General features: G+C 40.1%; 59 protein-coding genes and 1 riboswitch (3 of these 60 running past the window's edge). Of the genes, 50 read left to right on the top strand and 9 right to left on the bottom strand.

Features of this window, described 5'->3' with window-relative positions; all coding sequences use genetic code 11:
• The 11 genes from hydE to hypF all read left to right on the top strand — a co-directional run.
• Nucleotides 1–103 carry the 3' portion of a [FeFe] hydrogenase H-cluster radical SAM maturase HydE gene (gene hydE, locus BMZ41_RS11000; RefSeq protein ID WP_090168592.1) on the top strand. It extends 962 nt beyond the left edge of the window, so only the last 103 of its 1,065 coding nucleotides appear in the window; the start codon falls outside the window, past its left edge; it ends in the stop codon at nt 101–103.
• A 4-nt stretch (nt 104–107) separates the two neighbouring features.
• Nucleotides 108–1,550, top strand: coding sequence for a [FeFe] hydrogenase H-cluster radical SAM maturase HydG (hydG, locus tag BMZ41_RS10995; protein ID WP_090529626.1), 1,443 nt, complete (start codon nt 108–110; stop codon nt 1,548–1,550).
• Nucleotides 1,551–1,607: 57 nt separating this feature from the next.
• Nucleotides 1,608–2,792, top strand: a complete 1,185-nt coding sequence (gene hydF, locus BMZ41_RS10990) for a [FeFe] hydrogenase H-cluster maturation GTPase HydF (protein WP_090529623.1) — start codon at nt 1,608–1,610, stop codon at nt 2,790–2,792.
• A 38-nt stretch (nt 2,793–2,830) separates the two neighbouring features.
• A complete protein-coding gene (locus tag BMZ41_RS10985; protein ID WP_090168599.1) occupies nt 2,831–4,309 on the top strand; it encodes a 4Fe-4S dicluster domain-containing protein in 1,479 nt (492 codons plus the stop codon).
• Between the two features lie 181 nt (nt 4,310–4,490).
• Complete coding sequence (locus tag BMZ41_RS10980; RefSeq protein WP_090529619.1) at nt 4,491–6,434, top strand: NADH-quinone oxidoreductase subunit 5 family protein; 1,944 nt, start codon at nt 4,491–4,493, stop codon at nt 6,432–6,434.
• Nucleotides 6,431–7,309: an NADH-quinone oxidoreductase subunit H gene (locus BMZ41_RS10975; protein WP_090168607.1), complete on the top strand. Its 879-nt coding sequence runs from the start codon at nt 6,431–6,433 to the stop codon at nt 7,307–7,309. Before BMZ41_RS10980 ends, BMZ41_RS10975 begins: the two co-directional genes overlap by 4 nt.
• A gap of 3 nt (nt 7,310–7,312) precedes the next feature.
• Nucleotides 7,313–7,753 (top strand): NADH-quinone oxidoreductase subunit B family protein, encoded by a 441-nt coding sequence (locus BMZ41_RS10970; RefSeq protein ID WP_090168608.1) that lies wholly within the window; start codon nt 7,313–7,315, stop codon nt 7,751–7,753.
• Nucleotides 7,754–7,763: 10 nt separating this feature from the next.
• Nucleotides 7,764–8,126: an NADH-quinone oxidoreductase subunit C gene (locus BMZ41_RS10965; protein WP_072915721.1), complete on the top strand. Its 363-nt coding sequence runs from the start codon at nt 7,764–7,766 to the stop codon at nt 8,124–8,126.
• 1 nt (nt 8,127) lies between these two features.
• Nucleotides 8,128–9,207 (top strand): hydrogenase large subunit, encoded by a 1,080-nt coding sequence (locus tag BMZ41_RS10960; RefSeq protein WP_090168613.1) that lies wholly within the window; start codon nt 8,128–8,130, stop codon nt 9,205–9,207.
• Between the two features lie 10 nt (nt 9,208–9,217).
• Complete coding sequence (locus tag BMZ41_RS10955) at nt 9,218–9,616, top strand: 4Fe-4S binding protein (protein ID WP_090168615.1); 399 nt, start codon at nt 9,218–9,220, stop codon at nt 9,614–9,616.
• 9 nt (nt 9,617–9,625) lie between these two features.
• Nucleotides 9,626–11,977 carry a carbamoyltransferase HypF gene (gene hypF / locus BMZ41_RS10950; protein WP_090529616.1) on the top strand — a complete coding sequence of 784 codons (2,352 nt, stop codon included), beginning with the start codon at nt 9,626–9,628 and terminating at the stop codon, nt 11,975–11,977.
• A 14-nt stretch (nt 11,978–11,991) separates the two neighbouring features.
• On the opposite strand, the gene BMZ41_RS10945 is transcribed toward hypF, so the two are convergent.
• The gene (locus tag BMZ41_RS10945; RefSeq protein ID WP_090168620.1) at nt 11,992–12,333 is read right to left on the bottom strand and encodes a hydrogenase maturation nickel metallochaperone HypA/HybF; all 342 of its coding nucleotides are present in this window, start codon (nt 12,331–12,333) and stop codon (nt 11,992–11,994) included.
• 70 nt (nt 12,334–12,403) lie between these two features.
• Here BMZ41_RS10945 and BMZ41_RS10940 point away from each other — a divergent pair, with 70 nt between their 5' ends.
• The 25 genes from BMZ41_RS10940 to BMZ41_RS10820 all read left to right on the top strand — a co-directional run bounded on the left by BMZ41_RS10940 (nt 12,404) and on the right by BMZ41_RS10820 (nt 36,399).
• Nucleotides 12,404–12,613, top strand: a complete 210-nt coding sequence (locus BMZ41_RS10940) for a HypC/HybG/HupF family hydrogenase formation chaperone (RefSeq protein ID WP_090529613.1) — start codon at nt 12,404–12,406, stop codon at nt 12,611–12,613.
• On the top strand, nt 12,613–13,650 hold the full coding sequence (hypD, locus tag BMZ41_RS10935) for a hydrogenase formation protein HypD (RefSeq protein WP_090529610.1): 1,038 nt from the start codon (nt 12,613–12,615) through the stop codon (nt 13,648–13,650). The genes BMZ41_RS10940 and hypD overlap by 1 nt, the downstream gene beginning before the upstream one ends.
• A complete protein-coding gene (gene hypE / locus BMZ41_RS10930) occupies nt 13,638–14,639 on the top strand; it encodes a hydrogenase expression/formation protein HypE (protein ID WP_090529607.1) in 1,002 nt (333 codons plus the stop codon). The genes hypD and hypE overlap by 13 nt, the downstream gene beginning before the upstream one ends.
• A gap of 148 nt (nt 14,640–14,787) precedes the next feature.
• Nucleotides 14,788–15,171, top strand: coding sequence for a response regulator (locus tag BMZ41_RS10925; protein ID WP_090168747.1), 384 nt, complete (start codon nt 14,788–14,790; stop codon nt 15,169–15,171).
• Between the two features lie 300 nt (nt 15,172–15,471).
• Complete coding sequence (locus BMZ41_RS10920; RefSeq protein WP_090529604.1) at nt 15,472–16,620, top strand: THUMP domain-containing class I SAM-dependent RNA methyltransferase; 1,149 nt, start codon at nt 15,472–15,474, stop codon at nt 16,618–16,620.
• Nucleotides 16,621–16,623: 3 nt separating this feature from the next.
• A complete protein-coding gene (locus BMZ41_RS10915; RefSeq protein WP_090529601.1) occupies nt 16,624–18,360 on the top strand; it encodes a lectin like domain-containing protein in 1,737 nt (578 codons plus the stop codon).
• Between the two features lie 26 nt (nt 18,361–18,386).
• A complete protein-coding gene (locus BMZ41_RS10910; RefSeq protein ID WP_090168636.1) occupies nt 18,387–19,451 on the top strand; it encodes an N-acetylmuramoyl-L-alanine amidase family protein in 1,065 nt (354 codons plus the stop codon).
• A gap of 7 nt (nt 19,452–19,458) precedes the next feature.
• Nucleotides 19,459–20,070 carry an XTP/dITP diphosphatase gene (locus tag BMZ41_RS10905; RefSeq protein ID WP_090168639.1) on the top strand — a complete coding sequence of 204 codons (612 nt, stop codon included), beginning with the start codon at nt 19,459–19,461 and terminating at the stop codon, nt 20,068–20,070.
• Complete coding sequence (locus tag BMZ41_RS10900) at nt 20,051–20,554, top strand: metallophosphoesterase family protein (protein ID WP_090168641.1); 504 nt, start codon at nt 20,051–20,053, stop codon at nt 20,552–20,554. Before BMZ41_RS10905 ends, BMZ41_RS10900 begins: the two co-directional genes overlap by 20 nt.
• Nucleotides 20,544–22,067 carry an ASKHA domain-containing protein gene (locus BMZ41_RS10895; RefSeq protein WP_090529598.1) on the top strand — a complete coding sequence of 508 codons (1,524 nt, stop codon included), beginning with the start codon at nt 20,544–20,546 and terminating at the stop codon, nt 22,065–22,067. Before BMZ41_RS10900 ends, BMZ41_RS10895 begins: the two co-directional genes overlap by 11 nt.
• 109 nt (nt 22,068–22,176) lie before the next feature.
• Nucleotides 22,177–22,764 carry an NADH peroxidase gene (locus tag BMZ41_RS10890; RefSeq protein WP_090168645.1) on the top strand — a complete coding sequence of 196 codons (588 nt, stop codon included), beginning with the start codon at nt 22,177–22,179 and terminating at the stop codon, nt 22,762–22,764.
• Nucleotides 22,765–22,912: 148 nt separating this feature from the next.
• The gene (locus BMZ41_RS10885) at nt 22,913–24,793 is read left to right on the top strand and encodes an OPT family oligopeptide transporter (RefSeq protein WP_090529644.1); all 1,881 of its coding nucleotides are present in this window, start codon (nt 22,913–22,915) and stop codon (nt 24,791–24,793) included.
• Nucleotides 24,794–24,875: 82 nt separating this feature from the next.
• Nucleotides 24,876–25,118, top strand: coding sequence for a PqqD family protein (locus BMZ41_RS10880; RefSeq protein WP_177184212.1), 243 nt, complete (start codon nt 24,876–24,878; stop codon nt 25,116–25,118).
• Nucleotides 25,119–25,247: 129 nt separating this feature from the next.
• Nucleotides 25,248–25,811 (top strand): RNA polymerase sigma factor, encoded by a 564-nt coding sequence (locus tag BMZ41_RS10875; RefSeq protein WP_090529595.1) that lies wholly within the window; start codon nt 25,248–25,250, stop codon nt 25,809–25,811.
• Nucleotides 25,808–26,719 (top strand): hypothetical protein, encoded by a 912-nt coding sequence (locus tag BMZ41_RS10870; protein ID WP_090529592.1) that lies wholly within the window; start codon nt 25,808–25,810, stop codon nt 26,717–26,719. Before BMZ41_RS10875 ends, BMZ41_RS10870 begins: the two co-directional genes overlap by 4 nt.
• Nucleotides 26,720–26,739: 20 nt before the next feature.
• Nucleotides 26,740–28,035 (top strand): serpin family protein, encoded by a 1,296-nt coding sequence (locus tag BMZ41_RS10865; RefSeq protein ID WP_090529589.1) that lies wholly within the window; start codon nt 26,740–26,742, stop codon nt 28,033–28,035.
• A 39-nt stretch (nt 28,036–28,074) separates the two neighbouring features.
• On the top strand, nt 28,075–28,647 hold the full coding sequence (locus tag BMZ41_RS10860; RefSeq protein ID WP_015550163.1) for a helix-turn-helix domain-containing protein: 573 nt from the start codon (nt 28,075–28,077) through the stop codon (nt 28,645–28,647).
• Entirely contained in the window at nt 28,637–29,395 is a 759-nt protein-coding gene (locus BMZ41_RS10855; protein WP_090168659.1) for a HipA domain-containing protein, read from the top strand. Before BMZ41_RS10860 ends, BMZ41_RS10855 begins: the two co-directional genes overlap by 11 nt.
• Nucleotides 29,392–29,640, top strand: a complete 249-nt coding sequence (locus BMZ41_RS10850; protein ID WP_090168662.1) for a hypothetical protein — start codon at nt 29,392–29,394, stop codon at nt 29,638–29,640. The genes BMZ41_RS10855 and BMZ41_RS10850 overlap by 4 nt, the downstream gene beginning before the upstream one ends.
• Before the next feature lie 52 nt (nt 29,641–29,692).
• Nucleotides 29,693–31,213: a MutS-related protein gene (locus BMZ41_RS10845; protein WP_090529586.1), complete on the top strand. Its 1,521-nt coding sequence runs from the start codon at nt 29,693–29,695 to the stop codon at nt 31,211–31,213.
• The gene (locus BMZ41_RS10840; protein WP_090168669.1) at nt 31,191–31,883 is read left to right on the top strand and encodes a MerR family transcriptional regulator; all 693 of its coding nucleotides are present in this window, start codon (nt 31,191–31,193) and stop codon (nt 31,881–31,883) included. Before BMZ41_RS10845 ends, BMZ41_RS10840 begins: the two co-directional genes overlap by 23 nt.
• An 18-nt stretch (nt 31,884–31,901) precedes the next feature.
• Complete coding sequence (locus BMZ41_RS10835; RefSeq protein WP_090168673.1) at nt 31,902–32,576, top strand: response regulator transcription factor; 675 nt, start codon at nt 31,902–31,904, stop codon at nt 32,574–32,576.
• Nucleotides 32,563–33,474: a sensor histidine kinase gene (locus BMZ41_RS10830; protein WP_242942056.1), complete on the top strand. Its 912-nt coding sequence runs from the start codon at nt 32,563–32,565 to the stop codon at nt 33,472–33,474. Before BMZ41_RS10835 ends, BMZ41_RS10830 begins: the two co-directional genes overlap by 14 nt.
• 113 nt (nt 33,475–33,587) lie before the next feature.
• Entirely contained in the window at nt 33,588–34,355 is a 768-nt protein-coding gene (locus tag BMZ41_RS10825) for an ABC transporter ATP-binding protein (protein WP_090168674.1), read from the top strand.
• On the top strand, nt 34,348–36,399 hold the full coding sequence (locus tag BMZ41_RS10820) for an FtsX-like permease family protein (RefSeq protein ID WP_242942055.1): 2,052 nt from the start codon (nt 34,348–34,350) through the stop codon (nt 36,397–36,399). Before BMZ41_RS10825 ends, BMZ41_RS10820 begins: the two co-directional genes overlap by 8 nt.
• A gap of 75 nt (nt 36,400–36,474) precedes the next feature.
• Here BMZ41_RS10820 and BMZ41_RS10815 read toward each other — a convergent pair whose 3' ends face one another.
• Entirely contained in the window at nt 36,475–37,119 is a 645-nt protein-coding gene (locus BMZ41_RS10815; RefSeq protein ID WP_090529583.1) for a DUF4867 family protein, read from the bottom strand.
• A 236-nt stretch (nt 37,120–37,355) separates the two neighbouring features.
• Here BMZ41_RS10815 and BMZ41_RS10810 point away from each other — a divergent pair, with 236 nt between their 5' ends.
• On the top strand, nt 37,356–37,868 hold the full coding sequence (locus BMZ41_RS10810; protein ID WP_090168683.1) for a hypothetical protein: 513 nt from the start codon (nt 37,356–37,358) through the stop codon (nt 37,866–37,868).
• A 54-nt stretch (nt 37,869–37,922) separates the two neighbouring features.
• On the opposite strand, the gene BMZ41_RS10805 is transcribed toward BMZ41_RS10810, so the two are convergent.
• Together BMZ41_RS10805 and BMZ41_RS10800 are read right to left on the bottom strand one after the other, a co-directional pair.
• Entirely contained in the window at nt 37,923–39,167 is a 1,245-nt protein-coding gene (locus tag BMZ41_RS10805; protein ID WP_090529579.1) for an ATP-binding protein, read from the bottom strand.
• Nucleotides 39,164–39,871: a LytR/AlgR family response regulator transcription factor gene (locus tag BMZ41_RS10800; protein WP_177184211.1), complete on the bottom strand. Its 708-nt coding sequence runs from the start codon at nt 39,869–39,871 to the stop codon at nt 39,164–39,166. Before BMZ41_RS10800 ends, BMZ41_RS10805 begins: the two co-directional genes overlap by 4 nt.
• 183 nt (nt 39,872–40,054) lie before the next feature.
• On the opposite strand from BMZ41_RS10800, the gene BMZ41_RS10795 reads away from it, so the two are divergent.
• Nucleotides 40,055–42,913 (top strand): glycoside hydrolase family 3 protein, encoded by a 2,859-nt coding sequence (locus BMZ41_RS10795; RefSeq protein WP_090529573.1) that lies wholly within the window; start codon nt 40,055–40,057, stop codon nt 42,911–42,913.
• A 21-nt stretch (nt 42,914–42,934) separates the two neighbouring features.
• Entirely contained in the window at nt 42,935–44,332 is a 1,398-nt protein-coding gene (locus BMZ41_RS10790) for a prolyl oligopeptidase family serine peptidase (RefSeq protein ID WP_090529570.1), read from the top strand.
• A 4-nt stretch (nt 44,333–44,336) separates the two neighbouring features.
• Here BMZ41_RS10790 and BMZ41_RS10785 read toward each other — a convergent pair whose 3' ends face one another.
• Nucleotides 44,337–45,218 (bottom strand): helix-turn-helix domain-containing protein, encoded by an 882-nt coding sequence (locus BMZ41_RS10785; RefSeq protein ID WP_090168697.1) that lies wholly within the window; start codon nt 45,216–45,218, stop codon nt 44,337–44,339.
• A 147-nt stretch (nt 45,219–45,365) separates the two neighbouring features.
• Here BMZ41_RS10785 and BMZ41_RS10780 point away from each other — a divergent pair, with 147 nt between their 5' ends.
• The 8 genes from BMZ41_RS10780 (at nt 45,366) to BMZ41_RS10750 (ending at nt 53,769) form a co-directional block, all read left to right on the top strand.
• Complete coding sequence (locus BMZ41_RS10780) at nt 45,366–46,007, top strand: bifunctional 4-hydroxy-2-oxoglutarate aldolase/2-dehydro-3-deoxy-phosphogluconate aldolase (protein ID WP_090168700.1); 642 nt, start codon at nt 45,366–45,368, stop codon at nt 46,005–46,007.
• Nucleotides 46,007–47,080: a mannonate dehydratase gene (uxuA, locus tag BMZ41_RS10775; protein ID WP_090529567.1), complete on the top strand. Its 1,074-nt coding sequence runs from the start codon at nt 46,007–46,009 to the stop codon at nt 47,078–47,080. The genes BMZ41_RS10780 and uxuA overlap by 1 nt, the downstream gene beginning before the upstream one ends.
• A 4-nt stretch (nt 47,081–47,084) precedes the next feature.
• On the top strand, nt 47,085–48,581 hold the full coding sequence (locus BMZ41_RS10770) for a mannitol dehydrogenase family protein (protein WP_090529563.1): 1,497 nt from the start codon (nt 47,085–47,087) through the stop codon (nt 48,579–48,581).
• Nucleotides 48,578–49,978 (top strand): glucuronate isomerase, encoded by a 1,401-nt coding sequence (uxaC, locus tag BMZ41_RS10765; RefSeq protein ID WP_090529560.1) that lies wholly within the window; start codon nt 48,578–48,580, stop codon nt 49,976–49,978. The genes BMZ41_RS10770 and uxaC overlap by 4 nt, the downstream gene beginning before the upstream one ends.
• A 14-nt stretch (nt 49,979–49,992) precedes the next feature.
• Nucleotides 49,993–51,090, top strand: coding sequence for a sugar kinase (locus tag BMZ41_RS10760; RefSeq protein ID WP_090529558.1), 1,098 nt, complete (start codon nt 49,993–49,995; stop codon nt 51,088–51,090).
• A gap of 306 nt (nt 51,091–51,396) precedes the next feature.
• The gene (locus tag BMZ41_RS15670) at nt 51,397–51,537 is read left to right on the top strand and encodes a hypothetical protein (RefSeq protein WP_176754513.1); all 141 of its coding nucleotides are present in this window, start codon (nt 51,397–51,399) and stop codon (nt 51,535–51,537) included.
• 164 nt (nt 51,538–51,701) lie between these two features.
• Entirely contained in the window at nt 51,702–52,589 is an 888-nt protein-coding gene (locus BMZ41_RS10755) for a DUF3737 family protein (RefSeq protein WP_028246151.1), read from the top strand.
• A gap of 13 nt (nt 52,590–52,602) precedes the next feature.
• A complete protein-coding gene (locus BMZ41_RS10750; RefSeq protein WP_090529555.1) occupies nt 52,603–53,769 on the top strand; it encodes a MalY/PatB family protein in 1,167 nt (388 codons plus the stop codon).
• Here the strand turns inward: BMZ41_RS10750 and BMZ41_RS10745 are convergent.
• From BMZ41_RS10745 to BMZ41_RS10730, 4 genes are all read right to left on the bottom strand, one after another.
• Nucleotides 53,766–54,842, bottom strand: coding sequence for an NAD(P)H-dependent flavin oxidoreductase (locus BMZ41_RS10745; RefSeq protein WP_090529552.1), 1,077 nt, complete (start codon nt 54,840–54,842; stop codon nt 53,766–53,768). The genes BMZ41_RS10750 and BMZ41_RS10745 overlap by 4 nt on opposite strands.
• A gap of 133 nt (nt 54,843–54,975) precedes the next feature.
• Complete coding sequence (locus BMZ41_RS10740) at nt 54,976–55,230, bottom strand: hypothetical protein (protein ID WP_015550141.1); 255 nt, start codon at nt 55,228–55,230, stop codon at nt 54,976–54,978.
• A 15-nt stretch (nt 55,231–55,245) separates the two neighbouring features.
• Nucleotides 55,246–55,605 (bottom strand): type II toxin-antitoxin system HicB family antitoxin, encoded by a 360-nt coding sequence (locus tag BMZ41_RS10735; protein WP_015550140.1) that lies wholly within the window; start codon nt 55,603–55,605, stop codon nt 55,246–55,248.
• Nucleotides 55,592–55,846 carry a type II toxin-antitoxin system HicA family toxin gene (locus tag BMZ41_RS10730; protein WP_015550139.1) on the bottom strand — a complete coding sequence of 85 codons (255 nt, stop codon included), beginning with the start codon at nt 55,844–55,846 and terminating at the stop codon, nt 55,592–55,594. The genes BMZ41_RS10735 and BMZ41_RS10730 overlap by 14 nt, the downstream gene beginning before the upstream one ends.
• A 183-nt stretch (nt 55,847–56,029) precedes the next feature.
• Nucleotides 56,030–56,131: riboswitch (TPP riboswitch) on the top strand.
• A gap of 73 nt (nt 56,132–56,204) precedes the next feature.
• On the opposite strand from BMZ41_RS10730, the gene thiE reads away from it, so the two are divergent.
• Complete coding sequence (thiE, locus tag BMZ41_RS10725) at nt 56,205–56,834, top strand: thiamine phosphate synthase (protein WP_090529549.1); 630 nt, start codon at nt 56,205–56,207, stop codon at nt 56,832–56,834.
• Between the two features lie 11 nt (nt 56,835–56,845).
• Nucleotides 56,846–57,671: the 5' portion of a bifunctional hydroxymethylpyrimidine kinase/phosphomethylpyrimidine kinase gene (gene thiD, locus BMZ41_RS10720; protein ID WP_242870667.1), read on the top strand. Its footprint extends 50 nt past the window's final position; the window shows 826 of its 876 coding nt (coding positions 1–826); it begins with the start codon at nt 56,846–56,848; the stop codon falls past the right edge of the window.
• Nucleotides 57,645–57,671, top strand: partial view of a sulfur carrier protein ThiS gene (gene thiS / locus BMZ41_RS10715; RefSeq protein ID WP_028246147.1) — the 5' portion only. It continues 168 nt past the right edge of the window; the window shows 27 of its 195 coding nt (coding positions 1–27); it begins with the start codon at nt 57,645–57,647; its stop codon lies beyond the right edge, outside the window. The genes thiD and thiS overlap by 77 nt, the downstream gene beginning before the upstream one ends.

Raw genomic sequence — 57,671 nt, 5'->3', positions numbered from 1 at the left:
AGCCGCTGAGTGCATCGCATGCCTTAAGGGGCGTGTCTCGTCCGTTGGTTACGAGGTCGTTACAGACGCTGGTAACAGGGCGGGTTTTATAGAAAAGAGGTAAAGAAATGTACAATGTAAAATCAATGAAAGCTGATGAGTTTATCGACCATCAGGAAATCCTCGACACAATAGAATATGCCGAAGCAAACAAAAATAATTATGAGTTGATTGATCAGCTCCTTGAGAAAGCAAGACCAGTAAAGACAGCAGAAGGCTGTGTATGCTCAGGTCTTTCACATCGTGAGGCAGCAGTTCTTCTTGCCTGCGATGATCCAACATATATTGAGAAAATGTATAAGGTAGCACAGGAGATTAAGGATGCTTTCTATGGCAACCGTATCGTTCTTTTTGCTCCACTTTATCTTTCAAATTATTGTGTAAATGGATGTGTTTACTGTCCATATCATCTTAAGAATAAGCACATTGCTCGTAAAAAGCTTACACAGGAAGAAGTAAAGGCTGAGGTTATCGCACTTCAGGATATGGGTCACAAGAGACTTGCCATCGAAGCTGGTGAGGATCCAGTTAACAATCCAATCGAGTACATCTTAGAGTGTATCGATACAATTTACAGCATTCACCACAAGAATGGCGATATCAGACGTGTAAATGTTAATATCGCTGCTACAACAGTTGAGAATTATCGCAAGCTCAAGGAAGCAGGAATCGGTACATACATCCTCTTCCAGGAGACCTACAACAAAAAGAGCTATGAGGAGCTTCATCCAACAGGTCCAAAGCATGATTATGCTTACCATACAGAGGCTATGGATCGTGCTATGGAAGGTGGAATCGACGATGTAGGACTTGGTGTTCTCTTCGGACTTGAGAGCTATAAGTACGAGTTCACTGGACTCCTCATGCATGCTGAGCATCTTGAGGCAGTTCACGGCGTTGGTCCACACACAATTTCAGTTCCACGTGTTAAGCATGCTGATGATATTGATCCAGATGTATTTGACAACTCTATTCCAGATGAGATGTTTACAAAGATTGCAGCCTGCATCAGAATTGCAGTCCCATACACAGGTATGATTATTTCTACTCGTGAGTCTGAGGAAGTTAGACGTAAGATGCTTCAGGTTGGTATTTCACAGGTATCTGGTGCCAGCCGTACATCAGTAGGTGGTTACACAGAGAAAGAGCGTCCACACGATACAGAGCAGTTTGATGTTTCTGATCAGCGTACTCTCGATGAGGTAGTTAAGTGGCTCATGGAGACAGGTCACATCCCATCATTCTGTACAGCTTGCTACCGTGCAGGACGTACAGGCGACAGATTTATGTCGCTTTGTAAGACAGGCCAGATTATTAACTGCTGTCATCCAAACGCACTCATGACTCTTACAGAATACCTTGTAGATTACGCTTCTGAGGAGACAAAGAAGGTTGGCTACAAGATGATTGAGGAAGAGCTTAAGAAGATTCCAAAGGAAAATGTTAGAAAGACAGCTGAGGAAAATATCGAGGCTATCAAGAACTCTAATCGTAGAGATTTCAGATTTTAGTTCTTAGTTTTTTAATAAAATAAACAAAATTATATTGTATTCTTATAGGAGGCGAGTATGTCCCTTAATAGTACAGCCAGTGGGCAGCGTGTCCACATTGGTTTTTTTGGAATCAGAAATGCTGGTAAATCCAGTATTGTAAATAAACTTACAAATCAGGAAATTTCGCTGGTTTCTGCTCACAAGGGTACCACCACTGATCCTGTAAAAAAGGCCATGGAGATTCTTCCAATTGGTCCAGTGGTTATTATCGATACTGCAGGTTTTGATGATGAAGGCGAGCTTGGTGAGCTTAGAAAGCATCGTACATATCGTATCTTAGACGAGATTGATATTGTGGTTATGGTGCTCGATGCCAGAGAAAAAGAGCTTTCAGAAGAGGAAGCAGATTTCCTTAAAAATGTGAAGGAACGAAATGTTCCTTACATAATTATAGAGAATCACACAGACGAGGCTGAGGCTCATGGCTACGCTGGTTTGGAGGAAGAAAACCTTATTTTTGTGGATGCCACATCAGATGACATGTCACAGGTTAAGGAAGCGCTCATAAAGCTTCTTCCTAATGTAAAGGAGCCTGCACTTGTTGCCGATTTGGTAGAGCCAAGAAGCACTGTTGTTTTGGTTATCCCAATTGATGAGTCGGCACCAAAAGGAAGAGTCATTCTTCCACAGCAGATGGTTCTAAGAGACCTTCTTGATAACAATTGCAAGATTCTTTGCTGCCAGCCAGAGGAATTGGCCGAGGCACTTGAAGAAGATAAAAATATTTCGCTAGTAATTACTGATTCTCAGGCCTTTGAAGAGGTTTCAAAGATTGTTCCTGAGGATACGGCACTTACTTCATTTAGTATTCTTATGGCTCGCTACAAGGGTAGTCTGAATACTCAGCTTGAGGGTGTAGCAGCTCTCAAGAAATTAGTGGATGGTGACAAGGTTCTCATTTCAGAGGCCTGCACTCATCACAGACAGTGTAACGACATCGGCACCGTAAAGATGCCAGGATGGGTTAGAAAATACACTGGCAAAGAAATTGATTTTGAATTTTCTTCTGGAAATGATTTTCCGGAGGATTTATCAAAATATAAATTAGTGATTCATTGCGGTGGTTGCATGATAAATGGGGCTGAAATGCAGAATCGCGTTAAACATTGCAAATCCCAGGGGGTTCCGGTTGTTAATTACGGAATGGCCATAGCGGAGTTCAATGGTATTTTAGACAGAAGTCTACGAGTAATTAATTAACAATTCACTGGCAAATAAAAAGGTAAAAGGAGAAAAATATGGTAACTTCAGATCAGAGTATTGTACGTTTGAAGCACAACATTATGGAAGAGGTTTGTAAGCTTGCTTGGAATGGTGAGCTTGATGCAGAGCACAAAGAGGCTGTTTGCTACGAAATCATCCCTGGTCCAAGACCAACATATCGTTGTTGTGTTTACAAGGAGAGAGAAATCGTAAGACAGAGAGTTATTCTTTCTTGCGCAGAGAATCTTCCTACTAATCCAGATTCAAAGAACGTTGTTCAGGTTATCCAGCCAGCTTGTGATGACTGTTCAATCGCTTCTTATTCAGTAACAGACAACTGCCGTTTCTGTCTTGGAAAGGCATGTCTTAACTCTTGTAAGTTCGGTGCTATCACTCCAGGTGAGAGAAGAATGCACATCGATCCTACAAAGTGTAAGGAGTGCGGTATGTGTGCTAAGGAGTGTCCTTACCAGGCTATTGTTCACCTTGAGAGACCATGTAAGAAGGCTTGCCCAGTTGGTGCTATTTCTTACGACGAGTATGGTCACTGCGTAATCGACGATGAGAAGTGTATCTCATGTGGTCACTGTATCCACAGCTGCCCATTCGGTGCTATCGGTTCTAAGACATATCTTGTACATATCATCAAGGCTATCCTTGAGGGCAAGAAGGTTATCGCTATGTGCGCACCTGCTACAGAGGGACAGTTCGGTGAGGATATCTCTATGGCTGCAGTTAAAGCTGCTTGCAAGAAGGTTGGTTTCACAGACATGATCGAGGTAGGTCTCGGTGGAGATATGACAGCTGCTTACGAGTCAGCTGAGTGGTATGAGGCTAAGGAAGAAGGCCGTAAGATGACAACATCTTGCTGTCCAGCTTTCATCAACATGCTCAGAAAGCACTTCCCAGATCAGTTTAGAGATAACATGTCTTCTACAGTATCTCCAATGTGCGCTATCTCACGTTTCGTTAAGGCTACAATGGGTGAGGATACTGTTACAGTATTCGTTGGACCATGTATCGCTAAGAAGTCTGAGGCACAGGATGAGACAGTACCAGGAAATGCAGATTACGTTATCACATTTGGTGAGCTTCGTGCGTTAATGCGTTCTAAGGGCGTTGAGTTCGAGCCAGTAGAGGAAGATTACCAGGAGTCATCTACATTTGGTAAGCACTTCGCTTCTTCAGGCGGTGTTGCTAAGGCTGTTATCGAGTGCATGCAGGAGCGTGGACAGAATACAGATGATATTAAGCTTATGCAGTGTGCAGGTGGTGCTGAGTGTAAGAAGGCACTTATGCTTCTCAAGAGCGGTAAGCTTGATGTTGATTTCATCGAGGGTATGATTTGTGAAGGTGGTTGCGTTGGTGGCCCATCTAAGCACAGAGCTGAGAGAGAAATCGTTAAGGCAAGAACAACTCTTATCGGAAAGGCTGATGGACGTAAGATTCTTGCAAACCTTGAGAATTACCCAATGGATAAGTTTAGTATGTACCGTGATGGTCATATGGAATAAAAATTGATAAAAATCGGGTGCGAAAGCACCTGATTTTTTTTGCCAATTTTTATTCCATATGACGAAAAAACAGCAATAATTAGCAAACATTTTGTGGAATATATGCTATACTAGAATAGCTGAATGCAATTGGGGAATAGATTCAGCATATATAATGTAATTTAATAAGGAGGGGGAAATAATGGAAACATTAGTGACAGCATTGATTTGCTTTCCATTTCTCTGGGCGATTTTGCCTGCGGTGATTCACAATTCAAAACGCAGAGCATTTACCGTCTATCTAGGCTGTGCCATCGTAATGGTGTTATCAGTCTTCACTGCGGTTCAGTGGTTTTTGGCAGGAGGCCAAACACTGGATTTTCGTCTTCCATTTCAGAGGATTTTTGGTGAAGTCTTCATGTGGGGCGATATTTTCTTAATGTGTTTTATCACATATCTTTCTTACAAACATAATAGATTAATAATCGCAATTCTAACGATTATATCTACTGTGGTACCAACTGTTTTAGAAAAGTTTGGACCTAAGCTGGGTTACACATCCACAATGCGATTTGACTGGCTTACCTTCATTATGGTTTTAATCATTGGTGTTGTAGGTTCACTCATTGGAATATATGCAGTTGGTTACATGCATGGCTTTCACATTCATCATCACAAGGAAGTGCAGGATAGAAGAAGCTTCTTTCTTTCAATGATTTTTGTATTCTTTGGAGCAATGTTTGGTCTGGTTACATCTGCAAATCTTCTAGGATTATATTTCTTCTGGGAAATTACATCTGTTACATCTTTCCTTTTAATAGGATATACCCGCACAGATGAAGCAATTAATAATTCTTTCAAGGCTTTATGGATGAACTTACTTGGTGGCTGCGGCCTTGCAGTGGCTATTTCTGTAGGAATTGTATATTTCCACACAGCAAATCTATATGATTTGATTGCTGCCGCAGAGAAGAGCGGAGCATCAGATATTATTTGTCTGCTTCCAATAGCAATGCTTGCTTTTGCAGCGCTTACAAAGTCAGCTCAGTTCCCATTTTCAGGATGGTTACTTGGAGCCATGGTAGCACCAACACCTTCATCAGCACTTCTTCATAGTGCGACAATGGTTAAGGCTGGTGTGTACATGCTTATCAGACTTTCACCAGCAATGGCAGATAATTATGTTGGTAACATGGTAGCCCTTATTGGTGGCTTCACTTTTGTTGCTGCATCATGCTTCGCAATTACGGTATCAGATGGCAAAAAGGTTTTGGCATATTCTACTATTTCAAACCTTGGACTTATCGTTGCATGTACAGGTTGTGGCTACGAGGAAACAATTTGGGCAGCAGTATTCCTTGTAATCTTCCATGCTGTTTCAAAATCTATGCTTTTCCAGTGCGTAGGTGCAATTGAAACTACAATTGGAAGCCGTGATGTTGAGCAGATGCAGGGCTTGATGAGTATCTTCCCTAAGCTGGCTTTCATCCTTATGGTAGGTATTGCAGGAATGTTCCTTGCACCATTTGGAATGCTTATTTCAAAGTGGGCAGCGCTTAAGGCTTTCATTGATACAAGCTCAGTATATGTATCAACACTTATGGTACTTTTCATCTGCTTCGGTTCAGCTACAACAATGTTCTATTGGACAAAGTGGATGTCAAAGATTCTTGGCGCAGCAAAGCGTGAGAAATCAAGAGATTTAACAAAGAAGAATGAGTACATCTCAATGTTCTTCCATGCCTTTATGATGATTGCTCTCATACTTGGATTCCCATGGCTATCAGAGCATGTGCTCAAGCCACTTTCTAATGATATGTTTGGCACCGTAAAGCAGGTAATCTCTTACGAGAACATGGTAATCATGATTGTGCTTCTTTGCGGCGTATTTGTTATTCCTTTTGTCAACTATCTCATGACTAAAGGACAGAAGGGCAAGCAGGTCATTACATACATGGGTGGAGCAAACGCTGGAGATAATTTTAATTTTGTTTCATCAACAGGTGATCCTAAGGAAATGGAAATCTCAAACTTCTATATGGAAGAAGCATTTGGTGAGAAGAAGCTGTTTACACCAGCGATTATGATTTCTTCATTCATTTTGATTGTTTACCTGATTATCGTAGTGGGAGGTGCTTTACAATGATGGTTCAGACTAGAATTCTTTTGGCAATCCTCTACGTAGTGGTTGCACCATTTGTTATCGGATTATTGGATGGTTTTGATAGAAAAATCTCTGCAAGAATGCAGGGCAGAAGAGGTCCATCAGTTTTTCAGCCATTTTATGATTTGAAGAAGCTTTTTGAAAAAGAGTTTTTAACAGCAAACAAGATGCAGTTATTTTTAATACGCTCTTACCTTTGCTTCATTATACTTTCAGGAATTTTATTCTTTGCAGGCTTTGATTTGTTGCTTGTAGTATTTGCACTTTCAACATCAGCAATGTTTTTGATTCTTGCATCTACAGCTACACATTCGCCATTCTCATCTCAGGGAACATCCCGTGAGCTTGTGCAGATTATGGCATGTGAGCCAATGGAGCTTCTTGTGGCAGTAGGCTTTTACCTTGCAACCAGCACCTTCACAGTATCAGATATTGTGGCAGGTAGCTCAGTTGCAAACATAAGATTTTTACCAGGATTTTTTGTAGGCTTCGTATTTATTCTTACAATCAAATTCAGAAAGTCACCATTTGATATTTCTACAAGCCATCATGCACATCAGGAAGTAATCAAGGGTGTTACTTCTGAAATGGTTGGTAAGGAATATGCAATGGTAACGATTGCAGAGTGGTATGAGAATGCTATCCTTTTAGGAATTGTGGGATTGTTCTTCATCAGCAGCAACCCTCTTACATTTATTGGAGCTGTGATTGCAATACTTGCAGTTTGGTTCCTTGAGATTCTCATCGATAATACATCAGCAAGAGTAAAGTGGCAGCTAATGTTAAAGCTTGCATGGGGTGTGACAATTGTTGCAGCAGGCATGAATCTTTTCTTGCTGGAGATAATTAGGGGGTAAATCATGGCTAAGATACATAAATCACCATGGCTGCTTCACTATGATGGAAGTAGCTGTAATGGATGTGATATAGAGGTTTTGGCGTGCACAACACCTGTTTATGATGTAGAACGTTTTGGTGTTATCAATACAGGTAATCCAATGCATGCAGATATTTTCCTTATTACTGGAGGTATCAATTCTCAGAACGAATCTGTAGTAAAACAGATTTATGAGCAGATGCCTCAGCCAAAGGTAGTTATAGCAGTTGGTACCTGCGCCTGCACAGGTGGTATTTTTAAGGAATGCTACAATATTAAAGGTGGTGCGGACACAGTTATTCCAGTAGATATTTATGTGCCAGGCTGCGCGGCTCGACCAGAGTCAATTATAGATGGTGTAGTAAAGGGTGTTGCTCTTTTCAAAGAGAAAGCTGAAGCTCTTGCAGCATCAGGTAGGGCATAAGGAGGCAGACATGCAAGAGTTAAAGAAGGATTTATATTTAATAGATAAGGCAGAGCTTCTGACAGTCATCATGGAGAAGAAAAATGCTCTTTGGAGACTTTGCCAGATTTGCTGCTCATATCCAAAGGCAGAGAATCATTTTGAGGTTACATATTCCTTTGCCAATGGACAGGATATTTCAAATTACAGATTAATAGCTGAGCGTGAGGAAGAGGTTCCATCTATTTCACGTGTATACAAATCAGCAATTTTCTACGAGAACGAAATGCACGAGCTTTGGGGGCTTCACGTTGAAAATATCAAACAGGACTTCCATGACAAGTTATATCGTATAGACGTAGAGACACCATTTTTAGAGAAGGAGGGTGAGTAAGATGGGAAATAGAAGTGTAGTACCTTACGGCCCTCAGCATCCAGTTTTGCCAGAGCCAATTCACCTTGATTTGGTACTTGAGGATGAAAAAGTTTTAGCAGCAATACCATCTATTGGATTTATTCACAGGGGACTTGAGAGCCTCACATCAAAGAAGGATTTCAATGAGATGGTTTACGTTGCAGAGCGTATCTGCGGTATCTGCTCCTTCATGCATGGCATGGGCTATTGCATGGCAGTAGAGGATATTATGAACGTTGAGGTCCCTCGTCGTGCTGATTATCTTCGTACAATTTGGGCAGAGATGAGCCGTCTTCACAGCCATTTGTTATGGCTTGGATTACTTGCTGATGGTTTTGGATTCGAATCACTTTTCATGCATTCATGGAGACTTCGCGAGAAGATTCTTGATATGTTTGAGGCATCAACAGGTGGACGAGTGATTTTCTCTGTAAATACAATCGGTGGTGTATTAAAGGATATGCCAGCGGATATGCTTCAGGATTTTGTACGACAGCTTAATGACATGGAAAAAGAAATTCGCGAGATGACAGATATCTTCCTTACAGACTACACCGTAAAAAGTCGTCTTGTAGATATAGGAATCATTACTGGAGAGGATGCTATTCGTCGAGGCGCAGTTGGACCAATGATGAGAGCTTCTGGCATCAACGTCGATATGAGAAAGAACGGCTACGCTGCCTACAATGATTTGGATTTTGAGGTAATCACCAGCAACAAGTGCGATTCTTATGCTCGTTGTGAAGTTCGTATCGGAGAAATTTTCCAGTCAATCGATATCATCAGACAGTGTGTAGAAAAGATTCCAGATACAGAAATCAATACAAAGGTTACAGGCATGCCAAACGGAGAGTCATTCATCCGTGTTGAGCAGCCTAGAGGAGAGGCCTTCTATCATGTTCGTGCCAATGGAACAAAGTTCCTTGACCGCTTCAGAGTCCGCACACCTACCTTCGCAAACATCCCAGCTCTCACACAGACTCTTCAGGGATGCCAGTATGGTGACGTGCCACTCCTCGTGTTAACCATTGATCCATGTATTAGTTGTACAGAACGTTAGGAGGAAGATTATGGGACAGTTTTTACCATTTTACAAGCAGGTCTTGAAGAATCTTTTCTCTGAGCCTGCCACAACTCAATACCCTTTTGTACCAAAGGAATATCCAGAGCGCACAAGAGGACATGTAGATATTAATAAGGACGGTTGCATCCTTTGTGGAATGTGCATGCGTAGCTGCCCTCCAGGAGCCATCACTGTTGATCGTGCTGGTAAAACCTGGAGCATCAATCGCTTCGACTGTGTTCAGTGTGGTTACTGCGTAGAGAAGTGCCCTAAGAAGTGCTTGAGTATTACACCAGGCTATCAGGAGCCAGGTCCAGAGAAATTCTCATACACTGTAGAGGTTCCTTATGAACCACCAAAACCTGCAGCAAAGCCTGCAGCTCCAGCTGAGGCTAAGGCAGAATAAGGATAAAATATGATAAAGAAATACATTATTAAAGGGCTGGTGCAGGGTATAGGGTACCGGCCCTTTGTTGCAAAGCTTGCAGAGGAATTAAATATAGATGGCTATGTGAGAAATACAGGGGGCATAGTTACGGTAGTAGCTTGTGGCGAGACAGAGAAATTAGATCAGTTTCGCCAGAAGCTTTCTTCTGATGTTCCAACAGGAGGCTTCATCACATCAATAGAAGAAGAGGAGATAGAGAGCCATAAGATAGAGAGGCAGGAGATAGAGAGCCAGAAAATAGAGCTGGGATTTAGAATTATAGAGTCAGATAAAGATGCCGAAAAGAATCTTCCGCTGATTCCTGCTGATATTGCCACCTGCGATAAGTGCAAAGCGGAACTTTTTGATAAGAAGAATCGCAGATATGGACATCCTTTTATCAGCTGCACGGTCTGTGGACCAAGATATTCTATTATAGAAAAGCTTCCATATGACAGGGACACAATTACCATGAAAGATTTTGAGATGTGTCCTGAGTGTCAGACTGAATACATAGCCAAAAATGACAGGAGAAGACATGCCCAGACTATTGCCTGTAAGGAGTGTGGACCTCGTCTGAAATTTGCTAGTTTAAAGTGTAAAAATGCTGACAATATTACGTCGAAAAACATTGTTGATAAGTATGTGGAAAACTATAACGAAAACGATATAGATGGCGCAATTACAGCATCTATATCGTTGATAAGTCGTGGTGGAATTCTGGCAATAAAGGATATTGGTGGGTATCATTTAGCCTGCAGTCCATTCGATGAAAAGGCAGTGGCAGCTCTCAGAACTTTAAAGCATCGAGAGGCAAAAGCCTTTGCTGTAATGTTTGAAGATATTAAGCAGATAAAAGAGTATTGCAAGGTGAATCAGCAAGAGGCAAGATTGCTGGAATCTCCTGCGAGACCAATAGTATTAGTAAGAAGAAAAAAGCATATTAATTCAGGAAGCAAGCACATTGCAGGAAATGTGTATCTGACCAGTCCTGATATAGGTGCAATGCTTCCATGCAACCCGGTACAGATGATGCTGGTGAAGGAATGTGGTCCGTTGATTATGACCAGTGGAAATGCTAGCGGAGATGTGCTGGAAATCGATAATAAGAGAATGCAACAGTGGCTGAAGGAAAGAGTGGAGTCGGGTGATTTGGAGGACACACCTATTGCCCTATTGAGCCATGATAGAAAAATTCTTCGACCAATGGATGATTCTGTTATGAAGGTAATAAAAGGTAGACAGCAGTTTGTCCGACGTGGACGGGGGCATGTGCCAAATCCAATTCCTGTGGATATTGATGGTGAAATCTTTGCAGCAGGTGGAGATCTTAAATCCAGCTTCTGTTATGTAAAAAATGGTATGGCATATGTGAGCCAGTATCTGGGAGATTTGGAATCCGTAAGCTGCCAGAAGTTTTATAGAAATGAAATGGCGGCAATGGAAAAAATCTTTGGATTCAAGCCTAAGACAGTGGTGACTGATTTGCACCCAGGATATTTCAGTGGGCAGGTTGGACATGAATATGCTCAGAAAAAGAATCTTCCAATTCACAAGGTTCAACATCACAAGGCTCACGTTTTATCAGTAATAGTAGAGCACAATTTAAAAGGTCCAGTGCTGGGGTTTGCCTTTGATGGAACGGGATACGGTGAGGATGGAACAGTCTGGGGTAGCGAAGTTTTCCTTTGGGATGGAAAGAATGCCCTTGATAGAGTTGCGGATTTGCGCCCAGCAAGATTAATCGGAGGAGACGAGGGAGCAAAGAACTGCGACACCATTTTGGTGGGAATACTTCATGAGAATGGATTGGATGAGTTGATAGAAAATGAAAATGCGAAGCTCATCAGAGCGGCTATCGACAGTGACATTAATGTGGTTACATCTACATCTATGGGACGCCTTTTTGATGCGGTATCAGCTATGCTGGACATTTGTCACTACAATACTTACGAGGGACAGGCGCCTATAGAATTAGAAAATATGGCTGCCAGAACTGACCAGGTGTATCCACTTTGCTTTGGAGAAAATGGTTCTACAGAGGAAATATTTATTGAGATTGCAAATGCAATTTTTCATGATGTGTCTAAGGAATCGATTGCCCGAGGCTTTATTTACGCTGTAGCAGACTATATTCTTGAGATAGCGAAAATATATTCAGAAAGACTTGGGAAAGAAAAGCAGATAGTTCTGTCGGGAGGAACTTTCCTCAACAGAATTCTTTTGGAACGATCAATAGATTTGCTGGAATCAGAAGGCTTTAAGGTATATATCTCAGAGCAACTACCACCAGGAGATGGTGGAATCTGTCTGGGCCAGGCAGCCTTCCACTTGAAATAATGAGGTGCTGGCGTTTAGCTTACCTCAATGTTTTTTACAATGAAATCAGTGCAGCGATTAAGCTTGAGGTTATCACTGCCGCATTTAGGACAGTTATCCTTGAATTCGTGGCGGGTGATTTGATTGCCACAATCCTTGCATAGAATCATAGATTCTTTTACTGTGGCATCCACTTTAACACCTTCCAAAGAGGTGCCTTCGCTCATAACCTGAAGATATTCTTCAATGATTTCAGGTACATAATCGCATTGATCTCCCATTAATAAATGGATTTTATCTACATGGCTGGCGCCCGCCGCGTCAGCCTGTTTTTTTACAAGATTAAATACATATTCTGTCACTGCTAATTCGTGCATTTTATCCTCCCAAATACTTCAAAAAGTAGTACAATTATAACATATGTTTTAGGGTTAGGAGAATAATGTAATGTGTGTTGCAATACCAGGTTTAGTAAAGAAATTAAAGGATGGGAAGGTCACTGTTGATTTCAATGGAAATGAAGTGGAGGCCTACGCTGGACTTGTAAATGTAAAAGAGGGGGATTACGCTTTGGTTCATGCGGGGTGCGTGATTCAGACCTTGAAGAAGAACGAAGCAGAAGAAATAATTGAGCTGATGGGAGGCTTGGAAGCCTAATGGAATTACCACAGCTTATAGATTTTTTGAGAGACTACGATGGCAAAAAAATCCGACTCATGGAAGTCTGCGGCAGTCACACTCACGCCATCGCCACTCATGGAATAAGAGATATATTATCACCACAAATTGAATTGCTGTCAGGACCAGGCTGCCCCGTGTGCGTCACGCCTACAGCATACATTGATAAATTAATTGAGCTTAGCCTTCAGCCAGATACTACTGTGGTCACCTTCGGAGACCTGCTAAGAGTACCAGGCTCAAAGGAAAGCTTGAACGAAGCTAAGGGCCGAGGTGGCAGCGTTGAAATGGTGTATTCACCAATGGATGTTTTGGCTCTTGCAAAAGATAATCCATATCGTAAATACGTATTTGCAGCAGTTGGCTTTGAAACCACTGCCCCTGTTTATACTTTGCTTTTAGACAATGCTATAGCTCAGGGACGGGATAATATCCAGCTACTTACTGCACTGAAAACTATGCCGGGAGCCATCTCATATCTTTGTGATAATGGAGCAGAGATTGATGGATTTATTGCTCCAGGACATGTGTGCGCAGTGACAGGAGCAGATTATTTTAATGAGCTTGCAGAAAAATATCAGATACCCTTTGCGGTGTCAGGCTTCGCAGCAAAAGAGCTTGTAATTGCCATTTATGGTCTGACGCAGATGGTGTTAAATAAAGAAAACACAGTAAAGAATTTCTACACCTCAGTTGTGGCGCAGGATAAAAATCCTATTATTGAAAATCAGTTAGATAAATATTTTGAGCCAGCGGATGTTGCATGGCGCGGGATGGGTATCATTCCGAAATCAGGCTTACTGCTCAAGGAAGAATATAAACAGTTTGATGCGGGAAGTAAGGGGCTTGATGTGGATAACAAAAAGAATAAAGCCTGCAAGTGTGGAGAAATTCTTATGGGCAAGGCAAAGCCTACCGACTGCCCACTATTTGGAAAAGTCTGCACACCAATGTCGCCACAGGGGGCATGCATGGTGTCAGAGGAAGGAAGTTGTTTTAACGCATGGAGAAGATAATTATGGAGCATGGCTCAGGTGGCCGTGCTACAGGGGAATTAATAAGAGAAATATTTGAAGCACAGTTTAACAGTGATGTACTTTCAGAGATGGAGGATGCAGCAGTTGTTCCAGGAGATGGCACCATTGCCATGACTACAGATAGCTTTGTGGTCACACCATTGGAATTTCCAGGAGGAGATATTGGACGTCTGTGTATTTGTGGTACAGTGAATGACCTTTGCATGAGAGGAGCTGTTCCTAAATATATTACTTGCGGTTTCATTCTTGAAGAGGGGGCAGATGTGGAGCTCCTTCGTCGAATTGTAAAATCAATGGCTGAGACTGGAAATGAAGCAGGTGTAAAAATTGTAGCCGGTGATACAAAGGTTATTGAGGGAAATGGTGGGATCTACATTAACACTGCCGGAGTAGGTTTTGTTCCAAAGGACGTAGACATAAAAGCTAAGAATGCAAGCCCAGATGACGTAATCATCGTTTCTGGAAACGTAGGCGACCATCATGCCACAGTTCTAAGCCAGCGTATGGGTATCAAAAATACTATCCAAAGCGATAATGCGCCTCTTCAGGAGATGGTTGGAAAATTAATAGAAAACCAAATTCCAGTTCATGTCTTAAGAGATGTGACAAGAGGCGGGCTTGCCACAGTTTTAAAGGAATTAGCATTAGCCAGTGGATTAAGATTTGATATTTTGCAGGAAAAGCTTCCAGTGAACCCTCAGGTTAAATCCTTCTGCGGCCTTCTTGGCCTTGATCCATTATATATGGGAAATGAAGGAAAGCTTGTGGCTATTGTCCCAAAGGAGTACGGTCCACAGGCAGTGCAGCTTATTAAAAGTAGTAAATATGGAGAAAATGCTTGTATGATAGGCTCTGTCAATGCGCCTGATGACGAATCAGAAGCGGGGGCTCTTATAATGAAAACAGAGATAGGTGGAAGACGTTTCCTTGATATACTTCAGGGAGAGGGATTGCCACGTATCTGCTAAAAATCGAAGCTAAAACTTGTTGCAAAGGGCGTAATAATCCCCATGTACACCAATAGTTAACATAAAGTTCATAACTAGTTATGCAGTTATTATGCTATAATATAACCACACATCCTAATTAACAATCAAAATAAGGAGGATGCTTGCTTTGGGCAAAACAGTTTTGATAGTTGATGACTCCCGATTTATGCGAGCGGTGGTCAGAAACGAATGCGAAAGAAATGGCTGTACTGTTGTAGCTGAAGCTGACTGTAGCGATGGTGCAGTAGAAAAATATAAAGAGTTCAAGCCTGACATCGTAACAATGGACATCACAATGACTGTTGATGGACATACAGTAGGTCGTAGCTCCAATGGTATTGATGCTATTAAGCAGATTAAGGAATATGACCCTGAGGCTAAGATCCTTGTGGTAAGCGCCATGGGACAGAAATGTTACGTTATAGAGGCTATTGAAGCTGGTGCTAAGGATTTTGTTATCAAGCCTTTTGACGAGGCCAGATTTGCAGAAGCTTTATCACACTTTATGTAATTGATAATATGTATTTAAAGGGTTACGGTGCTGTAGCCCTTTTTAATTGCATACAACGGAAACTAGGGAAATGTGTTGTGTAAAAGACACTTGAGTAATAACAGGTGTGCCCAAAGAAAAAGACCGAGTTTTTCGGTCTTTTTGAGGGGAGTATAAATAATTAATAAGGGTATGATAAGGAAACTCCTTATCATGGTTGTGATTATAATATAGTTAATCGACTAATGCAAGGAAAAGTTGAAAAAAGATATCATCTAGTCTAAGATATTTTTAGTTAGTTAAGTAATAGGAGATTTAGAATTGCCAAAAACATTTACCATTAGCTGCCCATGTCATTTTGGACTTGAGGCACCATTGAAAAGAGAAATTTATGATTTAGGCTACGACATTACTGAGGTTACAGATGGAAGGGTAACTTTTACAGGTGATGCCGAGGCTGTTTGTCGCGCAAATATCCAGCTGCGCACAGCGGAAAGAGTCCTTGTAGAAGTGGGCCGTTTTCACGCTACCACCTTTGAGGAACTTTTCCAGGGAATCAAAGCTCTCCCATGGGAAGAGTATATTCCTGAGAATGGTAAATTCTGGGTTACAAAGGCTACATCTGTAAAGAGTAAGCTTTTTTCCCTTACAGATATTCAGTCTATAGCTAAAAAAGCTATGGTTGAGCGCATGAAGACATATTATGACGTTCAGTGGTTTAAGGAAGATGGAGCAGATTATCCTGTTCGTATTTTCCTATTAAAGGATGATGTAGTAGTTACACTTGATTCCACAGGTACACCTCTTCATAAGAGAGGCTACCGTACATATACAAGTAAGGCACCTCTTTCAGAGACTATGGCGGCAGCACTTATTCAGCTGACACCATGGCGTGCCGACAGAATTTTAGTAGATCCATTCTGTGGTTCAGGTACCTTTTTGATTGAAGCAGCCATGATTGCTGCAAATATTGCGCCAGGTCTTAACAGAGATTTCACCTCTATGGACTGGACAAATCTCATTTCTCCAAAGCTTTGGAATGAGCTTTTGGATGAGGCAAGAGAAGAAGTGGATACATCGGTAGAATGTGACCTTCAGGGATTTGATATTGACCCTGATATGGTTAAAATTGCCCGTCTCAATGCAAAGCAGGCAGGTGTTGACCACATGATTCACTTCCAGGTGCGAGATGTTGGGGCACTTAGCCACCCAAAGAAATATGGATTTATTTTGACAAACCCTCCTTATGGAGAGCGTCTTGAAGATAAGAAGGATCTTCCAGAGATTTATGGTAAGCTGGGAAAGGCATATTCAGGGCTTGATAGCTGGTCTATGTATGTGATAACAAGTTATGAAGATGCGCCAAAGTCAATCGGAAGAAAAGCAGATAAAAATCGCAAGATATACAATGGAATGATAAAGACATACTTTTATCAATTCCTTGGACCAAAGCCTAAGAAAAAGGACTAGAAAATGAAACTTTCCAAGAGATTCACGGTGTTTGTACTGATTATAGCAATCACCGTTATTGGAAAAATGAATAATTGGAATGACAGGTATGCAGCCGTCGATTCATTTAGAGGAGCAGCTTTAAATGAAGACGTGCTGTATCCTTTAATGTCTAAAAATCTAAACGACTCAGGCAAACTGAAGCTTTACATTAATGACGAGCTATACACCAGCTACGAGCAGGAAGCTATTTTGGATGACAGTCTTAATCCAGTAGGCTCGCTGGAATTTATCCGCAGTGTGTTAAAGGGCTCGGCATTTATGGAAGACGAGGGCTGTGCAGTTGTCCAGATTTCTAACAATATTTATGAGTTCCTGGCGGATAACAAAACTGCCACTGCCAACGGAGATGATATGAAGCTGGCAATCAAGCCATCTATTCACATGGGTAGAATGTACGTGGGACTTAAAGATTTGTGCGATATCTTTGGTTACGACTACACCTATGACAGAGCTTCCTACACCGCCAATATCACAATTAGCAGTGTGCCAAAGCTTCCGTTGACTTATGATCTTCGAAATATGGACAGAGTCAGCTTCATAAGAAATCAGGGCTCTACCGCTACCTGTTGGGCATGTGCTTCACTTGAGGCACTGGAGTCATCTCTTTTGCCAGCATCCCAGTATAAGTTTTCTGTTGATTCAATGATTAATAACAACAGCTTTCAATTGGACGAGTCTGCCGGTGGTGAATATACCATGGCATTGGCTTATCTTTTGTCATGGCAGGGACCTGTTGAAGAGGAAGAACAGGGTGGTCTTATTCAGGAGCTCACCGGAGAGAAAAGTGCTCCATCAGTACACTTGCAGGAAGCACATTTTTACGACTCAGAAAATCTGGATGATATAAAGTGGGCTGTTTACAAATATGGTGGTGTTTCCACATCGATTTATGCAAGTGTTAATACTGCGAATTTAAATGGATCAAGCTGCTACAACCGCAGTACAAACTCATATTGCTATACAGGAAATGCAAAGCCAAATCATGATGTTGTAATTATTGGATGGGACGATACCTATCCTGCAGAAAATTTCAGCACTGAGGTGCCACACAGCGGTGCATTCATCTGCCAAAACAGTTGGGGTAGTGGTTTTGGAGATGATGGTGTATTTTACATTTCTTACTATGATTCAAATATTGGTAATCAGGCCGTTTCCTATGTGAAGGTAGATACCAATAATACATATAATTATATCTATCAGAGCGATTTATGCGGATGGGTTGGTCAGATTGGTTACAGTAAAGAATGGGCTTATGGTTGCAATACCTTTACTGCAGAGGCTAATCAGCAGATAGAGGCAGCTGGTTTCTATGCTTTGGCTAAAAACACCAGCTATCAGGTTTACTTTGTTCCAGATTACAAAAACACCAGCACCCTTTCCTCAAAGGAAATTGTTGCTTCAGGAACTGTAGACCAGGCGGGTTATTATACTGTAAAATTTAATCAGGCGAAAACAGTAGACAAGGGAGAAAGCTTCGCTATTATTCTTTACATCAACACACCAGACACAAAGCGTCCACTTGCAGTGGAATATATCAGTGATTCAATGACAGCGGCAGTTGATATCACAGACGGAAAGGGCTTTATTAGCAACAACGGTCTGGATTGGGAGAACGTAGAGGATGTTGCAAACGCAAACCTTTGCATAAAAGCATATGCAAATGATGTGGTTGAAGTATTCGAGGACGAAGATAAATAATCCTTGAAAAGCGGAGAGATAATGTAATGGAAAATAAGGTTTTAGGGGTCTTTACGGCCATCATTCTGGCAGTGGTTATTGCTATATGCTGTCTGCTTATCTATGTACCTAACATGCATTTTATTGCGCTGAAGGTACAGGACAGTAAAGTATCTGGCGGACGAGTATCAGTTATGAGTATGCTACGTGCTTCGGATGAAGAATTGCAGGAGGATTCTGAGGAGGTTGTTCGTGATGTTTTAAAAGGACATCAGATTAGATTAACATTGCCTCAAAGTGTCACCAGTGCCGGAGTTTCAATTATTAATGATTATGTAAATAGAAATATCGCAATTACGATAAATGGAATTGGAAAGGATTACTTTTCACAATATCCAATGCGTGGAAATGCAGATAACATTGTGGATGTCACCTATGATAGCGAGAATCTGATTGGTGTCATAGAGATTACTCTCGATGATATAAAAGAAGTGCAGATGACCTCCGAAGGAGAGTACATATATTTTGATTTTTTAGACCCACATGAAGTGTATGATTATGTTGTGGTTGTGGATGCGGGACATGGTGGAAATGTTCCAGGAGCCACAAAGATGGGGGTTAAAGAAAAGGATTTAGATTTACAGTTTGCTCTCCAACTAAAGAGAATGTTTGATCATAGTGGAAAGAATATCGGTGTTTATTACACTAGGACTGATGATAGTAATCCCTCCTTTGAGGAAAGAGTTGGTTTGGCGAATGATTCTGAAGCGGATCTATTCCTATCAATACACAATAATTCTACCGCTTCTGGTAGAATGTCTTCCATCAACGGAACTGAGGTTATGTACAAGGGCGCCGATGAAAGTGGTAATTCAAAGCGCTTTGCGTCCATGTGCCTAGATAATCTTTTGGAGGCTTTAGGCTCCAAATCGAAAGGCACAGTCGTGGGAGATGATGTGTATATTGTAAGAATGGCTCAGGCTCCAGTTGCGCTGGTAGAAGTAGGCTTTATGACCAACGCAAAGGAACTTGAAAAGCTTCAGGATAACGAGTATCAGAAAAAAACGGCCGGTGCCCTTTATGACGCCGTCGTAGAATATTTATATAATTGAGGTAACAATGAAAACTAGAATTATTTTTGCAACAGGAAACAAAAACAAACTCCGTGAAATTAAAGAGATTTTAGGTGAAGAAAAATATGAAATCCTCACCATGAAGGAAGCTGGAATCGATATTGATATCGTTGAGGATGGAAAGACCTTCGAGGAGAATTCTCTGATTAAGTCCCGTGCCATAGCAGCTCATGCTAAGGATGCAATCGTTCTTGCAGATGACAGCGGACTTGAGATTGATGCTTTAAATAAAGAGCCAGGCATCTACTCAGCCAGATATATGGGTGAGGATACTTCTTATGATATTAAAAATGCAAATCTTATTGAGCGACTTGAAGGAGTTGAAAAGCAGGATAGAAGCGCAAGATTCGTTTGTGCAGTATCGGCTGTTTTTCCTGATGGAAAAGAGGCAGTAGTGCGTGGCACCATCGAGGGCTATATAGGTTGGGAGCCAATGGGTGAAAATGGTTTTGGCTATGACCCAATTTTCTATCTTTGGGATAAGGATGTCAGTACAGCAAGCATATCCCCAGAGGAGAAAAATGCCATCAGCCATAGAGGTCAGGCACTTAGAATGATAAAGGAAGAAATTATTAAGCATGAAAATATTAGTTGTTAGTGATACACATGGCAGATCAGAGAATTTACGAGATGCCATTCATATAGAAAATCCAGACAGAATCTACCATCTTGGAGATGGACAGGGAGTTGAGGATAATCTCTGGATGATGTCAGAAGCACCCGCAGAATGTGTCTGTGGCAACTGTGACTGGGGTGGTAGCCTGCCAAATGAGCTGGTGCTTGAAGTAGGTAATCATCACATCCTTATTACCCATGGTCATTACTATGGAGTAAGCTACGGTTACCAAGAGATTGCAGAGGCTGCAAAGGCTAAGGGCTGCGACATTGTACTGTATGGTCACACCCATGTTCCAACTATCGATCATTATCAGAATTTGATTATCGCAAACCCTGGAAGTATAGCTTTTCCAAGACAGGAATCACGTGAACACACTTATATGACAATTTTAGTAGATAATAGTGGTGAACTTACTATGGAATTGCATTCTCTAGAGGAATACGATAGAACACATGGAAATTAAAGTTGTAATTGAAGATGTTGTTCCTGAAAAGGAATATATATTGATGACTAAGCCAGATGAGTCCATTACCTTTGTTGAGGCGATGGACCGTTTGGGGTTCAAATATTACAGACCTTGTGGAGGCTTTGGTAAGTGCCTTAGCTGTGCAATAAGGTTTGTGTATGGTGCACCTGAAATGACCGCCGATGATGAGCGTGCCCTTGAATTTTGGGAAATGCGAAATGGCTGGAGACTTGGTTGCAAGTGCGTTATCACACGTGACTGTAAAATACAGGTGCCAAAGCGACTTGTATCTGAAATAAATTCTATAGGAGTTCCTCAAACTACAGAGGAGCTTCCTCTTGATAAAACCAACATAGCTATCGCTGTGGATGTTGGTACCACAACCCTTGCCGCTACGGCAATAGATCTTAATAATGGAAAAGTTTTGCGTCAGCATACCTGGACCAATGGTCAGACCAAATATGGTATGGATGTTATGAGCCGAATCAAGGCAGCTATTGATGGTCATGGTGATGAGCTTCAGCAGTTGGTTATTGGAGATTTAATGAAAATGGGTGTGAAAATCATTGGCGAAGATTTTCTTACTCATAAGGTTGTTATGTCCGGAAATACGGTAATGACCCATTTACTTCTGAAGTACCCAGTTGACGGTATGGCACAATATCCGTTCCATCCTTACACCTTGGATGCAATTAAATTCAGGGAAGAACGTCGAGATATCTTTTTTATGCCAGCTATAAGTGCCTTTGTTGGAGGAGATATAGTATCAGGTCTTTTCTACATTAAGGAGCAGGCAAAGGCGAGAAAAGAGGAAGACGACACCTTCATCATGGTAGATATGGGAACCAATGCTGAGCTAGTGTTATTTGATGGGGAAAAATATTGGTGCTCATCAGCCTCTGCAGGTCCAGCCTTAGAGGGTGCCAGTCTGAAGTGTGGAGTGGCATCTGTACGTGGTGCCATCAATCATCTTTCAATTCATGGTCGGGAAGTGAAATATACAACCATCGGAGGAGAAAAGCCAATAGGTCTTTGCGGAAGTGGAGTTATAGATATCATCCATGAGCTTCGTCGAAATAATATTATAGATGAAGGTGGACTTTTAATTGATGAGTATTCTGAGACAGGTTTTCCTGTGACAGAGGATATTGTTGTTACCGGAGAAGATATTCAGCAGGTGATTCTTGCAAAGGCGGCAATTCGTTCTGGTATCGAGATGCTTCTTAACGCAGCAAAGCTTAGCTTGGAGCAGATTGATCATCTTTATATAGCTGGTGGACTTGGAGCATCAGTAAGTATATGGGCGGCAGCTGGAATAGGACTTTTCCCAAAGGAACTGATTCCAAAATTTGAATCAATAGGAAATGGGTCACTTCATGGTGATATTGCATTTATCATGAATCCAGATGAAGATGCCTTGAAAGAAATAAAGGATAATTCGAGAATTGTAATTCTGGCAACGGACCCAAAATTCGAGAAGCTTTTCCTTGAAAACTTGAATTTATCGTAACTGTGAATTAATTGAGAACAATTAGTGTATTTACACAGGGGACGACATATGTATGTTAAGATGACCTTATACACCTGTAAATTAGGTGAATATAGAAAGGAGTCTAGTTATGGCAAAGTATGTATGTCCTGTTTGTGGTTACATTCATGAAGGTGACAATCCACCTGATGAGTGTCCAGTATGTCATGTGAGTGGTGATAAGTTCAAAAAGGTTGAGGGTGAGATTACCCTTGCGGCTGAGCATGTATTTGGCGTTTATGGCGCTACAGTAAAGAACAATCCTGATATTACTGACGAAGATAAAAAGTACATCTTCGAGCAGCTCAAGGCTAATTTTGAAGGTGAGTGCTCAGAAGTTGGAATGTATCTTTGTATGGCTCGCGTGGCGCACAGAGAGGGCTACCCAGAGATTGGTCTCTATTGGGAAAAGGCAGCCTGGGAAGAGGCTGAGCATGCTTGCAAGTTTGCAGAGCTCCTTGGCTCTGACTTAGAGACAAACATGACTGATTCTACAAAGAAGAATCTGGCATGGCGAGTTGATTGTGAGTTTGGAGCTACACAGGGTAAGGTTGATTTGGCAACCTGCGCTAAGAAGAATAACCTTGATGCTATCCACGACACAGTTCACGAGATGGCTCGCGACGAAGCTCGCCACGGAAAAGCGTTGGAAGGCTTCCTCAATCGATATTTTAAATAATTATTTAGTATAAAAATACACCCCGCCGAAAACGGCGGGGTGTATTTTGCATTAGCTCTTTATCGCTTTATCGCTTCGATTTGCATCCACTTTAAAGTGAATATATAATAGACCAAGTTGTATATTTATAAGGAGAGTAATGTATATTATGAAAGAACAATTCAAACCTTACATTCCAGCAGATAAGGTTACTCCAGAAATGACTTTTACATCTATTATCATGGGTCTTTTTCTTGCAGTAGTCTTTGGTGCTGCTAACGCATATCTTGGTCTTAGAGTTGGTATGACTGTTTCTGCTTCTATTCCAGCTGCAGTTATTTCTATGGCAGTAATTCGCGTAATCATGAAAAAGGATTCAATCCTTGAAAGTAATATGGTTCAGACAATCGGTTCTGCAGGTGAATCACTTGCAGCAGGTGCTATCTTTACAATGCCAGCACTTTTCATCTGGGCTAAGGAAGGCGTTATGGACAAGCCTTCACTTATTACTATTACAGTAATCGCACTTTTCGGTGGTCTCCTTGGTGTATTCTTCATGGTTCCACTTCGTAGTGCACTTATCGTTCAGGAGCATGGTGTGCTTCCATATCCAGAGGGAACAGCATGTGCTGAGGTTCTTCTTGCTGGTGAGGAAGGCGGTTCTTCCGCAAAGAGCGTATTCCTTGGTATGGGAATCGGTGCAGTAGTTAAGTTCGTAGTTGATGGACTTTATGCTATCCAGGGTGTATTCACAATTAAGCTTGAGTCTCTTAAAACAGAGTTCTCTGCTGAGGTTTATCCAGCACTTGTTTCGGTTGGTTACATCTGTGGTCCACGTATTTCTGCATACATGTTTGCCGGTGGTGTACTCGGCTGGTTCGTACTTATTCCAGCTATCGTTACATTTGGTGGCGATATCGTTATGTACCCAGCTGACGTATCTGTTGCTGAGCTTTATGCAGCAGGTGGAGCAGCAGCTATCTGGTCAAAGTACATTAAGTACATTGGTGCAGGTGCCGTAGCTTCAGCTGGTATCATTTCACTTATTAAGACACTTCCACTTATCGTTAGAACATTCGTGGATTCAATCAAGAGCATCAAGACTGCTGGCTCTACATCAACAGAGCGTACAGCACGTGATATGGATATTCGTTTTGTACTTGGTGCCATTGCAGTTCTTATTCTTGCAATCTGGCTTGTACCAGCAGTACCAGTTACACTTCTCGGAGCAATCATCATCGTAGTATTCGGTTTCTTCTTCAGTGCCGTTTCTTCACGTATGGTTGGTCTTGTAGGTAGCTCAAACAACCCAGTTTCAGGTATGACAATCGCTACAATCCTTATCTCTACAATCTGCCTTAAGGTTATGGGTGATACAGGCGTACACGGAATGCAGGGTGCTATCGCAATCGGTTCTGTTATCTGTATCGCAGCTTGTATGGCTGGTGATACTTCACAGGATTTAAAGACAGGTTACATCCTTGGCGCTACACCAAAGAAGCAGCAGATTGGTGAGATCATCGGTACTATTGCAGCAGCACTTGCTATCGGTGGCGTTATGGTTCTTCTTGATTCAGCTTATGGATTTGGTTCAGATATGCTTGCCGCTCCACAGGCTACAATGATGAAGATGGTTATCGAAGGTGTTATGGATGGAAATCTTCCTTGGACACTTATTTTCATCGGTGCATTCATCTCAATCACAATCGAGATTCTTGGTATTGCAGCACTTCCAGTTTCTATCGGACTTTACCTTCCACTTGAGCTTTCAGCTACAATCATGGTTGGTGGTCTTATTAGAAAGTTTGCTGATGCTAAGTATGGTAACAAGGAAGACGAGTCAGGAAAGGGTATCCTCTTCTGCTCAGGACTTATCGCTGGTGAAGGTATCGTAGGTGTACTCCTCGCTATCCTTACAGTAGCTGGTCTTGCTGATAAGATGAATCTCAGCTCAGTAATTCCAACAGGAAATGCTCCAGCACTTGTACTTATTATTTTAGTAGCTGCAGCTGTTTACAAGTCAGCTATGGGAAAGAAGAATGGCAAATAAAGAAAACTATTTAGATTTCGTATATGCGATATATTCTGACCTCATCTGGACTCAAACTGAGTCCGGAGAGGTCATTGTTGAAATGGAAAATAAAGGATTCACAAACCGTGTGGCTCAGAAGTTCTTTAAGAAACCTGCAGTCAGCAAGATTACCCTCGAGGGCATGGGTTCATTTATCTGGACCTGTATTGATGGGTCGCGTAGTGTGTTTGATATCGGATTGCTTGTTCATGACAAGTATGGTGATGAAGCCGAGCCCCTCTACGAGCGCCTCAGCGTTTACATGAAGCACCTTGAGCAGGTAGGATTTGTGAAAAGAGTTTAATTATTATCGATCATCCAGAAATTGGGTGGTCGATTTTTTTTGAAAATTTTTTTATAATCTTTGTAATATACCAGATGTTTTTCCGTCTATATAGATGTAAGGCTTACAAATTCAACAAAGGGGGAATCTATGAAAGACGAAGAAATCATTGAGCTCTATTTCAAAAGAGATGAGCGAGCAATTGAGGAGACCGATTACAAATACGGCGATTACTGCGCATCAATCGCTGATAAGATTTTGAAGAATGAGTTGGATGTGGAAGAATGTCTGGATGATACATATCTAAGAGTTTGGAATGTTATTCCACCAACAAGACCAGAAATTTTCCGCATATTCATTGGTAAGATAACTAGAAATCTTGCCTTTGACAGATATGAGAAATTTCATGCCAAAAAGCGTGGCGGCGGAAATATAGAAGAGGTCTTGGATGAATTACAGGAATGTATTCCAGCGAATCACAACGTGGAGCAGTCAATTTTAGCAAATGAACTGTCTTATATCATCAACGATTTCGTAAAAAATCTTCCAGAGAAAGAAGCCCTCATTTTTGTAGGCAGATATTTTTATACTGAAGACATAAGTGCTATTGGAAAGCGACTTGGGATGACAAATAATAATGTGTCAGTTACTTTAAATCGTATCAGAGCAAAGCTACAAAAAAGACTTTTGAAGGAGGGATATTTAGCATCATGAATAAAGAAGAACTATATAAAAGCATGGATGGAATTGATGACGAAGTTCTCCTGAAGTATTACAAATACAAGCCAGCAAAAAAGATTATATATTTCAGGAAAGCTGCAGTTATTGCCGCAAGCATTTGCCTGGTAGTTGTTGCTGGAAGTGTTATAAAAATAATGAATAATACATCCGATGATATAGCAATAGAAAGTGCTATGCCAGAGACTGCAGCTGAAACATATACAGCAGAATCAAGCTCAGAGGAAAAGGGTGAAGATTCAGATGCACTTTTGGAAAGTGCTGCGCCAGCAAGAAGCTTTACTATAACAGCCTGTGCATCTGAGAATGATAAGACTCTATTGGAATCTGGAAAGACCATACCATTAAAGCTTGGAGATTCATATACAACCTATGGTTTTAGTGGAACAGATAATAATGGAATAGGATTCCAGTTTTATCTTCCAAAGCTGATAGTAGAAGGCGATAACATCGCAAATATTACTTATTCAGTAGATAAGTATGAAATGACTGTTTATAACTACAACTATGGAGTTGATGGAAAGGTGGATAAGAAGAGTGGCACCAGCGAGTTTGGAAAGCAATATACTGTAGCCTATGAAGATCAGTTAGATAAATACTTCCAGATAGTTGTCAGAGGTGATGTGGATTCTGATGAGAAAATTTACCATGATATTTTTGAGCCAGATACAATACAGGATAAGCTGGCAGCAATTAATCAGATATTAGATGGTGTTACAGTAAACTGCACAGTTACATACAAGGATGGTACCACAGAGGAAGCAGATATTGCTCTTTCAGCTGAGTATCATACTTATGATGAATTGGACGATGTATTTTGGGATGGTGATAAGACTGGAATTTATAAAGACGGAACTATCATTATGACCTTCGAATTAAAGTAGAAATAACGGAGGAAACCGCAATGAAAAAGAGATTAATAAGTGCTTTGTTAATTGGATTGCTTATGACAGGAATGTTTGTAGGCTGTGGCAACTCTGGTGCAGGAGGAAATACAACTCCTGTAAAAGACCCAACAGAGCATAAAAACGTAAATACGAATGTAGAAGTAATTGGTGGGATGGGAGATTTTGATTCGGAATTAATTAAGTTCCTTGAAACAAAGGATTATGCAAATCAGAATTACATGATTTCACCAACCTCATATAAGGCAGCCCTTTGCCTTGCAATTGCGGGAGCTAATGGCGACACAAAAGAAGAGTTGCTTAAGGCCGCAGGTTTTGAAAATGAGGAGCAGATGAATAACTGGTATTCACTTGTTTATAATTCAACTGTAGATTTCAATGAGTGGCTCGCCGGGGATCAGAAGGAAGTAGAGGAAGCCAAGAAAAATGATGATTATTATATAGATGGAGAAGGAACTCCAGATGGAGCCTTTAAAATTGTAAATTCTATCTGGGCTAATGAAAGCCGTGGTGGAGAATTTAAGAAAGAATATATTGATAAGGTGGCAAAAAACTATGATGCTACTGCCGCTTCATTGCCAGGTGAAAAACTTACAGATTCCGTAAATTCTTGGGTGAATGAATCCACAAACGGCCAGATAGAAAAGCTTGCTGACAAATTAGATGATTACAAATTAATTCTTGCTAATGCTCTTTATTTGAGAGCACCATGGATGGACGAATTTGAAGAGTATTCGACTAAAGAAGACGAATTTAAGACTTTTGATGGAAGCAAAGTTAAGAAAGATTTCATGAACCAGACTAATGAGTTCTACTACTATGAGAAAGACGGTGGAAAGCTTGTAATTCTTCCTTTGAAGTATGGTGTAAAAACTGCATTTGTTCTTGGAAATATATCTGATTTAGACAACGCTATGAAAAATGCCCAGCGTTGTACAGTAGATGTAAAGCTTCCAAAGATGGATATTGATAGTGAATTTGGAAGTGATACTCTGATTGGCTATCTCAATAGCCGAGGAGCTACATCTGCCTTTGGAGCAGGTGCGGATTTTTCAGAGATGACAGATGATGATGTTATGATTGATGAAATCATTCAGAAGACAAAGATTAAGACTGATGAAGAAGGTCTCGAGGCAGCCGCGGTAACAGCTATCATGATGATGGAATCAGCTATGGAACAGGAGGAACCAGAGATAAAAGAGTTCCACGCTGACGAGCCATTTAAGTTTATTGTATATACGGAACTTGAAAATTCTGAGAATGAGATTTTGTTCTATGGACAGATGGTAGAGTAAAATATTGAAATTTTATCGCAGCTGCGATAAAATAATCCTATGAATAAAGATATATTATTAAATGATAAACTTAATAATTGCCATTTAAATTTACATACATTGAGTGAGCGCTCTGGGGTTGCGTATTCTACTATCTATAATTTGTTTACTGGTAAAAAGAGTATTACAGATGCCAAGACTGAAAGCTTATATAGGATTGCCAGAGTTTTGGGAATAAGCATGGACGAGCTTTTTATTCAGTTTACTCAAAAAGATAATGGGCAGCCTATAAAGGATTTCTTGCTTATGTGGGAAGATGAGGTTATTGCATCGATTCGCGTTGGTGAAACTACTGTAAAGATTCAGCGCTTTGATGTAAATCCAATAAAACAGATTTTTTATAAGGATGAGATTAGCAGGTTTGAATTTGGAGAGATATTAAGACGTCGTTGTTGGGATGAGCACAGGCCAGATATTAAAGAGGTTTTAAAAATGATTGGTCTTGATGAGTTTAACCCCTATAAAATCTGCATGATAACTCATGGAAAAATGGTTCAAGACAAAACTTGGTTTAAATTCGAAGGAGAGACAATCTGCTATGCGGATTTGTTGAGGAAAAAGAATGCTTCCTAAGATAGAAATTGGTCCAGAATATCTTGTTATGGAATCTGGTACAAGTGATGGAACTCAGATTAAATATTTCAAAGATAATAATTGGTATAAAATCGATCGGTATGGTGGAGAAGGTCAGGTTGAGGAACTTGCATCTGACATATTGACGCTAACAAATTTGCCAGATAAAGACTATGTTAAATATAGTCAAATCAAAATTAACGATGAATTTGGATGTATGAGTGAAAATTTTTTGCAGCCTAATGAGAGTTTCATTACTCTGTATAGACTTTATTCCAATATTCAGGGTGGCGATTTAGCAACAGTAACAGCAAGGATGGATTATGATGAGGCTATAGATTATGTCCTTGAGTTTATGGATAAAAACGCCAAAGTTGATTTGAGAGAGTATTTAGCAAATACCTTTGCCATGGATGCGTTAATCCTAAATGAGGACAGGCATTTTAATAATTTGGGGTTAATCTATGATGGGGAAAGATTTAGACCAGCACCCATATTTGATAATGGTAAGAGTCTTTTTGTAGGAAATAAACGGTATTCGCAAGAGAAAGCAATGACAGAGAATAAGAAGAAAGCCTTTGCAAAAGCTTTCAGCGGAAGCTTCGATTTGAATGATAGCTATTTGAGAAAATATCGTTCTTTTGAATTTGATTATGATAGGATAGAGTCCTTTTTAAAGGAAAAAATTTCCGGGGAAGATACTGTTTATGATAGGCTTTATTCACTGATAGGAGTTATTAAATTATGAAGCTTGAGAAATTTAAACTAAATAAAAAAATCTTCAAACAGATAATAATCAAAGCAGCTACAGTCTCAGTTGGTATAAGTTTATTTACTGTGGTAATGGATTTTATCTTAAAGCATGAGTTTTCATTGAATGATACAGTGATTTCTTGTTTACAAATGTTTGTAATATTGATCATACTGTACGTTGTCGCACCTTGGATGAGAAAAGCTTACGGAATTGACACAGAAAATAATGAAAATACTTGACTCTAAACCAGGTTCATACTTTAAAATCCTCCTCAAATAGGAGGATTTTTTTATGTCAGAAAGAAAATATTACGAAGCAGAAAGCAGATTAAAAGATATTAGGAGAATGCATGACAGAATGAATTCTGGCATGGTAGATGAGATTACCTGGAACGATCTTGAAATGGATGAAGTGTTCCTTGAAGTGAATCATACAAAAAGTTTTATTGGTGAACAGCTTTTATATCACAGTCTACATTGTGGACAGAATGAATTTGCAGATGATGTGGCAGTGGAAATCTCTCAGAACAAAAAATTCAAAAAGAGTCTTACTGATAAAATCCATAGAATAGGAAAATGTCACGAGAGCTATTATCTTTATGAAATATTACAGGACAGTGAGCTGATGCTTATTGAACATGGATATGTGATTTATCTTTTGCAGGCAACGCTTTTATTATTTGGATTATTAGCACTTATTACAGGAAGCAGCTATTTTCTTGCAGCTTTAGGTGTAAATGTAGCAGTGAATTTTGCCTTTTATTTTATGGTGAAACAGAAATACGAAATCTATTTAAATACTCTTACATCCTTCAAAGATATTTACACTGTGGCAATCCAGTTAAATAAGAATCAGGAAATTCGTAAATACGTTACTGATAAGGAACGCGAAACTTTAAAAGCTCTTGGAGGTGTAAACAGAATTTTAGTAGGTGTTATTTCAAGACGTCGCGCAAGCATAGCGGGAGATGTAAGTTCTCTTCTGACGGATTATCTATATGGTGTATTGCTTTACGACATAGCAATTTACAACATAGTTATTAAGAAACTGGCTATGAAGAAGGATGAGATATCCACATTAATGGAATTGATTGGCAGGCTCGATATTGCCTTGTCAGTGGCAGAGTACAGAGAAGGATGTAAGTACTGGTGCAAGCCGAAAACATCTGATTACCCTGAAATGAAAAACCTGGCACATCCACTTTTGGACTCACCTGTTGGAAATGATTTTTCGTTGGAAAACAAGGTAATAATTACAGGCCCAAATGCAGCAGGAAAATCTACATTTATGAAGGCAGTAGCAATTAACGCTATTCTTGGACAGGCTATCAGAACCTGTATCGCCACGGAGTTTGCTATGCCAAAAATGAAGATTATGACCTGTATGGCTCTCAGGGATGATGTACAGTCTGGGGAGAGTTATTATTACCGCGAGGCAAATTACATAAAGAGAATCATAGATGAAGTCAAGGATTGTGAGGAACCACTTCTTATTGTTATAGATGAAATATTAAAGGGTACAAACACAAAGGAAAGAATCGCAGCATCAAAAGCTATTTTGGAATTCTTGTCAGATAAGAAGGTATACCTCCTTCTTGCAACTCATGATGTGGAGCTGACAGAAATAGAGGGATATGACAATTATCATTTTGACAGTAAAATCGAGTCTGATGAGATATTTTTCGACTATAAGATACATTTGGGTATTTCTAGTAGCAAAAATGCCATAGCACTGTTAGAATATTTAAAGTATCCTACGGAAATAGTACAGACAGCAAGGAGTTACGTAGATGAAAATAGGAGAAGCGTCTGAAAGACTTGGAATCTCAATAAGCAATATTCGTTTTTACGAAAAGAAGGGGCTTATTGATCCAGTTAGAGATAAAGAAAGTAAATATAGAGATTATACTGAAGCAGATTTAGATGAGGTAAAGCAGATAATTGTTTTAAGAAAGATGGGCATGTCCATCGAGACAATTACTGATATTCAAAATGGAGACATTTCTGTTGAACAGGCTTTGACAAAACAATTGGAAGCACTTGATGAGGAAGAAGCAAAAATTTATGCGTCTAAAAGCCTTTGCCAGAAAGCAATAAGTGATGGAAATAAATCCATGGAGGAGATGGTTAGTCTCTTCGATTATGTAGCTGATGAGGAAAAACAGGGTGTACAGTTTGCGCCTGCAGAAGAGTTCCTCGACAATCTTGCTACTGCATTTAACTATGATTATGTGGTGGCTACTTTGCCATGGGGATATATGATTTATACAAATCCTGTATTAAACAAGGCGGGAAAGACTGCGTGGGTCATGTATCTGATTTTCCTTCCATTATTCTGTGCCTTTGTGGGTCTGATTGCTAAACCAAAGGATTCCACGGGAATAACAAAATATGCTATTTTATTTGTTTGGCTGCTGATAGTTTTCTTCCAGATAGCTAAGGCTGTAAAGTCTGTAAAAATCGTAAAGACGAAACAAGATTAAAATGAGTTGGGTGTAAATATGAAAAATGTATTGATTGTAGAGGATGATGAAATAATTGCTAAGGAGGTTGCAAAGCACTTATCTCTGTGGCAGATGAAATGTACAGTGGTGGAGGATTTTCAGAAGGTTATTGAGACCTTTAATGAGTGCGGGCCTGATCTTGTACTTATGGATCTTCACCTGCCATGCTATAACGGCTTTTACTGGTGCGGCGAGATAAGAAAGATATCTCAGGTGCCAGTAGTATTTTTATCATCTGCTGATGACAATATGAATATTGTTATGGCCATGAATATGGGAGCAGATGATTTTATAGCTAAGCCATTTGATTTGCAGGTGCTGACAGCAAAGCTTCAGGCAATCCTTAGAAGAAGCTATGGGGAGAGCATCAGTGTTCATAAGCTGGAGGTGGGAAATATTTCCCTGAATCTTGATGACACTACAGCCACTATTGATGGAGACAAGCTGGATTTAACAAAGAATGAATATCTAATCCTTAAAGCTCTTATGGAGCGCCCAGGAAAGGTGGTATCCCGAGAGAGTATCATGGAGCGCCTTTGGGGAGCAGATGAATTTGTAGATGACAACACGCTGACTGTTAATGTCACCAGAATCAGAAAGAAGATAGAGGCCGCAGGAGTTCCTGATTTTATTACTACTAAGAGAGGACTTGGATATATTGTTGGAGAATAGTTTTTGGAAGAATAACAAGACTCTTATTATCGCAAATACGATATTAATTATATTATTGTGGATAATAGGTGTTCTCTACAACATAGATGGCGAATTTCTCTTCTATGAGATTGGTTTTGTATTTTTATTAGGAGTAGTTATCTGTGTTCTTAATCATAGGAAAATTATAAGAACCATACAGAATTCATGGCAACCAACAGCCGAAGATACGGATGAGAAGTGGGAAGAACTCAGAGAAAAGGAAGATTTCTTTGCTCTTTGGGCTCATCAAATCAAGACCCCAATAGCAGCTTTGAGACTGCTGCTTCAGAGTGAGGAGATTGATGCAGCAGATTGTCGTCAGGAGCTATTCAGAATTGAATCCTATGTAGAGGTTGCTCTTAATTATCTTCGCTTTGAAGAAATGTCGGGAGATTTGCTCTTGGAAAACTGTCAGCTTGAAAGCATGGTAAAGCAGGTGGTGAAAAAGTATTCCACAATTTTTATTCATCAGCATTTATCTGTAGAGCTGGAAAATCTGGATGGTTCCATTCTCACAGATGAGAAATGGTTCTGCTTTGTACTAGAGCAGATTTTATCCAATGCACTTAAGTATACTAAAAAGGGTGGAGTTAAGATTTTTGCCAGAGAGTTAAGTGATGCCAGAGAGATAGTCATTCGCGACACTGGTATGGGAATCAGAGGGGAAGATTTACCACGTGTATTTGAAAAGGGATATACAGGCTACAATGGAAGAATAGATAAAAAGGCCAGCGGTTTAGGTTTGTATTTGTGCAAGGGAGTATGTGAAAAGCTGGGGCATAAAATTAGCATACAGTCACAAGAAAATAAAGGTACGGATGTAATTATTACAATTTACCAGGATGAACTTAAAAATTCGGACCTTACAAAAATGTAAGATTAGAGTGAGGAAATGTAAGCCAATCAAAAGGTAACACATTTCCTTTTTTGTTATTCTTATACCATCAGATGAGACAAATAACCAATAACGTATTTACGGAGGAGAAAATAATGTCAGTTTTAGAAGCAAATCATGTTAAGAAAGTATACAAAACAAGACTTGGTGGTGAAGGGGTAACAGCACTTAAGGATGTGCATTTCAGTGTTGAACCTGGCGAGTTTGTAGCAATCATGGGAGAGTCAGGAAGCGGTAAGACAACACTTTTAAATATTCTTGCCAGCCTCGATACACCAACAGCAGGAAAGGTATTGATTAATGGTAAAGACTATTCAGATCTTAAAGATGGCGAGCGTGCTATTTTCCGCCGCAATAATCTCGGATTCATTTTCCAGGATTTTAACTTACTTGATAATTTTACTATCGAAGATAATATTAAACTTCCTTTAGTTCTTGCAGGAGAGGATTACAAGACTATGGATGAGAAGGTTCTTCCACTTGCAAAGGAGCTTGGAATTGAGTCACTTCTTAAGAAATATCCATATGAGGTTTCAGGTGGACAGAAGCAGAGAACAGCAGTAGCAAGAGCGCTTATCACTAATCCGCATATCTTACTTGCAGATGAGCCAACAGGAGCACTTGATTCAAAGGCAGCAACAAATCTTATGCATCAGCTTAGAGATATTCACAAGAGTGGACAGACAATCCTTATGGTAACTCACAGTAACGTAGCTGCAAGCTATGCAGATAGGGTAATGTTCATTAGAGATGGTGAGGTTTTCCACCAGATTTACAGAGGAGACCTTAAGAGAAACGAAATGCTTGATAAGATTTGCGATACCGTAACAGTAATCATGAGGGGAGGGGAAGACAATGAATAATCATCTTTTGTCGAAACTCGCCATTAGCGGAATTCAGAATAATAAAAAGACTGTTTTTCCATATATCGGAGTTAGTGCTATTACAGTCATGCTCTTTGAAATTCTTAGAGCCATGATTCATAGTAGATATATTATTAATGACGGTAAGCCCGCATTTTATGGTGCCAATTACATCGTAATCTTCCTTATGATTGGAAGCTTTGCAGTAGCATTCTTTTCATCAATCTTTATGTTCTATGGCAATCAGTTTGTTATGAAGTCTCGTAGAAAAGAGATTGGTTTATACGGAATCTTAGGACTTAGCAAGAAGCATGTTACAGTTGTACTTTTAATTGAATCACTTATAGAAGCAGTTGCCAGCATTGGCATTGGAATTGTAGGCGGTGCATTTTTAAACAAGCTGATGGTGATGTTCTTATATAGACTGACACATCAGCAGCCAGTGAAGGGCCTTGAGTTTCCTGTAACAGCATTCGTAGAGACATTTGTATTTTTCATGGCTGTATTCGCAGCATGCTTGATTTACAATCTTTTCACCATAAGAGTAGGTAAGCCTATTGAATTGCTGAAGAGTGAGAACACAGGCGAAAAGGAGCCAAAGGTAAAGGTAGCTTTACTAGTTATTGGGGCGGTATGTCTGGCACTTGGTTATTATTTAGCTCTTTCCACATCAAGTACATTAGATGCTATGGAAAGACTTATGAAGAGTATTCCACTTGTTATGGTAGCAACTTATGCACTATTTGTTGCTGGAAGCATCTTTGTATTAAAGCTTTTAAAGCAGAATAAGAAATATTATTATCAGACAAAGAATTTTATTAGCATTTCAAATTTGCTATTTCGTATGAAGCACAATGCAGTAGGTCTTGCATCTATCTGTATTCTCTCAACAGGAGTTATCCTTTTGATGGTTTGCTCAGGATCACTTATGGCTCTTGGAGAGCAGAACATTAATGCAATGTTCAAACAGGATGTTATGATCCGCGGGGAGAAGAATGAAGATGTAGCTGAGGAAAAATATTTAGCTGCAATCAAGAATGCAGCAGATGAAAATGGAATTCAGCCAGAAGAAATTAATTATCGTGAATTCATAGTAACTACTTGTGTAGCTGAAGAAAATAAGCTTTTACCTTTAACTTCCTATGATTTTAATCATATGAGCGTTGTATATATTATGACTCTTGAGGATTACAATCATTATGCAGGTACAGATGAAATATTAAATTCACAGGAAATATTAAGATATAGTGATAAATCAAAAGATGAAAGTGGCGATGTAGTTTCCATTTTTGGTAAGGATTATGTGGAAAAAGCAGCAATTGATACTGATGCTATAGATGTCATTTTTGACTCAACAATGACATTGTTTGGTAAGGAGGTAATCATCGTACCAGACGAAACTGTCATGTCCCAATTGATAGATAATAGCGGTTTATTTGCAGATAGCAGTAAGACTCTTTACGTAGGATTTGACAGTAAAAAGATAGATGATGCACAGTTCAATGCATTTAAGCAAAATCTTAATGCTGAATATGGAGATGCTATTTCAGTAAAATATAAGCAGCAGGAGCGCAGCTTTTTCTATGGAATACTTGGAGGAGCATTCTTTGTAGGAATCTTCCTGGCAATCCTGTTCCTTATTGAGACAGTAATGATTATCTATTACAAGCAGATGTCAGAGGGATTTGAGGATCAAAAGAGATTTAAGATTTTAAGTAATGCAGGTTTAACAGAAAAAGAGGTCAAGCAGACAATTAGAAATCAGGTTAGAATCATTTTCTTCCTTCCTGTTGGAACAGCAATCATCCACATGCTTGTGGCAAGCAAGATTTTAAGACTTTTCATGAACATGCTGGTAATGGTTGATACTCTTACATTTTTCTTGGCAACACTTGCGGTGTGCCTGATATTTGTAGCGGTTTACACATTGGTTTATAAGATGACTTCAAAGCAATATTACAATATAGTTTACGGTGCAGAGGCAGAGGTACGTGATAGCAAGATTAATTTCTATAATGCAAATGCTGTAGAGCCAGAGTGCTAAGGATGAGATTCATTGGTAAAGAAAAAGGAAGATTTAGTCGAGGGCTAAATCTTCCTTTTAAAGTTTACAGTGAAATTATTTTAAATCAGCTGCGATATCGATGTTCTCGCCTGTGATACCAACCCAGGCACCATCTTTAGCTTCTGATGACTCAGCGTGAGCGAGTAACCACTTGTTGGTTGCTGTAAGAAGCTTGTCCTCTGTGTTAACACGCTCGAAATCAGGACAGCCTACGTTTGTACCCTTTGGAAGACCAACAAGTACCTGGAAGCCAGAATCCTTGCTAGCCTGGCATGGTGCATAGTGAAGTGCTGTAGCGTATACTTCAATCATTGTACCTGCTGGGCAAAGGAAAGCTTTAACCTTGCTTGAATCAAGCTTGTAGTCAACGATTTCTTCTCTCTTAGCAAGAAGAAGGATGAAATCTGTAGAACCTAAGTTTATTTCGCTTGAACGGTGATACTCAAGGCAGTTGAGCTTTGTGTTGTGACCGTTGCACCATCCAAACTGCATAGGTGAACCACCAAATAAAGAATTTGTAATCTTATCTGCAGCAGCTAAGCTCTGAAGAGCCTTCTCCTCAGCTACATATTCTGTACCCTCTGGAATAGGAGTGCTATTCTTAAGTGCCTCCACAATTTCCTTCTTTTCAGCTTCATATCCCTCAATGATTCTACCGTAGTTGGTAAATTCAGGATCTGTTACCTTTAAAATTTTCATTACATTAACCTCCTCTTTAATCGTAATACGATTTTCAATGATAAAATTATACCTTTCTGGGGACGCCTTCTTCTTCCCAATATTTAACTAAAACAAGTTAAAAAATTGCTTTAAGTAAGTATACACAATAAAATACGCCACAATTTGTACAGTAATGTGTAGGAAATGTGTTAAAATAGTATTAGTCGTAGTAAGACTTGAATGTGGTGATTTTGATTTATCATAAGGAGGAACTTATGAAATCCAGAATACTGATGGTCTTTATAGTAATGGTTTTCATATGCAGTGTGGCCTGTGGAACCCAAAATATTTCTACAGAAGATATTCCTAAGGGTGTCTTTAGCGAAGAAGAAATTCAATCTTCCCAAGGTCTTACAGAAGAGGAAAAGAAGGAAATCTTCGACGAATATCTAAAGAATATGTACACCAAAGAAATTATGAAAATTTATGGCATGCTTGGCTGCAAATTGGATGTGAATTTAGAAGGGGAAAAAGGTGCAGAAAAATCTGTAACAGTAATGTACTTTTATGACCCAGATAAAATAGAAGATGTTGCAACGTTGGAGGATTCTATACAGGAATACATATCTTCTAGTTATCCTGAAGCAGAAAATGTGTATTTGAGAGGTACACCAGTTAGTCATGATAAAGATGGAGAAGAATATGCTGGGTTTGATGACATAATCAAAACACTACCAGCAGAGTTAAATGATAATTGGAATTACATTCCAATAGTTCCTGATAAATAAGGTTTTTAATTCAGTTTCAAATGTGATATAACACTCTGAGCTTAGGAAATCTTCCTAAGCTATCGGCATCAAAATATTTACACGGAAGATGTCATCATCAGCAGAGATGGTGATATTACCGTGATATTTTTCTACAAGATAGCGTACACTCTTTAGGCCGTAGCCGTGGAGGTGCGCTTCTTCTTTTGTTGAAGCTGGCAGTCCGTTGTGGAACTCCAGCTTGCTGTCATAATAATTTTCAATCAAAATATGAACAAAGTCGTTACGGCGTCGCAGGGTTAAGGAAATCATGCGGCGCTCTTTGTTTTCTAAAGACGATACTGCCTCGATGGCATTTGATAAAAGATTTCCAAAGAGGGAATAAATATCAACGGTGTCCATGTGCTCCAAAAGCTGACCATCTGCCATGCAGGTAAACTGGATATCATTGTTTGCACAGTATAAGGATTTTTCTGTAAGGATTGTATCTAAAGCGTGGTTATAGGTGGCAATTTCAGCATCAAAGGTAGAAAGAAATTTTTCAGCCTGCTGCTGGAAGGAGCCTACTTCATCTGCATTTCTTCTAAGGAAATACTTAAGGTCGTGGCAGTACATGTTAAGCATTTCCATGTTCTGCATAGAGTCGTCATAATGCTGTCTGTCGTTTGCAATAATCTGCTCCAGTACAAGAACTTCCTGCTCCATCTTTGTCTTTTCAAAAAGACCAAGTTGAAGTGCCAGAGTAAGAACAGAACAAATGATAGAGTAGATTGAAGTAATGGTTAAAAGTGCATTATCTTCTGCAAAGTTCATTCTGTAGGAATTTAAAAATGTAGTGGTAAACATTGCAATAAGAGAAATGATTGTCAGATAAACATAGTTCTCTTTTAATTCAAAGTCTCTGCCTAACTTTCTTGTAAGTAAAAAGTATTCACTAATAAACACTATCGTAAATACGATAATCATAATTATAGGTGAATAAGATAGCTTTGGAACCACACCACCTACAAGAGTCATTACAGAATATCCTAAATGCTGTATGGTAAGTCCTGCTGCGCCCCAGAAAAGGGCCGATAAAAAGCTAAGCTTGAAGCAGGCAGTAATTCCGATAACTATAAAGAAAAACTGAAGAGCATAGGCTACTGTATCAAGCTCTGGAGGGAAAAATCCCCACAGGAAATTAAGTCCTATGACACATGTCAAAGTGACAAGGAGTCTTGGCCAAAAGTAGCTTCTGCGTTCCTGATAAAACAGAAGTATGCCAGTGGTAGCTAAAAGCTCTATTAAAACTATGAAAGGAGATAGATGAAAAGCTATCATAGTTGTCCTCCTAGGTAATTGGTTAATTCATTGATAAATTCTTTCTTGCGGGGTCTGCTGATAGGAAGCTCATGTGGTCCCACCTTTACATCATTTCCCTGAATACCGGTTACAAATCTAAGATTGACCAAGTAGCTATTGTTGCAGCGTCTGAAATCATATTTGAAAAGGCTATATTCTGCTTCTGCCATGGTGCCTCTTACGTCGTAAACTCCATCCAGAGTGTGGTAGTAGAGCCTGTGGGAAAGCACCTCCACATAGTACAGCTCATCAGTGGAAAAGGTGTGAATCTGTCCCTTTGAAAGAACAGTGATGGTCTTTTTATCCTGCTGATGAATCTGAGCCATAACCTTTGGCATCTTAAGTTTGAAAGCATTTTCCTGGAGTGGCTTTAAGATATAGTCGGTAGCATTTACCTCATAGCCTGCTATGGCATAGTGAGCCAGATTAGTCAGGAAAATCAAAATAACATTGTTATCAATTTCTCTAAGCTTTCTGGCAGTGTTCATTCCATTAATACCATCCAGCTCAATATCCATAAATACGATCTGGTACTGGCTTTTATAAGCAGCAAGGAAATCTTCACCAGCTGTGAAAATATCTATATGAAATTCCTCTTTTGCATCAATGAAATATGCACTGGCGATATCGGTAAATAGCTCAGCGTCAGTATTATCATTTTCTACAAGTGCAATATTCAGCATCACGCCTCCTGAAAAATGGCTGTTACTAGTAATCATTAGTGACTTTCTAAAACCAATTATATCATATGGAAAAATCGATTTTTGACAAAACAGGGATTCTAAATGACAGGATAGGACATTTTATTGAAATGGGATTTTGTGGAGACTACAATGCAAACCATCAAAAGGATGGAGGAGAAAGATATGTTAAGTATCAACATTTCGGATGTAATCAACGTTGTAAAACTGATTACTCCGCACTTGATTGCACTTGCAGTAATTCTTGTGGCAGCAATTGTTATTACAATCGTTGCAGGCAAGAAGGAAAAGACTACACGCTTCATGATGCGTAGACAGTCTTGGATTGCATTTTTACTTGCAGTCGTTGTTATCGCAAACCTAATCTGCTTTGGCCCTATGTCAAACATGATTACACTTGCAACAGGAAATGGAGAGGTTTCTGACAAGACTATCGATGAGGCAAGAGAGCTTTCAGAAAAGATTGCAGGAGAAGGAATTGTTCTTCTTGAGAACAAAGGAATTCTTCCTTTAACAGACACAAAGAAGATTAATGTATTTGGTTGGTCTTCAACAAATCCATATTACGGTGGAACAGGTTCCGGTGGTTTCTCAGCTGATTTCGAGACAACATCACTTCTTGATGGACTTCACGAAGCAGGCTTTGAAACAAACGATGAGCTTTCAGAGTTCTACACAGCATACAGAACAGACAGACCAGAAATTGGACTTTTCGGTCAGGACTGGACACTTCCAGAGCCAGCACTTTCAACATATCCTGCAGATATGCTTGAGAACGCAAAGAACTATTCTGACACAGCAATGATTGTTATTGCTCGTTCAGGTGGTGAGGGGGCAGATCTTCCAAAGGATGCATCTGATTCAAGCTTAACTTACACACAGAACTCAGAGGATTATAAGGATTTCTCAAAGGGACAGCACATCTTACAGCTTAGCAAAACAGAGAGAGACTTATTTGATAAGGTTTGTGCAGATTACAGCAACGTAATCGTTGTTTATACAGGCGCAAACACATTCGAGATGAACTTCGTAGATGAGTATCCAAGCATCAAGGGACTTTTATGGTGCCAGGGCTTAGGCCAGGGTGGTTTCCCAGCACTTGGTGATATCCTTAGCGGTGAGGTAAATCCATCAGGAAAGACATCAGATACATTCGCTAGAAATATTGCAAACGCACCTTGGTTCAACAACTTTGGTGATTACGCATTTGACAATGTTGAAGAGTTTACACTTGATTCAGGTGACCCAATTCTCGGTGTTAGCCAGCCTCACTTCGTAAATTACGTTGAAGGTATTTATGTAGGCTACAGATTTTATGAAACAGCAGCAGTTGAAGGCTTGATTGACTATGACAAAGAGGTTCAGTACCCATTTGGCTACGGTTTATCTTACACAACTTTCAAGCAGGAAATGGGAGATTTAACTGTAAACGACGGTACATTATCAGTTGATGTTACTGTTACAAACACTGGCGATGTTGCTGGCAAGTCAGCTGTTGAATTATACGATACACCACCTTACACAAATGGTGGAATCGAAAAATCTGCTGTAAACCTTGTGGCATTTGATAAAACAGATTTACTTCAGCCAGGTGAGTCTCAGACAATCACTCTTTCTTTCTCAGAGGAGTCACTTGCTTCTTATGATGACAAGAATGAGAAGGCATATGTCCTCGAGGAGGGAGATTACATCATCTCATTAAGAGAGGATGCTCACACAGTTATTGATGAGAAGACATATAAGGTAGGAGCTACAGTAGTATTTAATGATGCTAACAAGCGCTCATCAGATCAGGTGGCAGCAACAAACCACTTTGAGGATTCACAGGGTACAGCTACTTACCTTTCACGTGCAGATCACTTTGCAAACTATGCAGAGGCTACAGCTGCACCAACAAATTATTCAATGTCAGACGAGATGAAGGCAAATTACATTTGCAATCTCAACTACAATCCAGAGGATTACAATGATGCTTCTGACGAGATGCCAATAACAGGCGCTAACAATGGAATGAAGCTGGAAGATTTAAGAGGCGCCGACTATGACGATGAAAGATGGGAAGCACTTTTAGATCAGCTTACAGTACCAGAGATGGTTTCACTTGTAGGTCTTGGTGGCTACCAGACAATGGAGGTGCCTTCAGTAGAAAAGGCTAGAACAACAGATTGCGATGGCCCAGCTTCTATTACAAACAACTTCACTGGAAAGTTTTCAATTGGTATGCCTTCTTCAGTGACACTTGCTTGTACATTTGACAAAAATCTTGGCTACGAGTATGGCCATATCATGGGTAAGATGTGTGATGAAATGGACGCCTCAGGTTGGTATGCACCAGCTATCAACACACATAGAGCAGCCCTAGGGGGACGTGAGTTTGAGTATGTATCTGAGGACGGATTACTTTCAGGAACACTTATTGCTCAGGAAGTAATTGCGGCTAAGGAATTTGGTGTTTACAGTTATGTAAAGCATTTCGCAATGAATGATCAGGAAACAAACAGATGGAACATGGTTTCAATCTGGGCGCCAGAGCAGGCAATCAGAGAAATCTACTTAAAGCCATTTGAAATCGCTATCAAGGATGGCGGCGCACAGGCAGTTATGAGCTCTTACAGCTACATCGGACCACACTGGTCAGGGGCTAATGACAGCCTTCTTAATAAAGTACTACGCGACGAGTGGGGCTTCAGAGGAATGGTTATCACAGATTACTTCCTTGGAGCAAACTTCATGGATGCAGATGCATGTATCAGAAACGGTAACGACCTTATGCTTGTAGCATATGAGATGGGAGATAACACAGTTAACGACCAGACAAGTGCAACAGGAATTAAGGCACTCCGCCAGGCATCAAAGAACATTATGTATACTGTTGTAAACAGCCGTGCATACGAGCCAGAAAACCTTCACATAGGTCTTTACAACTGGCAGATTGCATTTATTGTAATTGATATTATCCTTGCAGCTTTACTTATCTTCTTAGAGTTAGGCACAATGAAGAAATACAAAAAGATGAACAACTAGTTTTTAGGGAGGGTTTTACTAATGAAGAAAAGAAGTATTGTTTTACTAATGGCATCTATTATGGCCATGAGTGCAGTAGGCTGTGGAGCCTCTTCTGCAAAGGCTGATGAGCAGCCAAAGGAGGAGCCAGTTGCACCTGTAACAGAGCTTTCTGGTACACAGACAGCAGTTGTAATGGGTGATGATTGGGGCCCTGCAGTTACAAAGACTATTCTTCACTTAGACAAAGAAGTAGAGTCTGATTCAGTTGCAGCAGACGCTTTTAGTGTTGCGGAGACTAAGGAGCAGTTCAATTTTGCTGCATTAGCAGAGGACTCAGAGGAGGACCCAAGCAAGCACATCGAGGTAACAGCAGACAGACAGGTTACAGATGCTTACACATGCGACGCACAGGGAAATAAGTCAGATGATTCAGAGTATGTAGCACTTGAAATGTACTACAGCCCTAATGATGGAAGCCCATTTTGCTATGATATTTTCACATCACAGAATACAGTATGTGATCCATACACACTTGCTGTTTCTTTAAATGATGGAAAAACTATCTCTACAACAGATGGTTCTGAAATTACAAAGATTACTGTAGATGACAAGATTGATCTTTCACTTGATGCTGCTATTTATCCACAGCTTGAGGGTGCAGATTTGAGCGGAACATACACAGGTGAGACTGGTCACACAATCACATATGGTTCCTTCAAGCCAGCAGAGGATGGCAAGAAGCATCCACTTGTAATTTGGTTACATGGAGCAGGTGAAGGTGGAAACAAAAACGAAGTAGCTGTTTTAGGTAATGAGGTATCGGCTTTATATGGAGAGGAATTCCAGAAGGTAATGGGAGGCGCATATGTCCTCACACCTCAGACAGAGACATTCTGGCTTCAGTACAAGGAAGATGGAGAATGGGGAAGCAACCCAGGAAAAGATTCAATCTATCTTAAGGACGTAAAGGGACTTATCGATCAGTACGTTGCAGAAAACGAAGGTGTTGACCCTAATAGAATTTACATCGGCGGATGCTCAAATGGTGGTTTCATGACAATGGATATGATTCTCAACTATCCAGATTATTTTGCAGCAGCATTCCCTATTTGCGAAGCTTACAAGGATTCTGGTATCACAGATTCACAGCTTAAGGGAATCAAGGATTTACCTGTATGGTTTATCTATGCAGCAAATGATGACACTGTAGTTCCTGATCAGTTTGAGATTCCAACAATCAAGAGATTACAGGCTATTGGAGCAAATGTTCACACATCAGTATTTGATGATGTTCATGATAATTCTGGTCGCTTCAAGGGCGAAGATGGCAAAGCATATCAGTACATGGGTCACTGGTCATGGATTTACTTCTTCAACAATGAATGCGAAGAGGATGGTGTAAATCTTTGGGATTGGTTAGCACAGCAGAGCAGATAATAGGCTAGCTATTAATACGGGTTTTTTCATCACGGTATTTCTTAGGGCTTTTTCCGTACTCCTTGGTAAAGGCCCTGTAGAATACAGAGTAATCAGAAAAGCCATAGGCGGCAGAAACGATAGAAATATCCTGTCCGCTAAGAATTGCGTCTCGGCACATGTCGAGGCGCTTTTTTGTTATGTATTTGTGGAGTGGAAGACCATTGGTGTCGGTGAACACATGGGAAATATGGTATTTACTTACGTGTAGCCTTTCCGCTAAGGTGTCTAGTGACAAATCCTCATCGATATGTGTTTCGATATACTGAATGAGACTCTGGTAGAGAGAATCAGTTTCTGAGGTGGTCACATTAGGATGTTGATTTTCAAAAATCATTCTGTTGATGCTGATAATGAAATCGCTGACGGCAAGCATAATCTTGGCATCTCGTCCAAATCTGTTGGCGTGGATTTCGTCAATCAAAGAAAACACCTTTCCCTGAATGGTGTTGAATTCAATTTCGTTAAATTTGTAAATAGAAAAGTTTCCGCTGGTCTTGGCCTTGTCTGTGAGATAAAGATAGTCCTCTGAGAAATCTCCAAGTGTCTTAAGGAAATCTTCTGTAACCCAGAATACGAATCTACGATATGGTACATCACCATCTATCAACCTTGCAAAATGTGGCAGATTAGGTGGGATAACTACCATAGTTCCAGGTGTTGGAACAAACTGTTTTCCGTCCATGTACATAATGATATTTCCCTCAATAAAGAAGAAAAATTCGAAGTAATCATGTGTATGAGCAGTAACGTTTGGAAGGACTCTGTCGCTGTAATAATAGATTTCAAAGTCCTGAGATAACATATATTGTCTTGTGGTAAATTCTGTTTTTAAATTCTTTTTCATCATTATCCCCCGATAAATTATATTTTACGTATAACATAAAACAACAACTTTTGCAATGTGCACAACAAGTCACACAATACTAATCGTTAAATTACTATTTTATTATCTAAGTATATTAAAGTATTTGCGGAATATAAGGAGATAATAATGTACGAGGAATTAAAAAATAAGTTTGAAGAGATAGGAATTATTCCAGTTGTGGTTTTGGAAGATGCGAAAGATGCCCACGCACTTGGTCAGGCATTGATGGACGGTGGTCTTCCAGCAGCAGAGGTTACTTTTAGAACAGATGCAGCAGAGGAAGTTATTAAGATTCTTACACATGATTTCCCAGATATGCTTGTTGGGGCAGGCACAGTTCTTACTTGTGAGCAGGCAGATAAGGCTATTGCAGCAGGAGCTAAGTTCATCGTTGCTCCAGGCTTTAATCCACATGTGGTTAAGCATTGCCTTGAGAAGGGTTATCCAGTTACTCCAGGTGTACAGACTCCTGGAGAGATGGAGCAGGCAATGGAACTTGGCTTGGACTTTGTAAAGTTCTTCCCAGCTGAGCCAGCAGGTGGCCTTCCAATGATTAAGGCTGTAGCTGCTCCATATACAAAATTAAAATTCATGCCAACAGGCGGAATCAATAAAGATAATGTAAAAGAATATTTAGCATATAACAAAATCGTAGCCTGTGGTGGTACTTGGATGGTTAAGGGCAACCTTATCTCTGATGGCGATTTCGAGAAGATTAAGGAATTGACACACGAGGCAGCGGAAATCGTTAAGGAGGTTAGAGCATAATGGAAATGACACTTAGATGGTACGGAAAAGATTTTGACACCGTGTCATTGGAGCAAATCAGACAGATTCCTGGGGTTAAGGGAGTAATCACTACCCTTTACGATACAAAGCCAGGAGAGGTTTGGAGCCGCGAGAGAATCAAGGCTATGAAGGACGAGGTTGAGGCAGCAGGCCTTAAGGTATCAGGTATCGAAAGTGTAAATGTTCACGAGGATATCAAGCTTGGAAAGCCAAGTCGTGAGCAGCTTATTGATAACTATATCGAGACTTTAAAGAATCTTGGTGAGGAAGATATTCACCTGGTTTGCTACAACTTTATGCCAGTATTTGACTGGACTCGTACAGAGCTTGCTAGAAAGAGACCAGACGGTTCTACCGTACTTGCCTATACACAGGAGGCTGTTGATGCACTTGTTCCAGAGGAGATGTTCAACTCTATCGCAGGTGATACAAACGGAGCTGTAATGCCAGGCTGGGAGCCAGACAGACTTGCTCATGTTAAAGAATTATTTGATGAATACAAAGATATTACTGATGAGGATTTATTTGAAAACCTTAAGTATTTCTTAGAGAGAATCATGACAGTTTGTGACAAGTACGACATCAACATGGCGATTCATCCAGATGATCCAGCATGGCCAGTGTTTGGACTTCCTAGAATCATCATCAATAAAGAAAACATTCAGAGAATGATGAAAATGGTTGATAACCCTCACAATGGCGTCACCTTTTGCTCAGGTTCATATGGTACAAACTTAGAGAACGATTTGCCAGATATGATTAGAAGCCTTAAGGGAAGACTACACTTTGCACATGTTCGTAATCTTAAGTTCAATTCACCTACAGATTTCGAAGAGGCTGCACATCTTTCTTCAGATGGAAGCTTCGACATGTACGAGATAGTGAAGGCTTTATATGATATCGGCTTTACAGGACCTATCAGACCAGATCACGGTCGTATGATTTGGGGGGAGAAGGCAATGCCAGGTTACGGCCTTTATGACAGAGCCCTTGGTGCAACATATATTAACGGACTTTGGGAAGCAATCGATAAGAGCAGCAAAAGGGGATAGAGACATGAAATTAACAAATGAAGGATTGAAGGATAGAAAAGCATGGGAGGAAAAAGGCTACAAGCTCCCAGAATACGACAGAGAAAAAATTATCGTAAATACGAAGGAGAATCCAGTATGGCTTCACTTCGGTGCAGGTAACATTTTCAGAGCCTTTCAGGCAAATGTAGTTGAGGAACTTTTAAATCAGGGTGTGATGGATAAAGGACTCATCGTTGCAGAAGGCTATGATTATGAGATTATCGAAAAGTACAACAGACCATGTGATGACCTTAGCATTCTTGCAACACTTAAGGCTGATGGAACTGTTGAGAAAAGAGTTGTTGGTTCAATTGTTGAATCTTGCATTTTAGATGAGGAAAACGAAAAGGAAATCTCAAGACTTCGTGAGATTTTCCGTGCACCATCTCTTCAGATGATTTCATTTACAATCACAGAGAAGGGCTACAAGACAAGAGCCTATATGAATAAGGTGGTAGGTCTTCTTCTTGAGAGATTCAACGCAGGCGCATTACCACTTTCAGTTGTAAGTATGGATAACTGCTCACACAACGGAGACAAGCTTAAGGAAGCTGTTCTTGACATAGCAAAGGAATGGTTCAAGGATGGAAAGTGCGAAACAGATTTCATCGCATATCTTGAGGATTCATCAAAGGTAGCATTCCCACTTTCGATGATTGATAAAATCACTCCACGTCCAGACGACACAGTTAAGCAGATGCTTATTGATGACGGTGTTGAGGATGCTGAGCCAATCGTTACAACAAAGAATACCTATGTTGCCAACTTCGTAAATGCGGAGGAGACAGAGTACTTGGTTATCGAGGATTTATTCCCTAATGGTCGCCCAGTTCTTGAAAAGGGTGGAATCATTTTCACAGATAGAGAGACAGTAGATAAGACAGAGAAGATGAAGGTGTGCACATGCCTTAATCCGCTTCATACAGCACTTGCTGTTTTTGGATGTCTTCTTGGATATAAGACAATCCATGATGAGATGGATGATGAAGATTTAAAGAAGCTTGTTACAAAGCTTGGTAAGGAAGAGGGAATGAAGGTAGTGGTAGACCCTAAGGTATTATCACCAGATAAATTCCTTGATGCTGTTCTTACAAAGCGTCTTCCAAACCCATTTATGCCAGATACACCACAGCGAATTGCCTGCGACACATCACAGAAGCTTCCAATCCGTTTTGGTGAGACTATCAAGGCTTACAGAGGAAATTCATCCCTTACAACAGAGTCGCTTAAGGTAGTGCCAGTTGTATTGGCTGGTTACTTAAGATATTTGGAAGGCGTTGATGATCAGGGAAATGTTTTCGAGCAGAGCCCAGATCCACTTCTTAATGAGCTTAAAGATCTTCCAGCTAAGGATGTATTAAAACGTAAAGACGTATTTGGTGTCGATTTGTATGAGGACACTATGGCAAAGCGTGTTCTTGAAATCTACTCAAATATGAAGGGTGTTGGCAATGTAAGAAAGGAATTGGAAGCAGTATGATGAAATTTATGGACGAAGATTTCCTTCTTCAGAATCCTACAGCCAAGGAACTTTTCGCGGCTGTTAAGGATGAGCCGATAATTGATTTTCACAACCATTTGAATCCTCAGGAAATCTATGAGGACAAATGCTTTGATAATATGACGGAAGTTTGGCTTGGTGGCGACCACTACAAGTGGCGTGCCATGAGAGCCAACGGTGTTTCAGAAGAGCTTATTACTGGAGATGGGGCTCCTTTTGATAAGTTTGTGGCATGGGCAGATACTGTGCAGAATTTGATTGGTAACCCTCTATACCACTGGACTCATTTAGAACTTCAACGATACTTTAATATAACCACACCACTGAGCCCAGAAACAGCTAAGGATATTTGGGAGCAGTGCAATGCGAAGTTGCACACTCCGGAATTCTCAGTACGTAACCTCCTAAGAATGCAAAATGTATCTGTCCTTTGCACCACAGATGACCCCGCAGATGATTTAGAGTGGCACAGAAAGCTTAGAGAGGATGGATTTGAAATTAAGGTTCTTCCATCCTTCAGACCAGAGAAAGCAGTAGGCATCGAAAAGGAAGGCTTCGCTGATTATATTTTCAAACTTTCTATGGTTACTGGCAGAAGAATCTATGATGTGAAGACTTTGCTTGAAATTCTTGGAGAGCGCCTTGAATTCTTTATTGAGAATGGATGCCGAGTTTCTGACCACAGTTTGGAAAATACCTTCTTTGTTCCTACTACCTATGAAGAGGTAAATGAAATCTTCATGGATAGAATCAATGGAAAGAAGGTTTCTGAGGAAGCTGCTGGTAAGTATCACGGCTATATGTATACAGAGCTTGCCAAGCTTTATGCTAAGCACGACATTGTTATGCAGCTTCACATTGGTGCAATCAGAAATAATTCTGAGCGTTTCTTTAAGAAGCTGGGACCAGATACTGGCTTTGATGCTCTTAACGACTTTAATTATGCTCCACAGCTTGCAGCACTTTTGTCAGCTATGGATTTAAATGACGAATTGCCAAAGACAATTCTTTACTGCCTTAATCCTAAGGATACAGAAATGCTTGCCGCAATGGCTGGTACCTTCTGCAGTAATGAAAAGGGAATTAAAGGTAAGGTACAGCTTGGTGCAGCATGGTGGTTCTGCGACCACAAGAATGGAATGGAAAAGCAGATTGAGGCAACCAGTGATGCAGGACTTATTTCTACATCAGTTGGAATGCTTACAGATTCGCGTAGTTTTCTTTCCTTCCCACGCCACGAGCTCTACCGCCGTATCCTTTGTAACAAAATTGGAGCGTGGGTAGAGAACGGAGAGTACCCAAAGGATGATACGTATTTACGTAATATGGTAAAGGGTGTCTGTGGCCGTAATGCAGTAGAATATTTTAAGTTTTAGATGAGGTGTTATAAATGGACTTGAAGATTAAAGACAAAAAGGATTGTAAGTATGATGCAGTTTCTCTTGGAGAAGTAATGTTACGCTTCGATCCAGGTGAGGGAAGAATTAGAACTGCAAGAGAGTTTAAGGTTTGGGAAGGCGGCGGAGAATACAATGTTATTCGCGGACTTCGCAGATGCTTTGGTATGAACACAGCAGTTATTACTGCTTTTGCAGATAATGAGGTTGGTCATCTTGTGGAGGATTTCATTCTCCAGGGTGGTGTGGATACTTCACTTATCAACTGGAAGAAGACAGATGGTATTGGTCGTGAGTGCAGAAATGGACTTAACTTTGTAGAAAGAGGATTTGGTATCCGTGGAGCACTTAGTGTTTCTGATAGAGCAAACACAGCTATCTTTCAGGCCACAGATAAGGACTTCGATTTTGATTATATCTTTGGTGAGCTTGGAGTCAGATGGTTCCACACAGGTGGAATTTATGCAGCTCTTTCTGAGCAGTCTGCAGAGACTGTTGTAAAGGCAATCAAGACAGCAAAGAAGTATGGCACAATTGTTTCTTACGATTTAAATTACCGTGCATCTATGTGGTCAGCTATCGGTGGTCAGAAGAAGGCACAGGAAGTAAATAAAGAAATTGCAAAGTACGTTGATGTAATGATTGGCAACGAGGAAGATTTTACAGCATGCCTTGGTTTTGAGATTGAGGGCAATGATGCAAATCTCAAAGAGCTTAATGTGGATGGATATAAGAAGATGATAGATGAGGCTGCAAAAGTTTATCCAAACTTCAAGGTAGTAGCCACAACACTTCGTACTGTTAAAACAGCAACAGTAAATGACTGGTCTGCACTTTGCTGGGCAGATGGACAAATCTTCAAGGCAAAGGATTATAAGGGGCTTGAGATTCTTGACCGTGTTGGTGGTGGAGATTCATTTGCTTCAGGTCTTGTTTATGGTCTTATGACTACAGGAGATGCAGCAAAAGCAGTTGAATATGGAACAGCACACGGTGCACTTGCCATGACTACACCTGGTGATACTACTATGGCTACATGTGCTGAAGTAGAGGCAATTATGGGCGGAGCAGGTGCCAGAGTTAAGCGATAAAATAGACAACTAATATAATTATTCCATATATAAAAAGTACTTGTGTCAAAATGACACAGGTACTTTTTCAATTTATAGAAAAACAATTGTCTGAAATTAGTTTCCATTGAACGCCGGTATATCAAGCGTTTGACATACTGTCAGGCGCAACCGGTTTCCGAAAACGTTTTCACAGAATTCACAAATTGTTCACAGTATTTGTATAGACAAATCCCCATTTAGCGCCTATTATAAGGATGTTCGCGGGACAACTTACATAGAATGGGCGAGCAAAATATAAAATATAACCCGGGGAGGAAGAAGAGAATGGCAGTAGGTGAAATCATTAAATGTACTGGCGCAGAAGATTTGTACAGAAGAGCTGAGGATTTACAGCTCAAGGGGATTCAAACTGAGTTTGTTGCTAGAAATACATTAAAGGTTGTTGGTATTAGATCAAATAAATAATGCTATTCGGGAGATGCCTGAAAGGGCATCTCTTTTTTTCGTTGTAAATAATTTGATTAGTATTTAATAATTTGTTAATAAATATTTAAGGCAATTTAATTTTACAAAACCAAATTTTGATGATATACTCAAGAAGAGTTATATTTATCTTGGAGGAAATAAAAATGAAAGAATATAGACAGCAGTTTTTTAAGGGAGAACGTGCTCTTTATGCAGAGGATGGGGCTTGTATCTACGATTCGATATTTGATGAGGGAGAATCTCCTTTAAAGGAAAGTAAGAATATCGAAGTCTATGATTCTCAGTTCAAATATAAGTATCCTATCTGGTATTCAAATAATGTCAAGGTAGAGCGATGTAATTGGCTTGAGATGGGCCGTTCGGGTGTATGGTACACAAACGATATCTACGTGAAGGATTCATTTATCACAGCACCAAAGAATTTCCGTCGCTGCGATGGAGTTACACTTGAAAATGTTCAGCTTACAAATGCTGAAGAGACATTCTGGAATTGTAAGAATATCAAGCTTTCTAATGTTTATGCAAAGGGAAGCTACTTTGCTATGAACTCAGAAAATATCGAGATTGATGGATTCAAGCTTGATGGCAATTACTCTTTCGATGGAGCAAAAAATATTACTATAAGAAATTCGGTGTTGCTTTCAAAGGATAGCTTCTGGAACACAGAGAATGTAACAGTTTACGATTCATATATTTGTGGTGAGTACCTTGGATGGAATTCAAAAAATCTTAAATTTGTAAATTGTACAATCGAGAGCTTGCAGGGCTTTTGCTACATTGATAATCTTGAAATGGAAAACTGCAAGTTGATAAATACAACACTTGCCTTCGAATATGTTGATAACGTAAATGCGAATATTACTACAAAGATTGATAGTGTATTCAATCCAATTAGCGGCACAATAACAGCGCCTGAAATTGAGCATCTTATTGTGGAGCCAGATTTAGTTGATCCATCAAAGACTGTCATCAACTGCAAACAGATTGGAAAGACAGAAGAAATCGTCGAGTGGCGTAGAGACAGAAAATAGGAGACTGGAATTAATGGGAAAATATAATTTTGATGCAGTAGTTAACAGACGTGGTACTGATTCAATGAAGTGGGATGTGGCTGAAAATGAGCTTCCTATGTGGGTGGCAGACATGGATTTTCAGACTGCTCCAGAAATCATTGAGGCACTTCAGAAACGTGTGGCAGAGGGTGTCTTCGGATATACTGATGTCAATGACGATTGGTATGAGGCATATATTAACTGGTGGAAGAATCGTCACGACTTTGAGATTGACCGCCAGTGGTTGATGTTTTGTACAGGTGTTATTCCTGCTATTTCATCCATCGTTCGAAAGCTTACTACATCAAATGAAAAGGTAATTATTCAGACTCCTGTATATAATATTTTCTTTAACAGCATTATCAATAATGGATGCAGACCTTTAGAGAACCCTTTGCATTATGAGGACGGAATCTTTAAAATGGATTTTGAGGATTTGGAAGAAAAAATGTCAGATCCTCAGGCCAGTCTTATGATTCTTTGTAATCCTCACAATCCAGTTGGTAAAATCTGGAGCAGGGAGGATTTGGCAAAGGTTGGAGAGCTTGCTGCAAAATATGGCGTTACAGTTATTTCAGATGAAATTCACTGTGACCTAGTAGAGCCAGGCAAGGAATATGTTCCTTTTGCCAGTGTCTCTGACACCTGTAAGGATGTGAGCATCACTTGTATTGCTCCTACCAAGACATTTAGTATTCCAGGTATTCAGACAGCAGCTATTTTTGTTCCTAACAGATTTTTACGTCATAAGGTTTGGCGCGGAATCAATACCGATGAGGTGGCTGAGCCAAATGTATTTGCGGCCCATGCAGCTGTTGCAGCTTTTAATCATGGTGGTCAATGGCTTGATGAATTAAGAGAATATCTATTTGAAAACAGAAGAAGAGTGGAGGCATTTGTGGATGAAAATATCCCTGAACTTCATGTTGTGAGAGGCGATGCTACATATCTTCTTTGGATAGATGTTAGCAAACTTGGCATCTCAAGCAAGGAGCTTGCAGCCCACATCAGAAAGGAAACAGGTCTTTATCTCTCAGCAGGTACTGCCTATGGCGGACCGGGAAAGGACTTCCTTCGCATGAATGTAGCCTGCACAAAGGCCACCCTGGAGGATGGCCTTGAACGTTTAAAGACTGGAATTGAAATAATATCGATTTAAACTGCATTCATACAGAGTTTATATTCGTCGATTAGTTCGTCAATTAAATCTTTGACAGTTGTAATTTCGTTAATGCGGAAGGCGTTTTCTCCACAAAAGAAAAGGCCTTCTTCTTTATTGCCTTCAACAGCTGCGATAAGTGCACGGCTGATACAATAAGGGATTTTATCTCCCTTTGGACAAGCCTTTAGGCAGCCGTTACATCTTTTGGCAAAGAAGCTTTTGCCTTCCTCTAAGCTTTGAAGCATAGGGGTAAATACTGCTCTGGCAGGCATTCCTACAGGACTTTTGATAATCTTAATATCTTCTTCCTTTGCATCTACTAAAATTTCCTTGAAAGCAGTGGAAGCATCGCATTCCTCTGTGGCTATAAATCTGGTGCCAATTTGCACACCATCTGCGCCGTTTTTAATGGCCTCTGCAATGTCCTTTCCAGTGAAAATTCCTCCACCAAGGAACACTTTAATTTTCTTTTTGAACTGTTCTTCAAAAGGCTTGATAGCCTCAAGGACTTCCTTAAGGATGTCGATGTTGTCCTGGCAGGTATTATTATTTAAATCGTCAGCAGAAAAGCCTAAGTGACCGCCGGCCTTGTGACCTTCTATAACGATGAAATCCGGTATAGACTGAGCCTTTTTTGCAAAGGTTCTACAAAGGAGCATGGCAGCTTTTGCGCTTGAAACTATAGGAGCGTACAAGGTGTTACTTCCCTTCACAAGCTCTGCAAGATTAAGTGGCAGACCAGCACCTGAAATGATGGCATCTGCCCCGGCTGAGATAGCAGCCTTTACAGTCTCTTCGTAGTGGCTCACAGCCACCATTATATTTACGCCGATAAGGCCATTTCCACCGGCAATTTCTTTAGCCTTTCTAATATGCTCCTTCAAAGCTCTGATATTAGCCTCGAATGGATTTTGTAAAAAATCAGGTTCTTTAAAACCAATATTTACTGAGCTGATGACACCCATGCAGCCCTGCTTTGCCACATTTCCAGCAAGATTTGAAAGAGAAACACCTACGCCCATTCCACCTTGTATTATCCCATGGGCTAACTGTTTTCCATTGATTTCCATAACATAGTCTCCATTTTAAAATCAATCAATATTACAATAGTTCAAAAATATTAGTTAAAACTTTTGAGATAATACACCTAAAATGTTGAGTTGTCAAGATAATTGGCAATAATGGACAAGTGTGGCGTAAAAATTATTTGATAAATATATTTTCATTTTTAAGCTTGTATAAAATTAGCTCAAAAACATAGGGGGGCATAGCTCGTTTGGCCTGCTCCCAATCTCTCATGGTGTTATAGGGGATATGAAGATATTCACATAATTCTTTTCTATTCATGCCAGTAGAATATCTAAGTAATCTAAAAGCCTGGGCTGACTTTTCTTTGTCAGATGGAGCTTTTAAGATTTCAATTGCAAGTGTATCAAGATTTTCTAATTTATCATCCATAATAATTTCCTAATATTAAGAATATAAAGCATCATTTTTAGTAAGCAGGTATAGGCAATATTGGTTCATGCTTATGCCCTCAGCTTTAGAGTGGTCTGCAAGGGATTTGTGCAAACTTTTTGGAATTCTGAGTTTAAACTGACCAGAGTAATTGTTAATTGAGTCTGGTAAAGGGATTTCATTTCCTTCCTCAAGATTTGCATGTAGCCATTCCTTTTTTGCATCCATGGCATTTGCTATAGCTTCATCCATAGTTTCCCCCATAGAGAGGCAGCCGGGAAGCTCAGGAAAAGAAACAACAAATCCCCCTTCGTCAGTGTCTGGGATTATTTCCATTTTGTAAGGAAGTTTCATGTACTCATCAAATTTTTTCATGTTTGGATTCCTCACTTTCTATTAGTTCCTTAACTATTTGAATATAAACTTTCTTAATAGGAATATGCTTTGGAATAGTGATGATAGGATAGCCTTTCTTTCTGAAAGTAAAATGACTACTTCCAGATTTAGGAGCCTTCATTTCATATCCATAGCTTTCTAATACTTTTTGTAATTCTTCAAATCTTATGTCTGGATCTAAAGAAAGAATCTTTTTTAGTAGTTTTTCCCATTTAGACATACTTATCTCCTTTATTATAAAATGGTGTCATATATGGTGTCAATATAAATTGCTGCATTGCGGTAGTAATTATAATAAATTTTAGGATGATGTCAATATATTGTTTATTAAGGTAAAGATAATTCTCCATTTTAAAAATATATGTTGCAAATTCTTCAGAGATAAGGCATTATATTGAGGAACTAAATAGACGGGAGCTTGTAGACAGGCTGAGAGGAAGGTGTGACCTTCGACCGAGAACCTGATTTGGATAATGCCAACGTAGGGATGCCGTGCGTAACGTAAATTACATGGAGACCATTTGAGAAATCAGGTGGTCTCCTTTTTTAATGCGTAACCAGCCGGAGTGGAGGGAATAATGGAATTTAATACTGAATTGTACTTTATTACAGATAGTACCCCATACGATAGGGAGGAGTTTCTGTTTCGTGTGGAGGAGGCGCTGAAGGGGGGAGTGACCCTCATGCAGCTGAGAGAGAAAAACAGAACCACAAGAGAATACATAGAGCTGGCTGAGGCAGTGCATGAAATCTCAAAAAAATATAATGTGCCTCTGATTATTGATGACAGGGTGGATGTAATGCTGGCGGTGGATGCTGAGGGTGTCCATGTTGGCGCTGAGGATATGCCTCTTGCCCTGGCAAGAAAAATCATTGGCCCTAATAAAATACTTGGAGCCACTGCAAAGACTGTGGAGGTGGCAAAGGCAGCCTATGAGGCTGGCGCAGATTATTTGGGGGTGGGTGCTATTTATCCGACTACCACGAAGGTAAAGACCATCATCACATCCACAGAGACACTGGATAAGATCTGTCAGGCGGTGCCAATTCCTGTAAATGCCATCGGTGGACTAAATCCTTCAAATATGGATGTGCTTAAGGGAATCGACATTTCCGGCGTCTGTGCAGTGTCAGCAATAATGAAAGCAGATTCACCTATGGTGGCTGCCACAGAAATGAAGAAAAAATTTGTGGAATTAAGAGCATAAGGAGAAGAAAAATGAAAGTCGTTTTATCTATCGCAGGTAGTGATAGCAGCGGTGGAGCAGGAATTCAGGCGGATCTCAAAACAATGACAGCCCACGGCGTGTTCGGTATGACGGCAATTACAGCCATGACTGCCCAGAACACTACAGGGGTAAGTGCCATTGTGGAATCAAGCCCAGAATTCCTTGGAAAGCAGATCGATGCCTGCCTTACAGATATCCCTGCCGATGCTGTAAAAATCGGAATGCTTCCATCACCAGAGCAGGTGAGACTGGTAGCTAAAAAGCTAAAAGAGTACGGAGTCTCAAATATCGTCGTAGACCCTGTAATGGTGGCAACAAGCGGAAGCAGACTAATGGAAGAAAATACATCGCAGGTTATGGCGGACAATCTTTTTAGCATAGCTACTGTAATCACTCCGAATATTCCGGAGGCTGAATGTCTGGTAGAACGCAAGATTTTTGATAAGGCAGGGATGGAAAAGGCTGCAAAAGAATTAGGAAATGAGTACGGCTGCAGCGTACTTATCAAAGGCGGACATAGCGTGGAGGATGCTTGTGACCTGCTTTATGAAAATGGTGTAATCACCTGGTTTGAAGGAGAGAAAATTGATAATGACAACACCCATGGAACAGGCTGTACATTATCAAGTGCCATTGCATCAAACCTTGCACTGGGATACACACTTAAGGAATCTGTGGAGCGTGCAAAGGAATATATTACAGCTGCAATATCAGCAGGCTTGAACTTAGGACAGGGTTCTGGCCCTTTAAATCATATGGTTGGAATAAAAAGTGAAAAAGGAGAAAGAGATGGTTCAGGTAAATGGACAAGCATAC

The sequence above is a fragment of the Pseudobutyrivibrio sp. UC1225 genome, assembly GCF_900115215.1.
Classification (GTDB): domain Bacteria; phylum Bacillota; class Clostridia; order Lachnospirales; family Lachnospiraceae; genus Pseudobutyrivibrio.
Note: the sequence above shows the minus strand (reverse complement) of the source record. Positions and strands in the feature narration are given on the sequence as shown.

Coding starts and splice junctions, on each gene's coding strand:
- BMZ41_RS10755 (WP_028246151.1), top strand. CDS start 51,702: ATGAAAGAATATAGACAGCAGTTTTTTAAGGGAGAACGTGCTCTTTAT.
- BMZ41_RS10855 (WP_090168659.1), top strand. CDS start 28,637: ATGCTTCCTAAGATAGAAATTGGTCCAGAATATCTTGTTATGGAATCT.
- BMZ41_RS10880 (WP_177184212.1), top strand. CDS start 24,876: ATGGAAAATAAAGGATTCACAAACCGTGTGGCTCAGAAGTTCTTTAAG.
- BMZ41_RS10815 (WP_090529583.1), bottom strand. CDS start 37,119: ATGAAAATTTTAAAGGTAACAGATCCTGAATTTACCAACTACGGTAGA.
- BMZ41_RS10810 (WP_090168683.1), top strand. CDS start 37,356: ATGAAATCCAGAATACTGATGGTCTTTATAGTAATGGTTTTCATATGC.
- BMZ41_RS10730 (WP_015550139.1), bottom strand. CDS start 55,846: ATGTCTAAATGGGAAAAACTACTAAAAAAGATTCTTTCTTTAGATCCA.
- BMZ41_RS10770 (WP_090529563.1), top strand. CDS start 47,085: ATGAAATTAACAAATGAAGGATTGAAGGATAGAAAAGCATGGGAGGAA.
- BMZ41_RS10975 (WP_090168607.1), top strand. CDS start 6,431: ATGATGGTTCAGACTAGAATTCTTTTGGCAATCCTCTACGTAGTGGTT.
- hydF (WP_090529623.1), top strand. CDS start 1,608: ATGTCCCTTAATAGTACAGCCAGTGGGCAGCGTGTCCACATTGGTTTT.
- BMZ41_RS10890 (WP_090168645.1), top strand. CDS start 22,177: ATGGCAAAGTATGTATGTCCTGTTTGTGGTTACATTCATGAAGGTGAC.
- BMZ41_RS10885 (WP_090529644.1), top strand. CDS start 22,913: ATGAAAGAACAATTCAAACCTTACATTCCAGCAGATAAGGTTACTCCA.
- BMZ41_RS10835 (WP_090168673.1), top strand. CDS start 31,902: ATGAAAAATGTATTGATTGTAGAGGATGATGAAATAATTGCTAAGGAG.
- uxuA (WP_090529567.1), top strand. CDS start 46,007: ATGGAAATGACACTTAGATGGTACGGAAAAGATTTTGACACCGTGTCA.
- BMZ41_RS10745 (WP_090529552.1), bottom strand. CDS start 54,842: ATGGAAATCAATGGAAAACAGTTAGCCCATGGGATAATACAAGGTGGA.
- BMZ41_RS10780 (WP_090168700.1), top strand. CDS start 45,366: ATGTACGAGGAATTAAAAAATAAGTTTGAAGAGATAGGAATTATTCCA.
- BMZ41_RS10905 (WP_090168639.1), top strand. CDS start 19,459: ATGAAAACTAGAATTATTTTTGCAACAGGAAACAAAAACAAACTCCGT.
- BMZ41_RS10785 (WP_090168697.1), bottom strand. CDS start 45,218: ATGAAAAAGAATTTAAAAACAGAATTTACCACAAGACAATATATGTTA.
- BMZ41_RS10985 (WP_090168599.1), top strand. CDS start 2,831: ATGGTAACTTCAGATCAGAGTATTGTACGTTTGAAGCACAACATTATG.
- BMZ41_RS10860 (WP_015550163.1), top strand. CDS start 28,075: ATGAATAAAGATATATTATTAAATGATAAACTTAATAATTGCCATTTA.
- hypD (WP_090529610.1), top strand. CDS start 12,613: ATGGAATTACCACAGCTTATAGATTTTTTGAGAGACTACGATGGCAAA.
- BMZ41_RS10735 (WP_015550140.1), bottom strand. CDS start 55,605: ATGAAAAAATTTGATGAGTACATGAAACTTCCTTACAAAATGGAAATA.
- BMZ41_RS10750 (WP_090529555.1), top strand. CDS start 52,603: ATGGGAAAATATAATTTTGATGCAGTAGTTAACAGACGTGGTACTGAT.
- BMZ41_RS10970 (WP_090168608.1), top strand. CDS start 7,313: ATGGCTAAGATACATAAATCACCATGGCTGCTTCACTATGATGGAAGT.
- BMZ41_RS10940 (WP_090529613.1), top strand. CDS start 12,404: ATGTGTGTTGCAATACCAGGTTTAGTAAAGAAATTAAAGGATGGGAAG.
- BMZ41_RS10795 (WP_090529573.1), top strand. CDS start 40,055: ATGTTAAGTATCAACATTTCGGATGTAATCAACGTTGTAAAACTGATT.
- BMZ41_RS10850 (WP_090168662.1), top strand. CDS start 29,392: ATGAAGCTTGAGAAATTTAAACTAAATAAAAAAATCTTCAAACAGATA.
- BMZ41_RS10825 (WP_090168674.1), top strand. CDS start 33,588: ATGTCAGTTTTAGAAGCAAATCATGTTAAGAAAGTATACAAAACAAGA.
- BMZ41_RS10960 (WP_090168613.1), top strand. CDS start 8,128: ATGGGAAATAGAAGTGTAGTACCTTACGGCCCTCAGCATCCAGTTTTG.
- BMZ41_RS10895 (WP_090529598.1), top strand. CDS start 20,544: ATGGAAATTAAAGTTGTAATTGAAGATGTTGTTCCTGAAAAGGAATAT.
- BMZ41_RS10840 (WP_090168669.1), top strand. CDS start 31,191: ATGAAAATAGGAGAAGCGTCTGAAAGACTTGGAATCTCAATAAGCAAT.
- BMZ41_RS10910 (WP_090168636.1), top strand. CDS start 18,387: ATGGAAAATAAGGTTTTAGGGGTCTTTACGGCCATCATTCTGGCAGTG.
- BMZ41_RS10845 (WP_090529586.1), top strand. CDS start 29,693: ATGTCAGAAAGAAAATATTACGAAGCAGAAAGCAGATTAAAAGATATT.
- BMZ41_RS10900 (WP_090168641.1), top strand. CDS start 20,051: ATGAAAATATTAGTTGTTAGTGATACACATGGCAGATCAGAGAATTTA.
- BMZ41_RS10820 (WP_242942055.1), top strand. CDS start 34,348: ATGAATAATCATCTTTTGTCGAAACTCGCCATTAGCGGAATTCAGAAT.
- BMZ41_RS10955 (WP_090168615.1), top strand. CDS start 9,218: ATGGGACAGTTTTTACCATTTTACAAGCAGGTCTTGAAGAATCTTTTC.
- uxaC (WP_090529560.1), top strand. CDS start 48,578: ATGATGAAATTTATGGACGAAGATTTCCTTCTTCAGAATCCTACAGCC.
- thiE (WP_090529549.1), top strand. CDS start 56,205: ATGGAATTTAATACTGAATTGTACTTTATTACAGATAGTACCCCATAC.
- BMZ41_RS10760 (WP_090529558.1), top strand. CDS start 49,993: ATGGACTTGAAGATTAAAGACAAAAAGGATTGTAAGTATGATGCAGTT.
- hydG (WP_090529626.1), top strand. CDS start 108: ATGTACAATGTAAAATCAATGAAAGCTGATGAGTTTATCGACCATCAG.
- BMZ41_RS10870 (WP_090529592.1), top strand. CDS start 25,808: ATGAATAAAGAAGAACTATATAAAAGCATGGATGGAATTGATGACGAA.
- hypE (WP_090529607.1), top strand. CDS start 13,638: ATGGAGAAGATAATTATGGAGCATGGCTCAGGTGGCCGTGCTACAGGG.
- BMZ41_RS10980 (WP_090529619.1), top strand. CDS start 4,491: ATGGAAACATTAGTGACAGCATTGATTTGCTTTCCATTTCTCTGGGCG.
- BMZ41_RS10790 (WP_090529570.1), top strand. CDS start 42,935: ATGAAGAAAAGAAGTATTGTTTTACTAATGGCATCTATTATGGCCATG.
- BMZ41_RS15670 (WP_176754513.1), top strand. CDS start 51,397: ATGGCAGTAGGTGAAATCATTAAATGTACTGGCGCAGAAGATTTGTAC.
- BMZ41_RS10805 (WP_090529579.1), bottom strand. CDS start 39,167: ATGATAGCTTTTCATCTATCTCCTTTCATAGTTTTAATAGAGCTTTTA.
- BMZ41_RS10800 (WP_177184211.1), bottom strand. CDS start 39,871: ATGCTGAATATTGCACTTGTAGAAAATGATAATACTGACGCTGAGCTA.
- BMZ41_RS10965 (WP_072915721.1), top strand. CDS start 7,764: ATGCAAGAGTTAAAGAAGGATTTATATTTAATAGATAAGGCAGAGCTT.
- BMZ41_RS10945 (WP_090168620.1), bottom strand. CDS start 12,333: ATGCACGAATTAGCAGTGACAGAATATGTATTTAATCTTGTAAAAAAA.
- BMZ41_RS10740 (WP_015550141.1), bottom strand. CDS start 55,230: ATGGATGATAAATTAGAAAATCTTGATACACTTGCAATTGAAATCTTA.
- hypF (WP_090529616.1), top strand. CDS start 9,626: ATGATAAAGAAATACATTATTAAAGGGCTGGTGCAGGGTATAGGGTAC.
- BMZ41_RS10915 (WP_090529601.1), top strand. CDS start 16,624: ATGAAACTTTCCAAGAGATTCACGGTGTTTGTACTGATTATAGCAATC.
- BMZ41_RS10875 (WP_090529595.1), top strand. CDS start 25,248: ATGAAAGACGAAGAAATCATTGAGCTCTATTTCAAAAGAGATGAGCGA.
- BMZ41_RS10865 (WP_090529589.1), top strand. CDS start 26,740: ATGAAAAAGAGATTAATAAGTGCTTTGTTAATTGGATTGCTTATGACA.